Origin of the sequence: Bacillus haynesii (genome assembly GCF_014042035.1) — a bacterium.
Lineage (GTDB): Bacteria > Bacillota > Bacilli > Bacillales > Bacillaceae > Bacillus > Bacillus haynesii.
Window position 1 is genome coordinate 4,151,568 of record NZ_CP059494.1, and the last position, 56,765, is coordinate 4,208,332.

At 46.2% G+C, this 56,765-nt stretch carries 59 protein-coding genes and 1 other annotated feature (2 of these 60 cut by a window edge); of the genes, 45 read left to right on the forward strand and 14 right to left on the reverse strand.

Annotation, left to right across the window (positions count from 1 at the left end; translation table 11 throughout):
* The 10 genes from H2R00_RS20655 to H2R00_RS20695 form a co-directional block, all read left to right on the forward strand.
* A protein-coding gene (locus tag H2R00_RS20655; RefSeq protein WP_154997197.1) for an ABC transporter permease crosses the window boundary here: on the forward strand, window positions 1-215 show its 3' end. The gene continues 751 nt to the left of window position 1, outside the view; the window shows 215 of its 966 coding nt (coding positions 752-966); its start codon lies off the left edge, out of view; the stop codon is at window positions 213-215.
* Between the two features lie 28 nt (window positions 216-243).
* Complete coding sequence (locus H2R00_RS20660) at window positions 244-1,365, forward strand: glycoside hydrolase family 88/105 protein (RefSeq protein ID WP_154997199.1); 1,122 nt, start codon at window positions 244-246, stop codon at window positions 1,363-1,365.
* On the forward strand, window positions 1,362-1,856 hold the full coding sequence (locus H2R00_RS20665; RefSeq protein WP_182070199.1) for a lipoprotein YteS: 495 nt from the start codon (window positions 1,362-1,364) through the stop codon (window positions 1,854-1,856). Before H2R00_RS20660 ends, H2R00_RS20665 begins: the two co-directional genes overlap by 4 nt.
* 19 nt (window positions 1,857-1,875) lie before the next feature.
* Window positions 1,876-3,153, forward strand: a complete 1,278-nt coding sequence (locus H2R00_RS20670) for a Gfo/Idh/MocA family protein (protein WP_154997203.1) — start codon at window positions 1,876-1,878, stop codon at window positions 3,151-3,153.
* A gap of 15 nt (window positions 3,154-3,168) precedes the next feature.
* On the forward strand, window positions 3,169-3,816 hold the full coding sequence (locus H2R00_RS20675; RefSeq protein WP_182070200.1) for a YesL family protein: 648 nt from the start codon (window positions 3,169-3,171) through the stop codon (window positions 3,814-3,816).
* A 34-nt stretch (window positions 3,817-3,850) separates the two neighbouring features.
* Window positions 3,851-4,210 (forward strand): DnaJ family domain-containing protein, encoded by a 360-nt coding sequence (locus H2R00_RS20680; RefSeq protein WP_154997207.1) that lies wholly within the window; start codon window positions 3,851-3,853, stop codon window positions 4,208-4,210.
* A gap of 104 nt (window positions 4,211-4,314) precedes the next feature.
* Complete coding sequence (locus H2R00_RS20685; protein ID WP_182070201.1) at window positions 4,315-5,433, forward strand: response regulator aspartate phosphatase; 1,119 nt, start codon at window positions 4,315-4,317, stop codon at window positions 5,431-5,433.
* Window positions 5,430-5,564: a hypothetical protein gene (locus H2R00_RS21410; RefSeq protein WP_261763508.1), complete on the forward strand. Its 135-nt coding sequence runs from the start codon at window positions 5,430-5,432 to the stop codon at window positions 5,562-5,564. Before H2R00_RS20685 ends, H2R00_RS21410 begins: the two co-directional genes overlap by 4 nt.
* Before the next feature lie 82 nt (window positions 5,565-5,646).
* Window positions 5,647-5,961 carry a rhodanese-like domain-containing protein gene (locus tag H2R00_RS20690; protein WP_011198212.1) on the forward strand — a complete coding sequence of 105 codons (315 nt, stop codon included), beginning with the start codon at window positions 5,647-5,649 and terminating at the stop codon, window positions 5,959-5,961.
* Between the two features lie 175 nt (window positions 5,962-6,136).
* Entirely contained in the window at window positions 6,137-6,319 is a 183-nt protein-coding gene (locus tag H2R00_RS20695; RefSeq protein WP_003184510.1) for a sporulation protein Cse60, read from the forward strand.
* 35 nt (window positions 6,320-6,354) lie between these two features.
* Here H2R00_RS20695 and opuD read toward each other — a convergent pair whose 3' ends face one another.
* Complete coding sequence (gene opuD / locus H2R00_RS20700) at window positions 6,355-7,890, reverse strand: glycine betaine transporter OpuD (RefSeq protein ID WP_154997213.1); 1,536 nt, start codon at window positions 7,888-7,890, stop codon at window positions 6,355-6,357.
* 230 nt (window positions 7,891-8,120) lie between these two features.
* On the reverse strand, window positions 8,121-9,395 hold the full coding sequence (locus tag H2R00_RS20705; RefSeq protein ID WP_182070202.1) for a BaiN/RdsA family NAD(P)/FAD-dependent oxidoreductase: 1,275 nt from the start codon (window positions 9,393-9,395) through the stop codon (window positions 8,121-8,123).
* Window positions 9,396-9,629: 234 nt separating this feature from the next.
* Between H2R00_RS20705 and H2R00_RS20710 the strand changes: the two genes are divergently transcribed.
* Together H2R00_RS20710 and H2R00_RS20715 are read left to right on the forward strand one after the other, a co-directional pair.
* Window positions 9,630-11,258 carry a putative polysaccharide biosynthesis protein gene (locus H2R00_RS20710; RefSeq protein ID WP_182070203.1) on the forward strand — a complete coding sequence of 543 codons (1,629 nt, stop codon included), beginning with the start codon at window positions 9,630-9,632 and terminating at the stop codon, window positions 11,256-11,258.
* Between the two features lie 42 nt (window positions 11,259-11,300).
* A complete protein-coding gene (locus H2R00_RS20715; RefSeq protein WP_182070204.1) occupies window positions 11,301-12,023 on the forward strand; it encodes a pseudouridine synthase in 723 nt (240 codons plus the stop codon).
* A gap of 120 nt (window positions 12,024-12,143) precedes the next feature.
* Here H2R00_RS20715 and H2R00_RS20720 read toward each other — a convergent pair whose 3' ends face one another.
* Entirely contained in the window at window positions 12,144-12,365 is a 222-nt protein-coding gene (locus H2R00_RS20720) for a DeoR family transcriptional regulator (protein ID WP_003184500.1), read from the reverse strand.
* 267 nt (window positions 12,366-12,632) lie between these two features.
* Between H2R00_RS20720 and H2R00_RS20725 the strand changes: the two genes are divergently transcribed.
* Window positions 12,633-13,343: an ABC transporter ATP-binding protein gene (locus tag H2R00_RS20725; RefSeq protein ID WP_182070205.1), complete on the forward strand. Its 711-nt coding sequence runs from the start codon at window positions 12,633-12,635 to the stop codon at window positions 13,341-13,343.
* On the forward strand, window positions 13,340-14,500 hold the full coding sequence (locus tag H2R00_RS20730) for an ABC transporter permease (RefSeq protein ID WP_182070206.1): 1,161 nt from the start codon (window positions 13,340-13,342) through the stop codon (window positions 14,498-14,500). Before H2R00_RS20725 ends, H2R00_RS20730 begins: the two co-directional genes overlap by 4 nt.
* 20 nt (window positions 14,501-14,520) lie before the next feature.
* Here the strand turns inward: H2R00_RS20730 and H2R00_RS20735 are convergent, their stop codons facing one another.
* Window positions 14,521-15,828, reverse strand: coding sequence for an NCS2 family permease (locus H2R00_RS20735; RefSeq protein WP_154998934.1), 1,308 nt, complete (start codon window positions 15,826-15,828; stop codon window positions 14,521-14,523).
* Between the two features lie 107 nt (window positions 15,829-15,935).
* Between H2R00_RS20735 and pepV the strand changes: the two genes are divergently transcribed.
* The 3 genes from pepV (at window position 15,936) to H2R00_RS20750 (ending at window position 19,122) form a co-directional block, all read left to right on the forward strand.
* A complete protein-coding gene (pepV, locus tag H2R00_RS20740) occupies window positions 15,936-17,327 on the forward strand; it encodes a dipeptidase PepV (protein WP_182070207.1) in 1,392 nt (463 codons plus the stop codon).
* Window positions 17,328-17,343: 16 nt separating this feature from the next.
* Entirely contained in the window at window positions 17,344-17,817 is a 474-nt protein-coding gene (locus H2R00_RS20745; RefSeq protein ID WP_182070208.1) for a DUF2691 family protein, read from the forward strand.
* A 114-nt stretch (window positions 17,818-17,931) separates the two neighbouring features.
* Entirely contained in the window at window positions 17,932-19,122 is a 1,191-nt protein-coding gene (locus H2R00_RS20750) for an MFS transporter (protein WP_182070209.1), read from the forward strand.
* Between the two features lie 38 nt (window positions 19,123-19,160).
* Here H2R00_RS20750 and cysK read toward each other — a convergent pair whose 3' ends face one another.
* Window positions 19,161-20,093 carry a cysteine synthase A gene (cysK, locus tag H2R00_RS20755; protein WP_154998867.1) on the reverse strand — a complete coding sequence of 311 codons (933 nt, stop codon included), beginning with the start codon at window positions 20,091-20,093 and terminating at the stop codon, window positions 19,161-19,163.
* Window positions 20,094-20,232: 139 nt separating this feature from the next.
* On the opposite strand from cysK, the gene thpR reads away from it, so the two are divergent.
* The 5 genes from thpR (at window position 20,233) to H2R00_RS20780 (ending at window position 25,887) form a co-directional block, all read left to right on the forward strand.
* A complete protein-coding gene (gene thpR / locus H2R00_RS20760; RefSeq protein ID WP_154998869.1) occupies window positions 20,233-20,838 on the forward strand; it encodes an RNA 2',3'-cyclic phosphodiesterase in 606 nt (201 codons plus the stop codon).
* The gene (locus H2R00_RS20765; RefSeq protein WP_154998871.1) at window positions 20,822-21,763 is read left to right on the forward strand and encodes a hypothetical protein; all 942 of its coding nucleotides are present in this window, start codon (window positions 20,822-20,824) and stop codon (window positions 21,761-21,763) included. Before thpR ends, H2R00_RS20765 begins: the two co-directional genes overlap by 17 nt.
* Window positions 21,764-21,815: 52 nt before the next feature.
* Window positions 21,816-22,736: a YegS/Rv2252/BmrU family lipid kinase gene (locus H2R00_RS20770; RefSeq protein ID WP_154998873.1), complete on the forward strand. Its 921-nt coding sequence runs from the start codon at window positions 21,816-21,818 to the stop codon at window positions 22,734-22,736.
* 26 nt (window positions 22,737-22,762) lie between these two features.
* Window positions 22,763-24,895 carry a type I pullulanase gene (pulA, locus tag H2R00_RS20775; RefSeq protein ID WP_182070210.1) on the forward strand — a complete coding sequence of 711 codons (2,133 nt, stop codon included), beginning with the start codon at window positions 22,763-22,765 and terminating at the stop codon, window positions 24,893-24,895.
* 188 nt (window positions 24,896-25,083) lie between these two features.
* Window positions 25,084-25,887: a phosphotransferase family protein gene (locus tag H2R00_RS20780; protein ID WP_154998878.1), complete on the forward strand. Its 804-nt coding sequence runs from the start codon at window positions 25,084-25,086 to the stop codon at window positions 25,885-25,887.
* Here the strand turns inward: H2R00_RS20780 and H2R00_RS20785 are convergent.
* The gene (locus tag H2R00_RS20785) at window positions 25,882-26,160 is read right to left on the reverse strand and encodes a YtzH-like family protein (protein WP_154998880.1); all 279 of its coding nucleotides are present in this window, start codon (window positions 26,158-26,160) and stop codon (window positions 25,882-25,884) included. The two genes, H2R00_RS20780 and H2R00_RS20785, sit on opposite strands and share 6 nt — an antisense overlap.
* 179 nt (window positions 26,161-26,339) lie before the next feature.
* On the opposite strand from H2R00_RS20785, the gene trmB reads away from it, so the two are divergent.
* The 3 genes from trmB (at window position 26,340) to H2R00_RS20800 (ending at window position 29,693) form a co-directional block, all read left to right on the forward strand.
* Complete coding sequence (gene trmB, locus H2R00_RS20790) at window positions 26,340-26,981, forward strand: tRNA (guanosine(46)-N7)-methyltransferase TrmB (protein WP_154998882.1); 642 nt, start codon at window positions 26,340-26,342, stop codon at window positions 26,979-26,981.
* 96 nt (window positions 26,982-27,077) lie between these two features.
* Window positions 27,078-27,923, forward strand: coding sequence for a YtnP family quorum-quenching lactonase (locus H2R00_RS20795; RefSeq protein WP_154998884.1), 846 nt, complete (start codon window positions 27,078-27,080; stop codon window positions 27,921-27,923).
* A 72-nt stretch (window positions 27,924-27,995) separates the two neighbouring features.
* On the forward strand, window positions 27,996-29,693 hold the full coding sequence (locus tag H2R00_RS20800) for an NAD-dependent malic enzyme (RefSeq protein WP_182070211.1): 1,698 nt from the start codon (window positions 27,996-27,998) through the stop codon (window positions 29,691-29,693).
* A 34-nt stretch (window positions 29,694-29,727) separates the two neighbouring features.
* On the opposite strand, the gene H2R00_RS20805 is transcribed toward H2R00_RS20800, so the two are convergent.
* Window positions 29,728-30,042 (reverse strand): PepSY domain-containing protein, encoded by a 315-nt coding sequence (locus tag H2R00_RS20805; RefSeq protein ID WP_182070212.1) that lies wholly within the window; start codon window positions 30,040-30,042, stop codon window positions 29,728-29,730.
* 136 nt (window positions 30,043-30,178) lie between these two features.
* Between H2R00_RS20805 and H2R00_RS20810 the strand changes: the two genes are divergently transcribed.
* Window positions 30,179-31,252, forward strand: a complete 1,074-nt coding sequence (locus tag H2R00_RS20810; RefSeq protein ID WP_154998890.1) for a M42 family metallopeptidase — start codon at window positions 30,179-30,181, stop codon at window positions 31,250-31,252.
* Window positions 31,253-31,292: 40 nt separating this feature from the next.
* Here the strand turns inward: H2R00_RS20810 and H2R00_RS20815 are convergent, their stop codons facing one another.
* The gene (locus H2R00_RS20815) at window positions 31,293-31,739 is read right to left on the reverse strand and encodes a YtoQ family protein (protein WP_020452614.1); all 447 of its coding nucleotides are present in this window, start codon (window positions 31,737-31,739) and stop codon (window positions 31,293-31,295) included.
* Between the two features lie 290 nt (window positions 31,740-32,029).
* Between H2R00_RS20815 and H2R00_RS20820 the strand changes: the two genes are divergently transcribed.
* From H2R00_RS20820 to motS, 13 genes are all read left to right on the forward strand, one after another.
* Window positions 32,030-32,350: a thioredoxin family protein gene (locus H2R00_RS20820; protein ID WP_003184462.1), complete on the forward strand. Its 321-nt coding sequence runs from the start codon at window positions 32,030-32,032 to the stop codon at window positions 32,348-32,350.
* A 19-nt stretch (window positions 32,351-32,369) separates the two neighbouring features.
* Window positions 32,370-33,179, forward strand: a complete 810-nt coding sequence (locus H2R00_RS20825; protein ID WP_154998892.1) for a DUF1444 domain-containing protein — start codon at window positions 32,370-32,372, stop codon at window positions 33,177-33,179.
* Between the two features lie 18 nt (window positions 33,180-33,197).
* The gene (gene ytpR / locus H2R00_RS20830) at window positions 33,198-33,803 is read left to right on the forward strand and encodes a YtpR family tRNA-binding protein (protein ID WP_182070213.1); all 606 of its coding nucleotides are present in this window, start codon (window positions 33,198-33,200) and stop codon (window positions 33,801-33,803) included.
* A gap of 185 nt (window positions 33,804-33,988) precedes the next feature.
* Window positions 33,989-37,009: a DNA translocase FtsK gene (locus tag H2R00_RS20835; RefSeq protein WP_182070214.1), complete on the forward strand. Its 3,021-nt coding sequence runs from the start codon at window positions 33,989-33,991 to the stop codon at window positions 37,007-37,009.
* A 261-nt stretch (window positions 37,010-37,270) separates the two neighbouring features.
* Entirely contained in the window at window positions 37,271-38,569 is a 1,299-nt protein-coding gene (gene murC, locus H2R00_RS20840) for a UDP-N-acetylmuramate--L-alanine ligase (RefSeq protein WP_154998898.1), read from the forward strand.
* A 169-nt stretch (window positions 38,570-38,738) separates the two neighbouring features.
* Window positions 38,739-39,161 carry a DUF948 domain-containing protein gene (locus H2R00_RS20845; RefSeq protein WP_154998900.1) on the forward strand — a complete coding sequence of 141 codons (423 nt, stop codon included), beginning with the start codon at window positions 38,739-38,741 and terminating at the stop codon, window positions 39,159-39,161.
* Between the two features lie 3 nt (window positions 39,162-39,164).
* Window positions 39,165-39,581 carry a YtxH domain-containing protein gene (locus H2R00_RS20850; protein ID WP_154998902.1) on the forward strand — a complete coding sequence of 139 codons (417 nt, stop codon included), beginning with the start codon at window positions 39,165-39,167 and terminating at the stop codon, window positions 39,579-39,581.
* A 20-nt stretch (window positions 39,582-39,601) separates the two neighbouring features.
* A complete protein-coding gene (ytxJ, locus tag H2R00_RS20855) occupies window positions 39,602-39,928 on the forward strand; it encodes a bacillithiol system redox-active protein YtxJ (RefSeq protein ID WP_154998904.1) in 327 nt (108 codons plus the stop codon).
* Window positions 39,929-40,075: 147 nt separating this feature from the next.
* Window positions 40,076-40,735, forward strand: a complete 660-nt coding sequence (locus H2R00_RS20860) for a tropomyosin (RefSeq protein ID WP_244958262.1) — start codon at window positions 40,076-40,078, stop codon at window positions 40,733-40,735.
* Between the two features lie 214 nt (window positions 40,736-40,949).
* Window positions 40,950-42,026, forward strand: a complete 1,077-nt coding sequence (locus H2R00_RS20865; RefSeq protein ID WP_176275265.1) for a bifunctional 3-deoxy-7-phosphoheptulonate synthase/chorismate mutase — start codon at window positions 40,950-40,952, stop codon at window positions 42,024-42,026.
* 316 nt (window positions 42,027-42,342) lie between these two features.
* Window positions 42,343-43,344, forward strand: coding sequence for a catabolite control protein A (ccpA, locus tag H2R00_RS20870; RefSeq protein WP_154998909.1), 1,002 nt, complete (start codon window positions 42,343-42,345; stop codon window positions 43,342-43,344).
* A 94-nt stretch (window positions 43,345-43,438) separates the two neighbouring features.
* Window positions 43,439-44,257 (forward strand): flagellar motor protein MotP, encoded by an 819-nt coding sequence (motP, locus tag H2R00_RS20875; RefSeq protein WP_076791151.1) that lies wholly within the window; start codon window positions 43,439-43,441, stop codon window positions 44,255-44,257.
* Complete coding sequence (gene motS, locus H2R00_RS20880) at window positions 44,247-44,939, forward strand: flagellar motor protein MotS (protein WP_182070215.1); 693 nt, start codon at window positions 44,247-44,249, stop codon at window positions 44,937-44,939. The genes motP and motS overlap by 11 nt, the downstream gene beginning before the upstream one ends.
* Window positions 44,940-45,001: 62 nt before the next feature.
* Here the strand turns inward: motS and H2R00_RS20885 are convergent, their stop codons facing one another.
* Genes H2R00_RS20885 through H2R00_RS20895 form a run of 3 tightly spaced genes read right to left on the reverse strand, consistent with a single transcriptional unit; the run spans window position 45,002 to window position 47,457 of the window.
* Window positions 45,002-46,162 carry an acetoin utilization protein AcuC gene (locus H2R00_RS20885; protein WP_182070216.1) on the reverse strand — a complete coding sequence of 387 codons (1,161 nt, stop codon included), beginning with the start codon at window positions 46,160-46,162 and terminating at the stop codon, window positions 45,002-45,004.
* Window positions 46,159-46,803: an acetoin utilization AcuB family protein gene (locus H2R00_RS20890; protein WP_154998915.1), complete on the reverse strand. Its 645-nt coding sequence runs from the start codon at window positions 46,801-46,803 to the stop codon at window positions 46,159-46,161. The genes H2R00_RS20885 and H2R00_RS20890 overlap by 4 nt, the downstream gene beginning before the upstream one ends.
* Before the next feature lie 21 nt (window positions 46,804-46,824).
* Window positions 46,825-47,457: a GNAT family N-acetyltransferase gene (locus H2R00_RS20895; protein ID WP_154998916.1), complete on the reverse strand. Its 633-nt coding sequence runs from the start codon at window positions 47,455-47,457 to the stop codon at window positions 46,825-46,827.
* Window positions 47,458-47,612: 155 nt separating this feature from the next.
* On the opposite strand from H2R00_RS20895, the gene acsA reads away from it, so the two are divergent.
* From acsA to H2R00_RS20910, 3 genes are all read left to right on the forward strand, one after another.
* Window positions 47,613-49,331 carry an acetate--CoA ligase gene (gene acsA / locus H2R00_RS20900; protein ID WP_154998919.1) on the forward strand — a complete coding sequence of 573 codons (1,719 nt, stop codon included), beginning with the start codon at window positions 47,613-47,615 and terminating at the stop codon, window positions 49,329-49,331.
* A gap of 53 nt (window positions 49,332-49,384) precedes the next feature.
* Window positions 49,385-49,625, forward strand: a binding site (T-box leader).
* A gap of 48 nt (window positions 49,626-49,673) precedes the next feature.
* Window positions 49,674-50,939, forward strand: a complete 1,266-nt coding sequence (gene tyrS, locus H2R00_RS20905; protein WP_182071124.1) for a tyrosine--tRNA ligase — start codon at window positions 49,674-49,676, stop codon at window positions 50,937-50,939.
* Between the two features lie 131 nt (window positions 50,940-51,070).
* Window positions 51,071-51,217 (forward strand): hypothetical protein, encoded by a 147-nt coding sequence (locus H2R00_RS20910; protein ID WP_182070217.1) that lies wholly within the window; start codon window positions 51,071-51,073, stop codon window positions 51,215-51,217.
* 49 nt (window positions 51,218-51,266) lie between these two features.
* Here the strand turns inward: H2R00_RS20910 and H2R00_RS20915 are convergent, their stop codons facing one another.
* On the reverse strand, window positions 51,267-51,686 hold the full coding sequence (locus H2R00_RS20915) for an Lrp/AsnC family transcriptional regulator (RefSeq protein WP_076791162.1): 420 nt from the start codon (window positions 51,684-51,686) through the stop codon (window positions 51,267-51,269).
* Window positions 51,687-51,818: 132 nt separating this feature from the next.
* On the opposite strand from H2R00_RS20915, the gene H2R00_RS20920 reads away from it, so the two are divergent.
* Together H2R00_RS20920 and H2R00_RS20925 are read left to right on the forward strand one after the other, a co-directional pair.
* Complete coding sequence (locus H2R00_RS20920) at window positions 51,819-52,580, forward strand: MBL fold metallo-hydrolase (RefSeq protein ID WP_182070218.1); 762 nt, start codon at window positions 51,819-51,821, stop codon at window positions 52,578-52,580.
* Window positions 52,581-53,105: 525 nt separating this feature from the next.
* Window positions 53,106-53,543 (forward strand): DUF805 domain-containing protein, encoded by a 438-nt coding sequence (locus H2R00_RS20925; protein WP_154998923.1) that lies wholly within the window; start codon window positions 53,106-53,108, stop codon window positions 53,541-53,543.
* Window positions 53,544-53,803: 260 nt separating this feature from the next.
* Here H2R00_RS20925 and H2R00_RS20930 read toward each other — a convergent pair whose 3' ends face one another.
* Both H2R00_RS20930 and rpsD read right to left on the reverse strand, forming a co-directional pair.
* Window positions 53,804-54,034, reverse strand: coding sequence for a hypothetical protein (locus tag H2R00_RS20930; RefSeq protein WP_182070219.1), 231 nt, complete (start codon window positions 54,032-54,034; stop codon window positions 53,804-53,806).
* A gap of 350 nt (window positions 54,035-54,384) precedes the next feature.
* Entirely contained in the window at window positions 54,385-54,987 is a 603-nt protein-coding gene (rpsD, locus tag H2R00_RS20935; RefSeq protein ID WP_154998929.1) for a 30S ribosomal protein S4, read from the reverse strand.
* Between the two features lie 330 nt (window positions 54,988-55,317).
* On the opposite strand from rpsD, the gene H2R00_RS20940 reads away from it, so the two are divergent.
* On the forward strand, window positions 55,318-56,765 hold the 5' portion of the coding sequence (locus H2R00_RS20940) for a sensor domain-containing diguanylate cyclase (protein WP_182070220.1). It continues 253 nt past the right edge of the window; the window shows 1,448 of its 1,701 coding nt (coding positions 1-1,448); its start codon is at window positions 55,318-55,320; its stop codon lies beyond the right edge, outside the window.

Genomic DNA, 56,765 nt, shown 5'->3' on the forward strand with positions numbered 1-56,765 from the left:
TCGAGCTCGGCTTTGAGCATGTGTATCTGCTTTTGAATGCAACGAACCGCGAAGTGGCCGAAATCTTTGATACGTATGTATACACGGCCGGATTAAAGCAGGGACAGTTCAGCTACAGTACAGCCGTCGGTTTATTTAAAGCAGCTGTCGGTCTCATTCTTGTCGTATTTGCAAACAGGATGGCGAAGAAATTTGGAGAAGAAGGGATCTATTAATATTCTTTGATGAAAGGAATTGAATGACATGAATCAATCTCTCATCACAAAATCGCCTCTTTACATTGCCGAAGAAGCGGCCAAAACAATAATGAAAGCGTATACACCGAAGGGGCTGCCGCCGGCCGGACGCTGGCACTACCATCAGGGCGTATTTCTGTGCGGCCTGATTCGCCTCTGGGAAGAGACGGGGCAAGAAGCATACTTCAAATATGTAAAAGAATATGCCGATGAGCTCATCGATGACTGCGGAAATTTTTATTTCAGGAGGGATGAGCTGGACGCTATACAAGCCGGGCTTCTCCTTTATCCTTTGTATGATGAAACGGGCGATGAACGCTATCGTAAAGCCGCAAAAAAGCTGAAGGGCCTTTTCGAAACGCTGAATCAAACAGAAGAAGGCGGTTTTTGGCATAAAGATAAATACCCTTATCAAATGTGGCTTGACGGATTGTACATGGGAGGGCCTTTCGCACTCAAGTATGCAAGAGCGTTTAATGAGCCTGAACTGTACGACATGGTCATCCTCGAGGAAAGACTGATGCGAAAACATACGAAAGACGGCAGGACGGGATTGTATTATCATGCGTGGGATGAAAAGAGGCAAATGCCCTGGGCCGACCCCGTCTCAGGCTGTTCTCCCGAATTTTGGGGAAGGTCAATCGGCTGGTACGCGCTTGCACTGTGCGACATGATCGAACTGCTCCCGCAGGGGCATGACACAAGACAGGAGTGGACCCGGACGCTTCAAGAGATGGTCAAAAGCATTGCTGATTTTCAAGATGAAAGCACAGGGTTATGGCACCAGGTTGTCGATAAAGGCGGACTTCCGGACAATTGGCTTGAAAGTTCCTGCTCGTGTTTGTATATGTATTCGATGACCAAAGGTGCTCGCATGGGCTATATCGATTCTTCATATATTGATAGAGCGGCAAAGGCTTTCAAAGGACTCGTCGAAGAAAAAATCGAGCTGAGTGCAAAAGAAGGCTTGCTTTTAAAAGATATTTGCGTCGGAACATCGGCAGGGACATACGATTATTATGTCGGGCGGGAAAAAAGCACCAACGATCTGCACGGTGTCGGGGCATTGATCATGGCTCTTGTAGAACTCGAAAAGACCGGCCGTTTTTCCTGCGGGGAAGCGAAGTGAAAAACTTCGCCTTCTCCGTCCTTCTATTCGCAGCAGTGCTTCTCCTTTCCTCATGCGGAAAGGATGGTAGCCGGGAAACAGACGTATTGATCTTTTCGGATGCACCGGCTGAAATAAAGGAAAACATACAGCGCGCTGCCGGGAAAGAACAGCTCAACATCACCGTTTTCCCGGCTGCACCTGAAAAACTCCTTGTTGAAATTGCGGCGAAAGAAGGAGATCTGTTTATCGTTCCAGAAGACATGTTTAAACCTTTTTACGATCCTGAAGGACTTCAGCCATTAAATGTTGCTTCGGAAGAAAAAGAGCCGTACAGCGCTCCGGGAAAACACGGGGAAGTACAGCAGTATGCGGCTGTCATCGAAAAAGGAGAAAAACGTTTGAACGGCTATACGTTTCAGCTGAATACAGACATGGCAGCTTTCATACCGGTTTATGCGAAGAAAACCCCTGAAGCGACGGAACTCATCGAAGCGCTTCGATCAAAATGAATGAAAGGGGGAGGAGCCGATGAAAACATATGCGATATGCGGTCTGAGCGGCCGCGCTTTTAACATGTTTATCGAGCCTCTGGTGGAAAAATACGGGGATGAACACCGCATCGCTGCGCTCTTGGACATCGATCCGCTGAGGGAAGAAGTCTGCAAAGAAAGGTTTCCGGCGCTTCGTCCTGTCCCGTTTTTCGAAGGGAAAGCGTTTACCGAAATGCTTGACAAAATCAAGCCGGACGCCATTATTGTAGCAGGCCGTGATGATACGCATGTCCGCTATATATTGGGTGCTTTACGGGCAGATATTGACGTGGTCACTGAAAAGCCGATGGTGACAACAGCACGGGATGCGGCAGCCGTGTTAAAAGCCGAAGCCGAGAGCAAAGGAAAAGTGACCGTTACATTTAACTACCGCTACAATCCGTACCACCGCAAGATCAAAGAACTGATACTTGAAGGAAAACTCGGCAAGATTACATCGGTTGATTTGAACTGGTACATCGATACGTATCACGGCGCAAGCTATTTTAAACGCTGGAACAGGATGAGAGCATTCTCAGGCGGGCTTTCCGTCCATAAGTCAACCCATCATTTCGATCTTGTCAATTGGTGGCTCGATCAAACGCCCCGCGAGGTTTTTGCCTATGGCGGTCTGTACTACTACGGACCCGACGGCGAAATGAATCCTGAAAAAGGGGAAAAACGTTATTGCGGAACATGCCATGTCAAAAAGAAATGCCGCTATTTTATGAGATGGCAGGCAGGCGACCCGCAGGACGACCATGTCAAGACCAACGAAAACAAGCATCTGCTCTATACCGATTACAGGCCTGACGCTTGTATTTTCGATGAAGAAATCGATATCGAGGATACGTATGCAGCCGTTTTGAAATACGACAAAGGGGCGCTTCTGAATTACTCCGTTCATTTTTCAGCCCCGTATGAAGGCTACCGGCTTGCAATCAACGGGACAAAGGGAAGACTTGAAACGCAGGAATATCATGCGCCGGCAAGAGTTCCATTTGAAGTTCCAGAACAGACCATCGATTATTATCCGCTGTTTGAATCGAAAGAAACAATTCGCGTCGTCAGGCAGCCCGGCGGGCATGGCGGAGGAGACCCGCTGCTTTTGGAAGAGCTGTTTGGCGGAGGAGATCCTTTGAGGAATTACGACATTCTGGCCGGTGCCGAAGCAGGCGCCTATTCAATTGCAGCCGGCGAGGCATTGTGGCGCTCCATCAAAGAAAAAAAGCCGATAGAAATCAGTGAACTTCTGTATACCCGGCAATATACATAAGGAGGAGAGAAATTCGTGGAACAAAACGTCTCCATTGGAAGGGTGTTGAGCTTCTGTGAATGGGTGATGAAGTTTTTTTACGCCAATCTGCTGTGGTTTGTTTTTACCATGCTCGGTCTTGGCGTCTTCGGATTTATGCCGGCGACGACTGCATTGTTTTCCGTGATGAGAAAATGGATTATGGGCAAAACCGATATTCCGATATTCAAAACGTTCTGGCAGGCGTACCGCGGCGAGTTTCTTCGTTCCAACGCTATCGGCTTCATTCTGGCGGCGGTCGGCATCATCATTTATGTTGACCTTGCTTTTATTTATCCGGAGCATTTCCTATTGCACGTTCTCAGGTTCGTCATTATGGTTTTTGGATTTTTGTTTTTGATCATGCTGTTTTATATGTTCCCGCTGCTCGCCCATTTCGATTGGAAGAAGCGGATGTATTTCAAGTTTTCGCTCATTCTCGGCATATCGTATTTGCAATATACATTAACGATGATGGCGGTCACTGCAGTGCTTTATATCGCATTTGCCTTTTTGCCCGGGATCGTTCCTTTTTTCAGCGTCAGTCTGCTCAGTTATGCGGTCATGTGGCTGGCATATCAAGTGTTGAAAAAAGCGGAAGCCGTAGAACAGAGGGAAACCGCCATAACGACAAGACATACCTGATCCTTTGCTTTAGGTGTGGTGAAAGGAGGCCCTTATGGGTGAAGAATTTAAAAAACGATATCTACACTGGATTGATCAAGCCGTAAAGGAGAGCGAAAAGAAAGACGACTTCAAGTCCCTCCCCGGTTTTGGAAAACCGCTCAGCAAAGAGGCGCTCGAGGGGGATGCACTTTCGTCAACCCTTAAAAACGCCCGTTATCTGCCGGAGTGGCTAAAGCTGCAAAAGGAAATTAAACAAGAGATAGAAAAAGCGATCAAATCGAATCAGCGCGAAACGCTGATTGAGGCCATCAACCAAAAAATTAAAAAATACAACCTCACCTGTCCGAACCAATTCCAAAAAGGCCTTGTTTCAGCCAAAAACCTCGAAAGTCAGCTCAAATATTGGAGCTGATGCTATTCCCTGCACTTATTCATAAAAATAATTGCCAATAACAATTATCTTCTGTAAAATAAAGTTAATAAAGGTAATCTTTATGCTCTTAAAAAGAAGAAAGGATGAATGAAGAAGTGGAAGCGAAAGCGGCATACGAAAAAGCGGCCGGGCTCTTGAATCAGTGGTACACCATGATCAAGCGCCATGAAGCGCTCCAGGCTGTATCTTTGAGATACGAGATCCAAAACCTGCTTTCTAAAATGGACAAAAACAGGGATTTGGAACTCTATTTTCAGCTTTTGGACTACCGCTGCAAAATGATGATGGAGCAGTTTGCAGAATCAGCCGAGCTCTTCCGGAAGATTAAAAGGCAGAAGGAAACGGTTAAGAGCGCGGATGACATCATTCAATACTATTTTTTCTTTTTTTCAGGCATGTATGAGTTTTATGAGAAAAACTATCTTGAGGCGATCAACTGTTACAAAAAAGCAGAAACGAAGCTGCATAAACTGACGGATGAAATTGAAAAAGCGGAATTTTATTATAAAATTGCGACCGCCTACTACCAAATAGACGATCATTTCAGATCGTTGAACTACTCCGAAAAAGCGCTCTCACTTTTCAGTAAGCATAAAGAATACATAGACAAAACGATCGGGTGCGAAATGATTCTCGGGTCGGTTCAGTTTGAACTGTTCCGCATCAAACAAGCGGAGGAGCACTACGGCCGGGCGCTTGATCAGGCCGTTTCCCTCCAAAACCGGCGAATCATCGGGCTGATCTATCATAATATGGGACTGAACTATGCCAAATGCAGCATGCCGCTTTTGGCGGAGGAGCATTTTAGAAAAGCCCTTTCAATCGGTGTCCATGAGCAATCGATTTTTGGCATCAACACCCTTTTTGAGCTGTCTCACCTCATGTACAAAAACGGTTCTCCCGAAGAAGCGAGACGTCTCTGCAAAGAGGGATTTACCAGATCGGCGGAACAAGGAGAGGATGAATACGCAGCGAAGTTCAGGCTGATTTTTGCCCTGTATGACGCTGGCCATCCGCTCGATATTGAATTTTCGCTTGAATATATGAGGGATAAACGGCTATGGCCGCATGTTGCTGAACTGACAAAAGATATTGCCGACTACTACATGAAGTCAGGCGACCATGAAAAAAGTGCGCTTTACCTAGAAAAATCACAGCATGCGAAAAATCAAATATATAAAATGAAGGAGGAGCTTATATGAAAAAAACCATTTGTTTTTTCGCCGTCATGCTTGTTTGCCTGATGGGGGGAAGCTTCACAGCTGATTCTGCAGCACAGGACGGATCGTTTCAGCCATTGGGCAAATCGGTGTTTCCTGACAGCGGACGATAGAGAAAACCTGCCGAAATAGAAATGGCCTCCCGACTTTTGCTATAATAGTCTCACCTAAAGGCAATTGAAGGGAGCAGTAATGATGACGATAAAAGAGATTTCGCCTGATGAACTGAAAGACAGGCTTGCAAAAGGAGAAACGCTGAACATTATTGATGTCAGAGAAGATGAAGAGGTGGCTGAAGGAATGATCCCTGAAGCCGTCCACATTAAAATGGGGGATATCCCTGAAAAACTCGACGTCTTTCAAAAGGATCAGCCTTATATTTTTGTGTGCCGATCAGGCAAACGAAGCGAAAATGTCTGCCTCTATTTGCAGGATAAAGGCTTTGATGTCACCAACATGGTCGGCGGCATGCTAGAATGGACCGGAAACACGAAGCCGAAAACAAAATAAGCGGATTTGACTTCTTATCTGTACAGGTAAGAAGTTTTTTTATTTAAAATGGAGCACCAAATGTCAGGAAACGTTCGGAGCGTCCGCTGCCAATGTTGAAGGTTCTTTTGCTAAGGATTTTAAGCATAACTTCGGCTGTGTGCGAATACCTTTCATTATAGAAAGGAGAGAGCGTATGCTGAAGGTGGCCGTATTTGATGAAGAACACGAAAAAGATTTGCAGCATGAAATCAATGAATTCTTAAAAAAACTGTCGGAAGACCAGCTGGTCGATATAAAATATGACGTATCAGCCGCATGCGATCCTCAAGGCGAACAGCTTTACTGTTTTTCAGCGCTAATCTTATACAGGACATAAAAAAACAGCTCTTCAGAGAGAAGAGCTGTTTTCGTTTATGCTTTTTTCACCCTCGGGCTTCTTGGCTTCTGGAATTTCTCGGCTTGTTTAATCTCTTTTCGTTCTTGTGACAGAGATTTATATAACGATACAATCATGAGAATCACGACGACTGAGAACGGCAGTGCGGCCAGGATGGCGGTGTTTTGCAGCGCCGATAGTCCGCCTGAATACAGGAGCGCCGCAGCCATTGCTGACTGGATGATGCCCCATGATATCTTGACCGAATTCTCAGGATTTAGTGAACCGTAAGTCGTTTGCATTCCGAGAACAAATGTTGCCGAGTCTGCAGAAGTGATAAAGAATACGGCAATGAGCAACAAGGCAACGATAGATGTAATCATCGCCAGCGGGTAGTGGTCAAACATTCCAAACAGCATCGTGTCTGTAGACAGTTTTGCAACGTTGAAAATTCCTTTTTGCTGAAGATCCATCGCTGAAACCCCGAAAATTGAAAACCATAGAAACGCCAGCACAGTAGGCGCAAACAAGACGGCAATTAAAAATTCCCTGATTGTGCGCCCTCTTGATACACGGGCGATGAAAATACCGACAAACGGCGACCAGGAGATCCACCAAGCCCAGTAGAAAATCGTCCATGAATTGATCCATTCACGGCTGTCCGGATCATTAGGCGCAAGGCGGAAGCTCATTTGCACCACATTGGAGATATACGTTCCGATCGTGTCCGTAAACGAGTTCATAATTAATACCGTCGGTCCGACGAAAAGCATAAAGATCATCAGGACGCCGGCCAGCACCATGTTCGTATTGCTCAAATACTTGATGCCTTTTCCGATTCCGCTCCATGAGGAAATTAAGAACAGAACGGTGATGACTGCAATGATCGCCAGCTGCACCTGGAAGCTGTTCGGCACTCCGAATAGATAATGGAGTCCGCCGTTGATCTGCGTGGCGCCGATTCCGAGACTAGTCGCTACACCGACGACGGTTGCGAATACAGCGATGCAGTCAATCCCTTTTCCAAGCGGTCCGTTGACTCTGTCGCCGAAGACCGGAAACAGCGTCGCGCTGATCAAGCCAGGCGCGTCTTTTCTGAATTGAAAGTATGCGATGCAAAGGGCAACGATCGCATAGATCGCCCAAGCATGCAATCCCCAGTGGAAAAATGTATACCTCAGAGAATCTCTGAAGGCCTGGGCTGTTTCTGTTTCACCTGATGGAGAGCTAATGGCATAATGGCTGATCGGTTCAGCCGCGCCATAAAATACGAGACCAATGCCCATACCTGCGCTAAAAAGCATGGCAAACCAAGATAATCGAGAGAATTCAGGTTTTTCTTCAGGTTTCCCTAATCTGATCTTTCCAATCGGACTGAAGATCAAAAAGATGCTGAATGCGACAAACAGAGAAACCACCAATAAGTAATACCATCCGAGTGTGTTTGTAACATAACCTTGAATCGAAGTCGTTAACGCTTGAAGGTTATCCGGAGCAACGATTCCCCATAATACAGCTGCTGCTGTGATAACAATCACAATCCAAAAAACGCTTGAAATATTTTTCAAAATCATCCTCACCCTCTAATCATTTTTCGTCCTTACTCCCATCATTATGTTTAGTATGAGTTGCACATATAAAAATCATTCTCTCTCAGGAAGTTTGACCTAGCTTCCCCTATTACCCCACAATCAGGTGAAACAAAACTCTTTAACCGTAACATACTTTTCAAAAAAGGCACAAGTCTCAGCACTGGGCTGAAACTCTGCCATTCCACATTTGTCAAGGGTTTAGAGCAATTTTATTTTTTTCTCCGGCAAAGCGAAAATCCGCCTGCATTCAAGCCTGCAAGTCTGCCTGTGACAAGCGCGGATGTGATATTATACCCACCCGTATACCCGTGAATATCGAGGATTTCCCCGCAGAAATAAAGCCCTTCCTTTTTTTTGGACGCCATTTTTTTAGGATCGATTTCTTTTACGGAAACCCCTCCGCCGGTCACAAAGGCTTTGTCAAGCGAAAGGGTGCCGTTCACGTTGACGGAAAACTCTTTACAGTCTTTGACGAAAGCTCTGAAACGGTCTTTGGAAAGGGATGAGAAGGTTTCAGAAGGATCAATCTTGTTGCGCTCGAGAAGAAACAGCAGATACCTTTCCTGCATCCAAGGCTTCAGCACGTTTTTAAGTGATTTTTTCGGAGCGTCCTTTAATTCTTTATGCATGTTTTGAAAAAGCTGTTCTTCATGAATGTCAGGGAACAAGTCGATTTTCAGCTTGACTTTTTCCTGCTTTTTCAACTCTTTGACGACAAATTGGCTGCATCTGAGGACAGCGGGCCCTGAAAGTCCAAAATGGGTAAAAATCATATCCATTTGGTGGGTGATGACCGGCTTTCCTTTTTTGTTCAATACGCTGAGGGCGACGTTTCTCAGTGATAGGCCCTGCAATGTTTTCTGCTTGATAAAAGGCTCGTCAGACGTAACCGGAACCTCTGTCGGAAACAGTTCCGTAATCGTATGGCCGGCTTTTTCCGCCCATTCATAGCCGTCTCCGGTCGATCCCGTATGGGGGACGCTTTTCCCGCCGACAGCGATAACGACAGAGCCTGCTGCAATCTCTTCGCCGCTGCCCGTCACGATCCCGCTCGCTTTTTCTTCATTGTATAGGACAGTTTTCACTTTTTCGTTTGTACGTACGCTCACATGAAGCTGTTCAAGCCTTGTTAAAAGTGCATCTACTACGCTCTGAGCCTTGTCGGAGACGGGAAACATTCTTCCGTGATCTTCCTCTTTCAGCTTGACGCCCAGGCGCTCAAAAAACTTGATGATGTCCTCATTGTTAAATTCAGAAAAAGCGCTGTACAAAAAGCGTCCGTTTCCGGGAATATGCCGGATGATCTCATCAACCGGCAAGCGGTTCGTCACATTGCACCGTCCGCCTCCCGAAATGGCCAGCTTGCGGCCGAGTTTGTTACCTTTGTCGATCAAGAGAACGTCCGCCCCCTGTTCACCGGCCGCGATGGCGGCCATCAGCCCGGAGGGGCCTCCGCCGATGACGATGACATCAAAATACTTCATACTATTATCCTCAACTTTCCTGTCTTGTAGAGCCTGCATTCTGTGCAGGCGGGGCAGATTGGATCAGACAACATCCGCGCTCCATCTTCTTATTATAACGAAAGAACGGCATGATGAAAAAACGATAAAACATGGGCATGTTAAAATTTAGCCATGTTATTATTACCTGAGTGATGCGCCTGTATGTTAAAATAGAAAAGTTGAATCTATTGAAGAAAAATGGTGATTGGGAACATGTCAAGCAAACTGTTAAGAGGCACATTTGTATTAACGCTTGGTACCTATATTTCAAGGATCCTCGGAATGATTTATTTGATTCCGTTCGGAGCCATGGTCGGTGCCACCGGCGGTGCCCTGTTCCAGTACGGTTATAATCAATATACGATTTTTTTAAGCATTGCGACCATGGGGTTTCCGGCGGCCGTGTCCAAGTTTGTTTCGAAATATAACTCGATGGGTGATTATGAAACAACGAGAAGGATGCTGCGCGCCGGAATGTCGATGATGCTCGTCACAGGCATCATTGCTTTCTCCATTTTATATTTGTCCGCCCCGTTTTTTGCGGAGATGGCCCTTGGCGGTACAGAAAACAACGGGCTGACGATTGAACATGTCGTGTATGTCATTCGCATGGTCAGTCTCGCTTTACTGGTTGTGCCGATCTTGGCGCTGATCAGAGGCTTTTTCCAAGGTCACCAGATGATGGGGCCGACAGCCGTTTCACAGGTCGTTGAACAAATTGCCAGAATCGTTTTTCTATTAACGGCCACTTACTTGGTGATCAAAGTAGTAAACGGCGGGCTTGTCGTCGCTGTCGGCTATGCGACTTTTGCGGCTTTGATCGGCGCGTTCGCTGGGCTGTTCACTCTTTATTTTTCCTGGCAGAAAAGAAAAGGGGCGCTCCTGGCGCTGAAGCCGAACCTTGTTCCTTCCGCCAATATTACGTACCGGCAGATGTTTAAAGAGCTGTTCAGCTATGCCGCTCCTTACGTCTTTGTCGGGCTGGCGATACCGCTTTACCAGTACATTGATACGAATACGTTTAATAAAGCGATGATTGCAGCCGGCTATCAAAACATCAGCCAGGATTTGATGGCGATCGTGACGCTGTACGTGCCAAAGCTTGTGATGATTCCGGTATCTCTCGCGACGGCATTCGGCCTGACTTTGATCCCGGCGGTGACTGAAAACTTTACCAACAAAGATTTCCCTGCTTTAAACAAACAGATTGATCAGGCGATGCAGATCATTCTCTTCATCGTTCTTCCTGCATCAGTCGGTATGGCTCTTTTGTCGGGTCCGGTTTACACGTTCTTTTACGGCTCGGAAAGCCTGCTCCCTGAAATGGGACGAGTTATTTTGTTCTGGTACGCACCTGTGGCGCTGTTATTCTCGCTCTTCACCGTCAACGCTGCAATTTTGCAGGGAGTGAACAAGCAGAAATTTGCGGTTGTCAGTTTGATGATCGGGATTGTGATCAAAATCGCGCTTAACGTTCCGCTAATCAAGCTGTTTCAAGGTAGCGGGTCGATTTTGGCAACGGCGCTCGGCTATTCAGCGTCACTCCTATATGGATTTATCATGATTAAACGCCATGCAGGCTATTCGTATCGCAAACTGTTTAAACGGTTTTTGCTGATGCTGATCCTGACGGCGGTTATGGGCATCATTTTGCTGCTTGTTCAGGCGCTTCTTAGTCTGTTTATTTCATATGAAGGCGGGCAGATCAGGTCTGCTGTCGTCATTTTCATCACAACCGCGGTCGGCGGATCAGTTTATCTGTACTTGGCTTACCGTGTGAAGCTGCTCGAAAAAATCTTCGGTCAGCGGTTGAATCGCTTTTTCAAAAGAAAGTCCTCCTAAAAAGGGCTTTTCTTTTTATGCAGAAAAAAAGGGAGTGTCTTCATGAGATTGGATAAACTGTTGTCAAACAGCGGCTACGGGTCAAGAAAAGAAGTCAAAAAAATGCTGAAAAACGGCGCGGTGCGCGTCAATGATCAACTAGTCAAAGACGCCAAAGAGCACGTTGACCCGGAATCAGACGACATCACGGTATACGGTGAGCCCGTCATTTATCGGGAATTTATTTACTTGATGATGAACAAGCCGCAAGGAGTGCTGTCTGCAACAGAAGACAGCCGGCAGGAAACGGTTGTCGATCTGCTCGATCCTGAGCTGCTGAGGTTTGAGCCGTTTCCGGTCGGAAGGCTTGACAAAGATACTGAGGGACTGCTGCTTCTGACGAATGACGGACAATTGGCACACCAGCTTTTATCCCCGAAAAAACACGTGCCTAAAACGTATGAAGTCCATGTCAATAAGCCGATTGATCAGGCGGCTCTGGACCAGCTTGAAAAAGGGGTCGATATCGGTGAAGGCTATGTCACAAAACCGGCTGAAGCGTCGCTTTTGGAAAGCGAAAACAGCGTGGAACGTCTGCTTTTGACAATAACGGAAGGGAAATTTCATCAGGTGAAAAGAATGCTGAAGGCGGTCGGCCATGACGTCATCTATTTAAAGCGGCTGAAAATGGGGGATGTCGATCTCGATGAAGAGCTTTTGCCGGGGGAATACAGGGAGCTCTCTGAACACGAGCTAGCCGCATTGCAAAACAAAAAGACACTCTGATTCGTCGAGTGCCTGAAGTGGGTTTATGGAGCATCGAACTTCATTGAGTTTGATGCTTTTTATGTTTGATGGCTGTCTTATATGATAATCAGCGCTAAAGTTCAATTTTTCAGAATATTACTATGAGGAGATTTTCACTTTTTTTCTTGTAGTCTCCCATTTGCCTCTGCTAGGGCTGTGTACTAGATCGTTGTATGCCAACACATTCAGATCACGCTGGATTGTTCTCGGTGTAGTGCCAAATTCATCAACCAGTTCCTGGGTTGTAACGAGTCCTTTTTCTTGAATGAACATGTAGACTGATTTGATCCTGGTTAGCATTCGGTTTGTTGAAGGTTTCAAACAACCACTCCCTATCGTATGATCGAATGGACTTGACTACCACAACTTACGACTCCAAAATGCAGCATGGACGGTTAGCGATCATTTCTTGAAAATGATCAATAAATATTATACACGATTTCTTTGCCAAATATCCAGAAAAAAGCCGGAGCCAAATTAATGAAAAAATGAAAATCGTAAGCAGAACATGCAGTGCGATCGCGTTTTTTTGATAAAAAAATTTAAACTTTTTCTTTCTTCATACGTAATAAAAGAGAGGTGGTGTAGATGATGAAGTTAAAGGTGCATATCGAAAAATCCGGTTATGAAGAAGAGGAATCGGCGATCGAAAATATATCATTTGCTGTAGGGGAAGGCGAGCTCGTCGGCTTAATCGGCCCGAATGGAGCGGGGAAAAGCACGACAATTAAAACGATACTCGGTTTAACAAGGCATATGGCCGGACAGATTGAATGGCCTAAAACGTCAAACTATGCATACATACCTGAACAGCCCAGTTTTTACGACGAATTGACTTTATGGGAGCATATCACGGCTTTAGGGACGTTTTTACAGGAGGACGATTCCTCGTTTTTGCCGAGGGCAAATCGGCTCATCAAACGATTCTCGCTGGAGCATGCGCTTCACGATTATCCGGGGAGCTTTTCGAAAGGGATGCAGCAAAAGCTGATGCTGATCCATGCTTTTCTCATGCAGCCTGACCTATATATTATCGATGAACCGTTTATCGGGCTCGATCCGATCGCAAGCCGCCTCTTTTTGGATATGCTGAAAGAAGAGAAGAAGCGGGGAGCGGGCATTTTGCTTTGTACGCATGTGCTGGATACCGCCGAGAAGATCTGTGACCGTTTTTTGCTGATTTCAAATGGCCGTCTGATGCTGGAAGGTACACTCGAAGAGCTGCAGGAGAAAACCGGTCTTTCGAATGGCTCGCTGCTTGACTGCTTTTACTATGCTGTAAAGGGTGCGCCAGCATGAGCGGCCGGTCGCTGTTTATCAGCAGGCTGAAGGCCGACTGTCTTTATCAGCTGCGGATCTTAAAACTGGTCATCGATTGGACGGTTGCGCTGTATATTGTGCTGCCTGGGGCTGGAATCGGCGTTTATCAATATATCAAATGGCTGAATGGAGGTTCGTTTCATAACGGGTGGCATGCCGGATTGATTGTGCTGGCTCCGGCCGTTTTTACGCTGTTTGGGTCTGTGAGGACTTTTTTAATGGAAGCCGATCAGCTTTATTTGTTGCAAAAAAAGACGCTCGTGTTGAACATGAAAAGGTGCGGCTATTTATATTGTCTGTTTGTCCAGATTTGTAAATGGCTGTTTGCGGCGGCCGTGTTTACTCCTCTGTTCGTCAGACAGTTTGGGGCCGAACTGACTGCTTGTCTCGCCGTATTCTTTTATTATTTCTGCCTCAATTTCTTGATCACCGTCTTAAAGCGGCGGAACCTCGGGCGGCAGTACAAGCTGAAACACAGGGTGCTGAACGCCGGGCTGATCTTTTTCGTGTGGCTGTCGGCTTGTGCAGTTGTTTTATTCTTTTCCTGGCCGCTTGTGCTCCTGAGCGGTCTGGTGCTGACTGCGGCCGCGGTAAAGACCGCCAGCGGCACCATCGGAAACATGTTTCTATTTTATGAAGAGGTTGAGTTTGATAACAGAAGAAAGCTGAGACTCGCAAAATTTTTCCTGTCGCTGAACCTTGACGGAAGCGTGCCGAAGCCGGGGAAACGAAAGGCGAAAAGGCCGCGGCTGTTCTTTAAAAAATCTCAGAACATCTTTAAAGTGCGTACAATGCAAAATGGTCTTAAGGAAATCTTTTTTAAAGTGATGCTGCGCCATCCGGACTATAAAAGACAGCTTATGCAAATGATCGGCATTTTTACGGCGCTGATGATGGTTGGACCGATCTGGATGAAAGCGGGTGCTCTCCTGGTTTTTGCATTCGCTTATCGAAGTCTGTTATCCGTCCATTTTGATAAGGTGATGGAACGCGTTTTTTTGCTGGGGGCAGACAAAGAAAGCGACGCTTTTTATGAAGCCAGGCGGAGTTCCATCGACTGGCTTTACTATCCGGGGTTGATCTGGTGCTGCCTCGTCATCGCACTCAGCCTTATACTGAAAACCCCGTCTTTTTAAAAAAGACGGGGTTCAGTCGTTTAATGCCCTTCCAAAAAGAAGAGGTGTATGAAAAAGAGAACGGCAAACACGAAGACAAGCGGATGAATCTCGCGCCATTTGCCTTTCGCGGCTTTCACAATCGGATAAGAGATAAACCCGAGGGAAATGCCTGTCGCAATAGACGATGTCAGTGGCATTGTCAAAATGACGAGAAAGGCAGGAAATGCTTCGTCAAGTTCTTTCCAGCGGATGTTGGTCACAGAGCCGATCATCATGCTTCCTACAATGATCAATGCCGGTGACGTAATCGCTGCGATCCCGGAGACCGCGCTGACAAGCGGGCTGAAAAACAGCGCTGCGCCGAAAAGCACAGCGACGGTTAAAGACGTAAGCCCTGTTCTTCCGCCTGCGGCCACCCCGGCGGATGATTCGATATAGGCGGTCGTCGGGCTTGTCCCGAACATTGCACCGATCGTCGTCGCTGTCGAATCGGCAAGGAGGGCTTTTCTTGCATTCGGCAGTTTGTTGTTTTTCATGAGTCCGGCTTGCTCGGCGACACCGATCATCGTTCCTGTCGTATCAAAAATCGTCACGAGCAGAAACGAGAACACAACCGAATAAAGGCCGTAGTGGATGACATCGCCAAAAGCGGCGAAAGGGTTTGTGACAATCAGCTTTTCGGGCAGATGAGGCATTGACAGAATCCCTTTGGTAAACTCAAGCTGGCCGGTGAAAAAGGCGATCAGTCCGGTTAAGATCATACCGAAAAATAGAGCGCCGTTCACATTCATGACCATCAAAACAACAGAGAAAGCCAAGCCGATTAGTGCCAGTATCACTCCGGGCGAGTGCAGATTGCCGAGCCCGACCAAATTGGCTTCATTGGCGGTAATGATTCCGGCTCCTCTCAGACCGACAAAAGCGATAAACAATCCGATTCCGGCGGTAATCCCGTATTTTAGATTGGCCGGAATCGCTTCGATCAGTTGTTTTCTAAGAGGTGTTAGCGATAAGATAATAAAGAGGATACCGGCCGCGAAGACAGCGCTGAACGCCGTCTGGTAAGAAATTTCGCCGTTGGACGAGCCGACGACTGACACTGCAAAATACGCGTTCAGTCCCATCCCGGGTGCAATCGCGATCGGAAAGTTGGCGGCAAGCGCCATCCAAAGCGTTCCGACGACTGCGGCGATGATTGTGGCAGTGAACACTTGATCAAACGGGACGCCTGTGCCGGAGAGGATACTCGGGTTGACCACGACGATATAAACCATTGTAAAGAAGGTTGTAATACCGGCGAGGATTTCTTTTTTGACTGTGGTTTGGTTTTCTTTTATGTTAAACATCATTTCCTCCAATAACGAACATTATAGCAAAACAATATCTATATTATTCGTTATCGGGTGTTTTTGCAAGGGTTTTTGGCTAAACTGAAAAAAGAAGGGGCGAAATTATGAACTGGGAACAGGAAGTTTTAAAAAGACGGAATGAGATCGTAGAGGATATTCAAGGTTTTTTAAAAATCAACAGCGTCCTTGATGAAGAGACGGCGGGTCCGGGCCGGCCGTTTGGAAAAGGAATTCAAGAATGCCTGACAGCGCTTCTAAATAAAGGGGAAGAAAGCGGGTTTACGGTCAAAAATCTTGACGGTTATGCAGGCCATATCGAATGGGGGAAAGGCGAGGAGATCATCGGCGTGCTTTGCCACATTGATGTCGTTCCGCCCGGAGATGGATGGACGAGCGATCCGTTTGCTGCAGAAATCAGAGATGGCCGCATCTATGCAAGGGGAGCGCTTGATGATAAAGGGCCGACAATGGCCGCGTTTCATGCATTAAAAATTGTCAAAGACTCGGGCCTCCCATTATCAAAGCGAATCAGAATGATTATCGGCACCGATGAAGAAAGCGACTGGCGCTGTGTCGAGCATTACTTTAAACACGAAGAGATGCCTTCAGCCGGTTTTGCGCCTGATGCTGATTTTCCGATTATCTATGCGGAAAAAGGCCTGATTGACGCAGCTTTAAAAATTGAAACTGATCAAGCGGAAACAGGTGCGGACTTAGTATTGGAGATTTTCCGGTCCGGCAGGCGTCTGAACATGGTGCCTGATGATGCCGAAGCCGTTCTGGCCGGAGCTGCCCAGTCAGGATTTGAAGAGTCATTTGCCCGGTTTGTAAAAGAAAAGCGCGCAGAAGGGCGTATTCTTCAAGAAGGCGGCAGACTGACATTAACCGTGTACGGCAAATCAGCTCATGCCATGGAGCCTAATAACGGTGTCAATGCCGGTCTCATTTTGGCCGAGTTTTTACATACACAATCCCTTGACAGAGCCGGTCTCCATTTTGTTCAAACGGTTAGCGGGGCTTTTGCCGGAGATACGAGAGGGAAAAAGATCGGCATCGACTGCCGTGATGACATCAGCGGAGAGCTGACGTTGAATGTCGGCCGGCTGCAGTATGAACAGGAAAAAGGCGGGGAGGCCCATATTAATATTCGTTATCCTGTGACTGAAGAGAGCGGCCGGGTGAAATCCGGGCTGTCACAAATACAGGGCGCCCGCCTTATCAGCTTTAAAGACAGCAAGCCCCATCATGTAGCAAAAGACCATGAGCTGATCAAAACGCTGCAGCGGGTCTATGAGGAGCAGACAGGGGAAACGGCACAATTAATTTCCATCGGCGGGGCGACATATGCACGATCACTGGAAGCCGGCGTGGCATTTGGACCGCTGTTTCCAGGACGTCCTGACGTTGCCCATCAGAAAGACGAGTATATGGAAATCGATGATCTGCTGAAGGCTGTATCGATTTATGCACAGGCTATTTATGAATTGGCGAAGTAGCAAAGAGAGTGATGACATGAGTCATAAGCGAGGCGTATTATTTGAAATCCCGAACGGGTACGGGCGCTTTCTTCTCGATATGCTGAAGCCGGTTGATCTGGCCTGTTTCAATTGGCTGCTTGCAGATGGCGAATGCTATCTCGTGCAAAACGGTGAATTGTCAGATGAAAATCTTTTTCCCCAAGAACCGCAGGTGCTGACAGGAAAAGCATTAAAAAAAAGGCTCGAAGACAAAAGATACTATCTTATCTTCGCTGATCTGAAGGCTTTTCCTCAGGATGGTCATCCTGAGGATGTCAGCACATATGAATCATATATGAAAAGCAGCTGCGAGCTGATTGTGCTTACAGCCGATTCGAGTTTTGTCACGATATACTGCAAAGATCAAAAAAAGCTGGAGCTTCTGTATCAAAACGCAAAGAACTGCGGTTTTAAGCGTATTGAATATATAACGGATCACAACGATGCCAGGACAGGGATGCATGTTTAGCACAACAAAGACGGCCGCTCTATAGAGCGGCTTTTTTGCTGAAAAACATTGCTGTTTTCAGGGATAACAAATATAGTAAAGGTGCGTACAGGCGTCCGAGAGGAGAGGGGCTTTTTGAAGCAGGAAAAGGAATTGCTGCATGTGAGGAAACGGTTTTATTCATTTTATTTTTTGTTCTTTTTCGGTTACGGGGCGTTTTATCCGCTTCTTTCCGTGTATTTAAAAGATGCCGTTCATTTGTCAGGTGGACAAATCGGCCTGATCTTGTCGATCAGCCCCGTTGTCATGATTTTCATCCAGCCTGTCTGGGGAATCATGAGCGATTTAACGAGAAAGCCTACCGTGCTTTTGACGATGGCTTTACTGTTGACGGCTTTATTTGCCTTTTTGTTCTCACTATTCAAATCATATGAATGGCTGCTTCTTGCGATGATTTTTCTTGCTGCATTTCAAAGCGCCATCGTCCCGCTGTCCGACAGCATAGCGGTCAGTTTTTCGGAAAAATCAAAAATCCCCTACGGATCGATTCGGCTGTGGGGAGCCCTTGGCTTTGCCGCCGCCGTTTTTGTAATGGGAAGGCTTGCTGAAATTTTTCATCTTTCCGTTATTTTTTATACGTTTACTTTGTTCCTGATCGCCTCAGCTATATTTGCTCACAGGCTTCCGAAAGAAAATAAAGCGATGAAGGTCGATTTGAAGAGCGGGATCAGAGAGTTATTCAAAATCAGAAAGTATTTGATCTTTTTGCTTGCCGCCTTTTTGATGATGGGACCTACACTTGCTCATAACATTTATTTTGGCATTTATATCAATGAAATCGGAGGCACACTTGCGGGAGTGGGGATCGCGTTTTTGGTCGCTGCCGGCAGTGAAGCGCCTTTTATGAAAGCCGCGAACCGCTTGATTCAGCGGTTTGGAATTGAAAGGGTGCTGCTGTTTGCGGTTCTCATTTCCTCGCTTCGCTGGCTTTTTTACTACATCATGCCGTCGCTGCCGTTCGTTTATGCGACATGTATTGTACAAGGCTTTTCCATTGGATTGTTTATCCCAGCCGCGCTGCAATACGTAAGAAAGCTGGCTCCCGGCCATTTAGGCGCTACAGCGATCAGTCTGTACACAGCCGTCGGAAACGGTTTTGGCAACTGGTTTTGTACATTTGCCGGTGGGCTGATTTATGAACGCTATTCAGCCCTGTCCGTCTATTTGTTCTTCGGTGTTTTATCTTCTCTTTCTTTCCTGTTGTTCGTGATGATCAACACCTTTTCAAAAAAGACGGCAGCCGTGCAATCATCGGTTTCTTCATAAAAAAGCCTGATTTCAGATCAGAAATCAGGCTTTCTTTCTTAATCAAATTGAAATAAATCGCTTGATAAATAGCGTTCCCCTGTATCGGCTGTCATGCAGACGACCACTTTGTCGGGAGGGAGCTTCTTGGCCGTTTCAACAGCAGCAAAGCAAGCGGCTCCAGAAGAAGGGCCGACAAGGATTCCTTCTTCCCGCGCCAAACTGCGTGTCATCTCGTAGGCTTCTTCGTCCTTGATCTTTAAGATTTCGTCATAGACGTTTTCATTTAAAATGTTTGGAATAAATCCCGGACTTGTCCCGACAAGCTTGTGCTTTCCGGGTTTGCCGCCGGATAAAACTGGCGACCCTGCAGGTTCTGCCACATGAACGGTTATCCCCGGAAACAACGCTTTCAGCTTTTCGCCTGTTCCGGTAATCGTTCCCCCTGTCCCTGCTGTTGCAACGAATGCGGCAAGCGGTTTGCCGATTTCTTCTATTGCCCGGGCAATTTCCAGAGCGGTTGATCTCCGGTGAGCCTCCGGATTGGCTTCATTATCAAACTGCATCGGAATAAAGCTGCCTGGGATTTGCCGAGCGAGCTCCTGCGCTTTTTTGATGCTGCCCGGCATTCTTTCATCTCCCGGCGTCAGGACGACTTCAGCCCCGTATGCTTTCAGAAGATTAATCCGCTCTTTTGTCATCGTATCAGGCATGACAAGGATGGCTTTGTAGCCCCTTGCCGCCGCGTTCATCGCAAGGCCGATGCCGGTGTTCCCGCTCGTCGGTTCGATGATGGTTGAACCCGGTTTCAGCAGGCCTTTTTCTTCGGCATCCAGGATCATTTGGTAGGCCGCGCGGTCTTTCACGCTTCCGCTCGGATTAAAAGATTCAAGCTTGATATATACTTGGGCCGCGTTTTCGGGCTGAACGCGGTTCAACTTGACAAGGGGCGTTTCCCCGATTAATTCTGCAATATTTTGAACGGCTCTCACGACTGTGCACCCTTTCTAGAAAACATGGTTCTGTCAATATCCTATCATAAGGCCTTGGAAAGTGGAAAATAGAGAGGTTATAAGTCCTTATATTTTTTGTTAAAATATAGAGAAGACGAATGAGGAGGAAGCCATACATATGTCAGTCAAACCGCATTACTTTATTGGAATTCCAATTCCGGCGGAGCTTAGTGAGCCGCTTTATCACACGGTCAGCAGCCGTCCGGAACTTTCTTTTCATAGATGGGTGCATCCTTTGGACTACCACATCACCCTCGTGTTCCTCGGCTCTGCTGAAGAGGAGCAGCTGGCTATGCTCGCTGACAGCCTCAAGCTGATCTCCGATGAGACGGCTCCGTTTCAGATTGCCTTGAAACGTTTCGGAACGTTCGGCAAGCCGTCAGAGCCGAGAATTCTTCATGTAGAACCGGAATACTCAGCCGCTCTCTTTCAGGTAAGGGAACGGGTGAAGCATGCTGCAGATGAGGCGGGCTTTGATATTGAAAAACGGCCTTTTCATCCACATGTGACGGTCGCCAGAAAGTGGAATGGATCAGCCTCTTTGAACGGCCGCCTGAAGCCGCTTGAAGCCGAGGTGTCATTTACAGCCCGGCATTTCACCATCTTTCAAACCCATTTAGACAGGCTTCCCAAATACGAGCATCAAGCCGTTTTCCATTTCGGCGAACGGCCGGCTGCAGAAAAGCAAGATTCGGAGATGAACGCAGATGGCACAGATTATTAAAATACAGGACTGTATTTCAAGATATGAACAGGATCCTTATCATTATATCAACCAGTTTATCCGCTTGAAAAAGCAGCGCTGGCAGTCAATTAAAGAGATGGCTGAAAAAAAGAAAGAAAGCATTCACCACGATAAAGGAGCCGCCGGTGATGAAACGGTCGGAAAAAGAAAGAATACATTTACATTAAAGAGAAAAAAAGAAACATCCGATATTAATAAAGGAAAAGAAGCCGATGAATGGTTTAACGGACTGGACGGAGAAACGGATGAAAGCTTGATCGCAAGAATTCCTGCGGCAGGGGAAGAACTCGCGTCGTTTTTTAAAGAATACGTGTACGAGTTTCAGCTGAAATGGGCAAGCTCGACAATCTCTGACATATCCAGGCTTTCCCGGGAAATAAAAAGCGATAAAATCCTGCACATTTTAGCACAGCAGCTGCCGGATTCATATTTCATCATGTATCGGCCGGTGCTGCAGGTGAATCAGGCTGCGGTAGAGCTCAGCGTCTTGATTCTCACGCCCCTTGAGATCTACTGTATGTCATTTCTTGAAGGTGAGAAGGACAGCGCATTTATCGGTTCCAAAGATCGTTTTTGGAAAGAAAAAACGGTAAGGGGCAGGGAACGGTCACTGTTAAATCCGGCTGTCGAGCTTCTCAGGACAGGCACAGTTCTTTCCGGTTTGTTAAAGGGATCGGGGATTGAACTGCCTGTGCGCAAAGTCATCGTCAGCCGGACATCGTACATCGATTATCCGGAACCCCCGTACGGAATCGGCATTTGCGACAAGAGACACTGGAAAGAGTGGCTGGAGAAACAGCAAAAGAACTTCGCCCCGATTAAAAGCCAGCAGCTGAAAACGGCGAAAATTCTGTTGTCGCACGGTGTCTCCGACTCGATGCGGAGACAGGAATGGCTGAGCTGACCGCCAGAACGTTATCCCGGCTTTTTCATACTATAAAATGGAGAATGGAATCATGAGCGATTGGTATATCATCATAAATCCAAAGGCGGGAAACTCGACGGCCTTCAGAGTATGGAAATCATTGCAGAAAGACCTCCAAAAGGCAGATGTATCGTACCGCTCGTTTATGACTCAGCATCCTGGGCATGCTGAAGTGTTGGCAAGGCAAATATCAACAATGCAGGATGACAGGCTGAAGCGCCTGCTGGTGATCGGCGGGGACGGAACCGTCCATGAAGTGCTCAATGGCTTGGTCAGCTTGCGGGACATTCAGCTGAGCGTCATCCCGTCAGGCTTAAGCAATGATTTTAAACGCGGCTTTACCGTGAAAAAATCGAATGTCATCAAAGAAATGAAGCGAAAAGGGCAATCGCTGACCCGGACCTATGCCCTCGGTAGCTTTCATACGAAAGACAGTGAAAACGAACTTTATTTTGCTAATCATCTCAGCCTCGGGTTTGATGCCTGCACCGCCAAAAAGATGTCAGCTTTGCCGAAATGGACGGCTGCTCTCAGGCTGAATCATTTGATTCATCCGCTGATTTTCTTTGTGACGGCGTTTACGTTTAAACCATTTGTTCTTTCGTATGAAAACGGGGATGACAAGCGTACGTTTAAAAAAATCTGGTTTGCGTCGGTTTCAAATCACCCTTACTATGGCGGAGGAATGAAGATCGCACCGAACGCAAATCCCCGGGATGAGCTTTTAGACGTGATCATTATCGAAGACCTGCCCATCTTGAAAAAAGCCGGCCTCTTGTTTGCGATGATATTCGGCAAACATGTCGGCAAAAACGGTGTTACGGCGTTTAAGACGAAAGACATCTATTTTCATACGAATGAGCGGGTGCTCTTTCAGGCGGATGGAGAGGTGATCGGCTGGGCGCCCGTTTTCATTAAAACAGGGACCGAATCCCTTCGATTAAGAGCTTAAATCTTTCGGATGAAGGAGAGACTGAGATGCCGGGTATCAGCCGCCCTTTTGAAGCTTATCTCGATGGAATGAGAACGATCACTGTTTTAGTTCCGAAGAGTCGTGCGTCAAGCTGCAGCCCCCCTTTTTTTCTTGAAGATGATCAAGGAGAGAAGATAGGGCTTTCAGTAAAAGCGACGGAGGAGCTTGAGGAGCAATTTAAGTATGTTCTCGAAAGCAGCCGCACCGTTCCGTTCGGAAGAGTTCACAAAGTATGCTGTGAAGAAAGCGCCTGGACAGACCTGCAAATCGGCTCTGTTACGAGAAGCGCGGCGTTTGACAAGGCTTTTTTTTATGACGGCCGTCTCGGGGCTTTTTATTCAAAAGGGCGTACTTTATTTAAGGTATGGGCGCCGACCGCGAGTACGGCAGCGATCAAGCTGGAGAGCCCTGATTCATTTCAAACAAATACTTTTCAAATGATGCGCGGAAAAAAGGGTGTTTTTGAGGTAACGGTCGAAGGCGATCTGAACGGCTGGTCCTATTTATATGAGCTTTATGTAAATGGGACGCCGTTATTGACAGTCGATCCTTATGCAAAAGCTGTTACGGCAAACGGGGAAAAAGGCGTTGTATTAGATTCTGATGAAGTCAAGGTGGAAAAACACCGTGCGCCAAGCCTTCACAGTCCGTGCGATGCAGTTATATATGAGGTTCACATCCGCGATTTCTCGATTCATGAGGACAGCGGTATGCGCCATAAAGGCAAATATCTTGCTTTTACAGAGGACGGAACTGAAACGTCCGGCGGCTTCTCAACGGGAATTGCCTATTTGAAAGAGCTCGGCGTCACCCACATCGAGGTTCTGCCCTTTCACGATTTTGCCGGAGTTGATGAGCTTGCTCCTGATCAATCTTATAATTGGGGCTATAACCCTATTCACTTTAATGCCCCGGAAGGAAGCTATTCACTCGATCCGCAGAACCCCAAATGCAGAATCACCGAGCTGAAATCGATGATTCAGTCGCTGCACAAACACGGTTTCTCCGTGATCATGGATGCCGTATATAATCATGTGTACAAGAGGGAAACGTCCCCTTTTGAAAAAACGGTTCCCGGTTATTTTTTCAGACATAATGAATACGGTTTTCCATCCGATGGAACAGGCGTCGGAAATGATATTGCTTCTGAGCGGTTGATGGTGCGAAAATATATCCTCGATTCTGTCCGCTATTGGTTGGAAGAATATGATGTCGACGGAATTCGTTTTGATTTAATGGGCATTCTTGATATTGAAACCGTCCGCCAAATCAGTAAGCTTGCCGAGAATGTGAAGCCGGGCGTGCTTCTGTTCGGAGAAGGCTGGGATTTAAATACCCCGCTTGAAAGCGGGCAAAAAGCAACATTGCAAAATGCCGGAAAAGTTCCAGCGGTCGGCTTTTTTAATGATCGGTTCAGAAACGCAGTCAAAGGGAGTACATTTGGGCTTAGTGACCGCGGGTATGCTTTAGGGGACACAGGGAAAAAAGCGGCGCTTCAGCACGGTATTGCCGGTTCACCCGGATTTTTGCCGCCAGCACAGTCAATTAATTATGTGGAGTGCCATGACAATCATACGTTTTGGGATAAAATGGCCTTCTGTTCGGAAGAAGATGTGTACACAAAACGGCTCAGGCAAAGGCTCGCGTTGTCGATCGTCCTGCTTTCGCAAGGCGTTCCATTTCTTCACGCCGGGCAGGAATTTTGCCGAACAAAGAATGGGGACAGCAACAGCTACAGCTCGGGAGATGGCATCAACAGGCTCGATTGGGAAAAGCGGGCGGAGCTTTGCGAGGATGTCGAATATGTGCGCCAGCTGATCCGGCTGCGGAGAAGCCATCCCGCTTTTCGTCTGCAAAAAGAGGAAGAAGTCAAGGAACATCTTTCTTTTATGAGCGGTACTGGAGAGGTGACGGCTTACAAGCTGAAGAACATCGCGGCATTTGATCCCTGGAACGAAATCATAGTGGTGCATTGTCCGTTTGCAAAAAAGGAGACGCTTGAACTGCCCGATCAGAAACGGTACTTGCTGCACTGCGATCCTTTTACGTTCTTCAATGGGAAGGTTCAAGTGGAAAAAAGGCTTCGGCTGAACGGCATCGGGACCTATGTTTTATACGAACCAAAAGGGATTTTTTAGTTTTGCTTGACGAAGTTTGGCGTCTAGCGCTAAAATTTAAAAGACGGCTATTGTTTAGCACAAATGACTCTCAATAGCCGTCTTTTTATTTGAATATAAAGAGACGACAATACAAGCGGTTTGCTGCCCGTTCCAGGGAGCAGATGCTTTTTAAAATCTTTTAATGAAATGATGGGTTGAAAATCGATATGAACTGGTTGGGACAATTACTAGGTAGCGAATGGGAGATTTCCCCCGCAGGAGGAGCTACAGGAGACGCATATTATGCAGAATATAATGGACAGCAGCTTTTTTTAAAGCGCAACAGCTCTCCTTTTTTGGCTGTCCTGTCCGCGGAAGGAATTGTTCCTAAGCTCGTTTGGACAAAACGAATGGAAAACGGGGATGTGATTACGGCACAGCACTGGCTCAAGGGAAGAGAGCTGAAGCCGAAGGATATGAACAGCCAGGCGGTGGCTGAGATGCTTCGGAAAATTCACAGCTCCAAAGAGCTTTTAGACATGCTGAAGAGACTCGGCAAACAGCCTTTTCAGCCAAGCTCTGTAATCACTCAATTGAAGCAGTTTATCCAGGCCCGGCAATATCCGATACCGCAGCTGGACCAAGCCCTTTTATATCTGGAGCGCCATCTGGAAGATGTACAGTCCGGAGAAAAGGTCGTCTGTCACTGCGATGTCAATCATAACAATTGGCTTCTCACAGATCAGAACCAGCTTTATTTAATCGATTGGGATGGAGCGATGATTGCAGACCCCGCGATCGATCTGGGGCCGCTTCTTTATCATTACGTTGAAGAGCGGGAATGGGGAAGCTGGCTCGAACGCTACGGCTCTTCGTTAACGGACAATCTCAGGCTGAGAATGGCCTGGTACGTATTGGCGGAAAAGACAATGACAACACTCTGGCAAAAAGCGAAAGGCAATCAGGAAGGCTTTCACCAGGGGCTGGAACAGCTGCACGCATTGATGGAGCGTCTTGCCGGATCTTCATGAAAATGAGTCGATATCTTCCACCCATTGTGTAAGATGATCCTGGTGCTCCTGAATGTGGTTGTTGATCGAAGCGGACGCTCTTCCCCGCTGGCTGTACAAATAAATGTCTTCGAGAACGCCTTTCAGGCCGGCGTCAAGATTCGTATTTGCCATTAAAGACTTGATAATCCGCTCCAGCTGTTCGCATTCAGCGACGGTTCCGGTGCAGTCTGCTTGATGGTCTGAGAGAATGTCTTTTAATAGATGAATCTGATTTTGCTGATTTAAGCCCATAATATTGGCACTTCCCTTCATACTCGGAGTATATGGATTAAAATGTTCAGAAAGCTGTAATTTATACGCGAAAGACCCGGAGGCCGATCTTCGGTCTTTTTTGCTTTGGAAGAGCCTTGCGGGATTCCCGCATTTCATGGTATGTTGTAAGACGATATAACAGATAGAGGTGTAAGTACATGCGAATGCGTCACAAGCCTTGGGCGGATGACTACCTGGCTGAAAACTCTCATATTGTGATCAGCGAGCCGTCTCAATACAAAGGGAAATGGCATTCCGTTTTTGGAAATGACAACCCGATCCACATTGAAGTAGGAACCGGAAAAGGGCAATTTATTTCAGGAATGGCCCTGCAAAACCCGGGTGTAAACTATATCGGAATCGAATTATTTAAAAGCGTCATCGTAACCGCTGTTGATAAAGTAAAGCAGACAGAGGCGCCGAATGTAAAGCTCTTGAACATCAATGCCAATATGCTTTCAGACGTTTTTGCAGACGGGGAGGTCGACCGGGTCTATTTGAATTTTTCCGACCCGTGGCCGAAAAAGCGCCATGAAAAGCGCCGTCTGACCAATCAAGCGTTTTTGAAAAAGTATGAGCAGGTGCTCGGAGGCAAGGGAGAGATTCATTTTAAAACCGATAACCGCGGGTTATTTGAGTACTCCCTCACCAGTTTTTCCGAATACGGACTCGTTTTGACGTTTGTCAGCCTTGACCTGCATCAAAGCGAATTTGAAGGAAATGTGATGACCGAATACGAAGAAAAGTTCGCTGCTAAAGGTCAGCCGATCTACAGAGTCGAAGCTGAATGGCGAACATAAAAAGACAGACTGCTTCCTGCGGTCTGTTTTTTTTGCTTTCAAATGAAGCTGATTCGGGTTGCATTTTTTGCTACGATAGGAGGAGGAGGGATGATCATGGAAACTTTAACAATCGGACGAATCAAGCTGACATGGCTGAACGGAGGCGTCACGCATATGGACGGGGGCGCAATGTTCGGTGTTGTTCCCAAGCCGCTTTGGTCAAAAAAGTATGACGCCAATGAGAAAAATCAAATCGAACTTAGAACAGACCCTATACTTGTTCAGAAAGACGGCACGAATCTGCTGATCGATTCCGGTATCGGGCGCGGCAAACTGACGGATAAACAAAAACGAAATTACGGGGTCACCGAAGAATCGTCAATTGATGACTCGTTAAAAGCATTCGGGCTCTCAACGGAAGATATCAACGCCGTTCTGATGACACATCTCCATTTTGACCATGCATGCGGATTAACGCGCTATGAGGGAGAAAGCCTTGTTTCCGTGTTTCCGAATGCAGCGATTTACACTTCTGCGATCGAGTGGGAAGAGATGAGAAATCCGAATATCCGCTCCCAAAATACATATTGGAAAGAAAACTGGGAAGCGGTTCAGCATCAAGTGAGGACCTTCGACGAGAAGCTTGAAGTTTTGCCCGGAATCACGATGCATCATACAGGCGGCCACAGCGACGGCCATTCGGTGATCGTTCTCGAAGATGCCGGTGAAACGGCCCTTCATATGGCTGACATTATGCCTACACACGCCCATCAGAATCCTCTCTGGGTGCTGGCGTACGACGATTATCCGATGACATCGATTGCCGCGAAGCAAGCATGGCAGGCGAAGGCCGCCGAAAAAAACGCCTGGTACATTTTTTACCATGACGCCCTTTACAGAGCTTTAAAATGGGATGAAAACGGCGATATTGCAGAATCAGTAAAAAGAGAAAGGCGCTAGCTATTTTGGTGAATGGTTTGCTTTGTTGTTATCCATCCTAAGGGTAACTAACTTTTGAAAGGAAGACGACGGGTGATCCACAATAAACTGAATGAACAAGTGATCGAGACGCAATTAAGAGGATTTGAAGTCCTTGCGACTCCCCTGCTGAATAAAGGGGTTGCCTTTCCTTCGGAGGAAAGGGAAGCTCTCGGTTTGACAGGATTGCTTCCTCCCAAGGTGCTGACGCTTGAAGAACAGGCAAAACGGGCGTATAAACAGTTCCAATCACAGCCTGATGACTTGAGCAAAAACGTCTATTTAACGGCGCTTCACGATCGCAATGAAGTGCTGTTCTACAGGCTACTGAACGATCATATGACAGAAATGCTGCCGATAGTTTATACCCCGACTGTCGGAACGGCAATACAGCAATACAGCCATGAATACAGAAAACCGCGGGGGCTGTTTTTGTCGGTTAATGACCCTGAAGGTATGAAAACGGCATTTGAAAATCTGGCCGCTAAAAGAAGCCGGATCGATTTGATAGTGGCAACTGATGCTGAAGGAATTCTCGGAATCGGGGATTGGGGAGTCGGCGGCATCGCCATTTCGATCGGAAAGCTTGCCGTTTATACTGCGGCTGCGGGAATCGATCCTAACAGGGTACTCCCCGTAGTCATTGATGCGGGGACAAATCAAGAAAGGCTTCTCAATGATCCGCTTTATGTCGGGAATCAGCATTCCAGGATCAGGGGCGAGCGTTATGAATCGTTTATTGATCAATACGTTCAAATCGCAACCGAGACGTTTCCAGGCGTTTTGCTGCACTGGGAAGATTTCGGAACGCAGAACGCACGTCAGATTTTGAAAAAATACAAAGACAAAATTTGCACCTTTAACGATGACATTCAAGGCACGGGAGCAGTAACCCTCGCAGCGGTGCTTGCGGCCGTCAAAATATCCAAAATGCCGCTGAAGGATCATAAAGTGGTCATATTCGGAGCGGGGACGGCCGGGATCGGCAACGCTGAGCAAATTCGCGCCGCCCTCGTTCAAGAGGGGGCATCGGAAGAGGAATCATACCGCCGTTTTTGGTGTGTTGACCGGAACGGTTTGCTGACCGACGATATGAACGACTTGCAGGACATTCAAAAGCCGTATGCAAGGCCTGCTGACGAGGTAAAAGACTTCAGCCGGAACGGCCCGGGGGACACAATCGATCTGCTCGAAGTGGTTAAAAAAGTGCAGCCTACCATTTTGATTGGAACCTCGACTGTATCGGGCGCATTTACAGAGGAAATCGTAAAAGAAATGGCAAAGCATGTGAAACGGCCGGCTATATTTCCGATGTCCAATCCGACGCCGTTATCTGAGGCAAAGCCTGAAGATTTGATCAAATGGACGGAAGGGCGGGCGCTCGTCGCCACAGGAAGTCCGTTTGCGCCTGTGGAATACAACGGCACCCGTTATGCGATCGGCCAGGCGAATAATGCCTTTGTATTCCCAGGCCTTGGGCTCGGAACGCTCGTATCAAAAGCAAGGCTGATTACGGACAACATGTTTTACGCCAGCGCGGCTGCGATCGCTGGCATGGTTGATACCGGCCGGCCCGGCGCCGCGCTTCTTCCGGAAGTTGAGGATTTGCGCACAGTTTCCGCAACCGTGGCAACGGCTGTCATCAAAGCAGCCATAGAAGACGGAGTTGCAGAAAATGAGCCGGACGATGTGATTCAGGCGGTGCAGGATGCGATGTGGCATCCGGTCTACCGGCCGATTCGCGCCATATAAAAAGATGCGGCCATCAGGCCGCATCTTTTTGATGCTATGCTGCAGTATCAATCACATCTACGATCATGCCTGTTTTTGCATCAACCATGACTTCGTACTGTTCAAGCTCTCCGAAAGCGGAACGGGTAATGCCTATTTTGTACACCATGACGGTTTCGCCGTTTACGGTATAGGCTTCCGGAACGGAATATATCCATGAACCGTCGATCGGACCTCTCTGTTTAAAAGCGGACTTGACGATGCGCAGCGCTTTTTCAGAAGAAATGTAAGGCTGCATAACGTATTGTTTGACAACAACGGCCGCGGCAATGCCGATGCCGGCCCCAAGAAGAAAATGGCGCAGTTTCATCTTTTCAGCACCTCCAAAGCTTGTTTTTTTCATTATACAGAACATGTCCGTCCGTGTTAAGGATGGGCTCTCTTCTGGAAACACATCGCACACTTATGTAAAATGTAGAGAGATACATAAGAAAAGAGGGAAACAGATGAATCAGGAAACGAGAACGCTTTTTCAAACGCTGACGGAGCTCCCCGGCGCTCCGGGAAACGAACATCTTGTCCGTCGTTTCATGAAAAAAGAGCTTGAAAAATATGCTGATGAGATCATCCAGGACAGACTTGGAAGCGTGTTCGGCGTTAAACATGGACCGGAAGGCAGTCCAAAAATCATGGTGGCCGGCCATATGGATGAAGTGGGATTTATGGTTACATCAATCACAGACAACGGCCTGCTTCGATTTCAAACGCTGGGCGGCTGGTGGAGCCAGGTTTTATTGGCCCAGCGGGTGGAAATCCATACGGACAACGGGCCGATCCCCGGCGTCATCGCGAGCACGCCTCCTCATCTTTTGACAGATGAGCAGAGGAGACGTCCGATGGATATCAAAAACATGATGATTGATATCGGTGCGGATGACAGGGAAGATGCTGAACGTATCGGTGTCAAACCAGGCCAGCAAATCGTGCCGATCTGTCCGTTTACTCCGATGGCAAATGAAAAGAAGATCCTTGCGAAAGCATGGGATAACCGCTACGGCTGCGGACTCAGCATTGAATTGCTGAAAGAACTGCAGGGAACAGAACTTCCGAACACTCTTTACTCAGGCGCGACCGTCCAGGAAGAGCTCGGGACAAGAGGCGCGCAAACTGCGGCCAATATGATACAACCTGACTTGTTTTTCGCGCTTGATGCAAGTCCGGCAAACGATGCGAGCGGCGACAAAAATCAATTTGGCCAGCTTGGCAAAGGGGTGCTGTTGAGGATTTTCGACCGGACCATGGTGACGCACAGCGAAATGAGAAATTTTGTGCTGGATACGGCAGAGACAAATGACATCCCGTATCAATATTTTGTTTCCCCGGGAGGAACCGATGCCGGCCGTGTTCACATCTCAAATGAAGGCGTTCCTTCGGCCGTGATCGGTATTTGTTCAAGATACATCCATACATCTGCTTCCATTATCCACGTTGATGACTACCTTGCTGCAAAAGAATTGCTGATTAAGCTTGTCAAAGCTTGCGACAGTTCTGCCGTACAGTCGATATTGAGAAATGATTGAACAAAGAAACCCTGTGCTGCTTTACGCACAGGGTTTCTTTTTACCGGCTTTCAAATACGTATGACAACGATTTAATCGCCTGATTTACGGTTTCTACAGTAATGTTCGCTTTGTTTGACAGTTCTTTTAACGGATGATGGAGTGACTCAGGTCGGATGATGATCAGCGGCTTGCCTTTGGCGATCGCGTATGAAGCATCCATTGCCGTGTTCCATTGCTTGTATTTTTCCCCGAAAAGAGCGATGACCACATCTGCCTTGTTCATTAAAACGGAAGTTCTAAAATTGTTCAAATCTGAGGCTGCATCATCTTTCGCGATCGAATCAGCCTGCTTGCCCATAATTTCTTCACCGATGTTGTCGGAGCGGTCGTGATTTTCCATCGGTCCGACAAATGTGATCGGCAGCTTGAGCGATTTTGCTTTTTCCTTCACTTCTTCGCGCCAGTTGCTATGTATTTCTCCGGCAAGATAAACGATAAATTCCATACATGCTCCTCCTGACTGTCATAAGATCACGGCGCAAGGCGCCTTAACGGATATTTTTACCCTATTACTTACCATGTTAAACGAGAATGGCTTGATAAAGCAAAAAAATTATGCTTATGATATGAAAGGGGATCGGATCGTTAAGATTTTCCCTTTTTAAAACGGGTAAGATACATAAAGAATCGTCCATCTTTTAAAAAAGCCGGTGGACAGCAAAAGGCTGGCTATGGAGCCGGTTGTCTGGTATGATCCGAATGGATGATAAGAACATATATTGGAGGCGTTGAGTGATGAAAACGATCGAGACGAATGAAGAATTGCAAAAAGTTGTGAAAGACGATTTATCCTTGTTGATGTTTTCGGCTGACTGGTGCCCGGACTGCCGTTTTGTAGAACCGTTTTTGCCAGAGCTTGAAGCGAATTATCCGGAATTTACATTCTATTATGTTGACCGCGACAAATTTATTGATACGTGCGCGGAGTGGGACATTTTCGGAATTCCAAGCTTCCTCGTATTTAAAGAAGGAAACGAAATCAGCCGCTTTGTCAGCAAAGACCGGAAAACGAAAGAGGAAATCGAGCAATTTTTGACAGATTCACTGAATAAGTAGCCGAAAGGAGAGTTCCCCTATGAAAATGACGTCAAGGAAACTTTCCGATATATTAAAAAAACGTTTGCAAAATGACAACTGGTCCTTTCATTTCGACAGGGAAAAAGACAGCTTGAGAATCGAGGATAAAAACACTGGAAAAGGCATTACACTCGAGCTCCCTGGGATCATCGCCAAATGGGAGCAGAAAAAAGATGATGCGATTGACGAAGTCGTCTATTATACTGAGGAAGCGCTCAATGCCATGAAAGGCCAGTCGCAGGAAATGGAAGGACGCGAAAGTCTGATTTATCCCGTCATCCGCTCAACTTCCTTTCCCGAGAAGTCCAGCGCAGGCGTTCCCTTGGTTTTTGACGGCCACACGGCTGAAACACGAATTTACTATGCGCTCGACCTTGGCAACACATACCGGCTGATCGATGAAAAAATGCTTGAAAAAGAGGGCTGGACAAAGGAAAGGATTCGGGAAACAGCTTCCTTTAACCTTCGCTCGCTCCAGACCGTTGTCAAAGAAGACACAGTTGCCGGCAATCACTTCTACTTTTTCAGAGCAAATGACGGCTATGACGCCAGCAGGGTGTTGAACGAATCGATTCTCGCAGAGTATGAGAAAAGCGCGGGAGGGACCCTCGCCGTGTCAATCCCTCACCAGGATGTGCTGATTATTGCCGACATCCGCAACAATGCCGGATACGATATTCTCGGGCAGATGTCGATGAGCTTTTTTGCAAACGGAACAGTGCCGATCACTGCACTTTCTTTCCTGTATGAGGATGGAAAGCTTGAACCGATCTTTATTCTGGCTAAAAACCGCCCTAAAAAGAAATGATAGAAAGGAATTTTTCTCATGAACGCATTTTATAATCCAGAAGGCGTAGGCGATACGCTGCTCATCTCATTGAACGATATTCCGCGCGAAGAGATCGCTTTTGAGCGGTACGGAGACGTCGTGAAAATTTTTCACAAAGACACAAAGGAAACAGCAGGCTATAACATTTTTAATGCCTCCTCATATTTGAGCATTGAGGAAAGCGGAGCTATTGCGCTTTCCGAATCCTTTGTCCAGGATGTGAATGAAATTCTGGTCCGCAACGGTTTGAAAGACGAGCTGACCGTCGACCTTTCTCCGAAGTTTGTGGTTGGATATGTCGAGGAAAAAGAAAAGCATCCGAATGCCGATAAATTGAGTGTCTGCAAAGTGAATGTAGGGAGCGATACGCTGCAAATCGTCTGCGGAGCTCCTAATGTTGAAGCCGGCCAAAAAGTCGTCGTAGCCAAAGTCGGAGCTGTGATGCCAAGCGGTATGATCATTAAAGATGCCGAACTTCGCGGAGTGGCGTCAAGCGGCATGATTTGTTCTGCCAAGGAGCTGAACCTCCCAGACGCGCCGAAGGAAAAAGGCATTCTTGTCCTTGATGACAGCCGTAAAGCAGGAGAAGCCTTTGCATTTTAACGGCATAAAATGAACAAAACTTTCGAATAGATGTAAAAAAGAAGCCGCTGGGTAGACAAACTTGGCGGCTTTTTTATTCGGGAGGGCGGACGCTTGAGAAGGACTTGTCCTTTTCTGGGTGGGGAAGCAGTGGTATACTTAAAACCGTCCCCGAAAAATTTAAGGGAGTTAGAGAGTGATGATTCATGAGCTGGTTTAATAAAATGTTCAGCCTGTTTTTAGGCGATGATGAAGATAATGAAAAACAAAAAAAGCACATAGAGGAATTTGAGGCGGATTCATCTTTAGAGGAAGACGAAGAGATGCCGCAAATATCCGACGCAAAAGTCGTATATGAATATCCAAAAGGGAAATTCCGCTTCCCGGTTATTCCTGATCAAAGCACGCGGCCGCGGGAAAAGGATGGCAGCCGAGAACAAAGGACCCGCCGTCCGGAAAGCCGGCATTCAGCTTCTCAGCCGAAACCCGGCAATTCATATCATAATGAAGAGAAAGCGGCGAGAAAACCTTTTAGGCCGTCCGTTATCCCATCACCGGTTTACGGCTTTCATGAACAGAAAAGGGCCAAGCCGGAAAATCATACATATCGTGCAAAAAAACAAACTGAAGCGCGTGTCACGTTGTTTAACGAAGAAATTGAAAAAGAGCAGAAGTTTGTTGGAAATAAGCAGCCGATACGAGAAGAAGCTTCCTTGCAAACTGAAAAGAACGGCCGTCCGCTGACCAAAAGCGAGAGCCGCAATCCGGCATGGCGTGCCGAATTCGAAGATGTCCCGCCGGTATCCACGGATATGGCGGAAGAAACGGATATCCGCCCAGAGCAACAGACAGAAGGTGCCGTGCTCGCCGAAGAAAAAGCGCTGGGGTATGAAGCTGAACAAACAGAAGCCCCTGTCTCAACGCATATTCCGGAAGAAACGGATATCCGCCCAGAGCAAAAGACAGAAGGTGGCGGGCTCGCTGAAGAAAAAGCGCTGGGGTATGAAGCTGAACAAACAGAAGCCCCTGTCTCAACGCATATTCCGGAAGAAACGGATATCCGCCCAGAGCAAAAGACAGAAGGTGCGGGGCTCGCTGAAGAAAAAGCGCTGCGGTATGAATCCGAACGAACAGAAAAACCTGTCTCAACGCACATTCCAGAAGAAACGGAATTCCGTCCAGAGCAAAAGACAGAAGGTGGCGGGCTCGTCGAAGAGATAGCGCTAGGGTATGAAGCTGAAAAAGAGAAAGCCTCCACATCTTGGAGCAAAACGACGGAAGAAGAAGCAATCCCCGCTCAACAAACGCCGGAACAAATTGAAAAGCTTTTGGATAAGATTGAGGAAACCGGAGAAGAGATGGAACCGGCAGAGGATGCAGAAGCCGTCACTGAAGAACAATGGAAGGCTAACGGCATGGACGAAACGCGTCCTGCCCCTTCAGTTACGGAAGAGCCGCACACTCATGGCCGCGACTCTGAAATATCCGTCCAGAGCGATGGGCCTTCCGATATCAAAAACCGGATAGATTCCAACGCGCCGGCTGACGTTCTTGAAGAAACAAACGGAAGCAGCCAGGCTGGCTGGAAACAAGAGCAGGCAGAAACGGAAAAGCCAACGCCAAGCGCGGGTGCACCCGAAAGCAGCGAACAGAACCGGGAGAGTAAAAGGACAGACGAGGGTCGGCCTGAAGCTCCGCGGAAGCGGGAAGCAGGAGCCGCTCCGGGATCGAAGAAAGGCTCTGTTCCGTTTAATGTCATGATGCTTGCGTCAGATAAACAAAAAGAAAAAGCGCCTCAAGGGTATCAGTTCCCGAATATGTCTTTGCTTGATGTGCCGCCGGCGCAAAAGCAGGATGATCAGGCCTGGATACACGAGCAGCGCGAGCTGTTGGACGTTACGCTTGAGAACTTCAATGTCAAAGCAAATGTCGTTCATGTCACCCAGGGGCCTTCTGTGACAAGGTTTGAAGTGCATCCTGAACCCGGAGTGAAAGTCAACAAAATTACAAATCTGTCAGATGATATTAAACTCAGCCTGTCAGCGAAAGATATTCGGATCGAGGCACCGATTCCGGGAAAAAATACGATCGGAATTGAAGTGCCGAATCTGCACAGCAAAATGGTTTATTTACGCGAAATGATCAGAAGTTCGGAATTCAGAACGAATCCGTCTCCTCTGACCGCAGCCCTCGGACTCGACATTTCCGGAAAGCCCGTCGTGGCTGATCTGAAAAAAATGCCCCACGGTTTGATTGCCGGGGCTACGGGATCAGGGAAAAGTGTATGCATCAACACGATCTTAGTCAGCCTGCTGTTTAAAGCGGCGCCGAGGGATGTAAAGCTTCTGCTTATCGATCCTAAGATGGTGGAGCTTGCTCCGTATAATAAAATTCCTCATCTCGTCAGCCCTGTTATCACAGATGCAAAGGCGGCAACTGCCGCATTAAAATGGGTTGTCGAAGAAATGGAGCGGCGCTATGAATTATTTGCCCATTCCGGTGTTCGGGAAATTGAGCGATTTAATGAAAAAGTCCGGGAACAGAACATGGGTGAAAAACTTCCTTATCTTGTTGTCGTGATTGATGAACTTGCCGACTTAATGATGGTCGCTCCGAATGAAGTGGAAGAGAGCATCTGCCGAATCGCACAAAAAGCAAGAGCGTGCGGCATCCACCTTCTGATTGCGACGCAGCGGCCTTCAGTTGATGTCATTACCGGCTTGATTAAAGCCAATATACCAACAAGAATAGCGTTTTCTGTTTCAAGCGCTGTCGATTCAAGAACGATTATCGATATGGCGGGAGCTGAAAAGCTTCTCGGAAAAGGGGATATGCTGTTCTTGGAGAACGGTTCAGGCAAACCGCTCCGCCTGCAGGGCAACTTTGTTTCCGACCGGGAGATTGATCGTGTCGTTTCACATGTCAGACGGCAGCAGGAGCCGAACTATTTATTTGAACAGGAACAATTGATCAGACAAAATCCGGCCGGATTTGATCAGGATGAACTGTTTCTTGAAGCGTGCGAATTTGCCGTGGAACAAAACAGCGCCAGCACTTCAAGCCTGCAGCGGCGCTTCCGCATCGGCTATAACAGAGCTGCCAGATTAATCGATATGATGGAAAGAGAAGGCATGATTTCTGAGGCGAAAGGGAGCAAGCCGAGAGAAGTCCTGATTACAAAGGCTGATCTGGAACAGTTAATAGAAAGTAGTTCACTTTTCAGCTAAACATGGTATGATAGCTGATGGGCGTGTTTTTTAGAGCGCCGCATATTAAAGCGCCGTCAGCGGCGTTTTAATCCGTTTTTAAGAGCACTTCCGCGAAAGGGTTCAAAAATCCTTTACGCAGGAGGTTTATTCACTCTTGAAAATGTCTGATACTGAATATAATTATGACTTTGAAGAAAACGATGCGGCCGGGTTTAGGTTGCAAATTGAAATAAGCGTCATATACTGGGAAGCAGATAGACGTTTGTTGGAGGTACAATTATGACTGTTTATCATTTTGTCGGAATAAAAGGGACAGGTATGAGTCCGCTTGCCCAAATTCTCCATGATAATGGATATAATGTCCAAGGATCGGATATCGAAAAGTACATTTTTACACAAACCGCTTTAGAGGAGAGAAATATCCCGATTTATCCGTTTGATCCGGAAAATATCAAGCCGGGAATGACTGTTATTGCCGGAAACGCTTTTCCCGACACTCATCCCGAAATTGAAAAAGCGCAAGCTGAAGGCCTGCCAGTCGTGCGGTATCATAAATTTCTCGGCGACTATCTGAAGAAGTTTACGAGCATTGCCGTTACAGGGGCACACGGCAAAACGTCAACGACGGGCCTTTTGTCTCATGTCATCCAAAAAGCAAAACCGACTTCTTATCTGATTGGAGACGGGACTGGAAAAGGCTGCGAAAACAGCGAGTACTTTGTGCTTGAAGCCTGTGAATACAGAAGGCATTTTCTGAGCTATCAGCCCGATTATGCGATCATGACAAATATTGATTTTGATCATCCCGATTATTTCGCAAATATCGATGATGTATTTGATGCATTTCAAACGATGGCATTACAGGTGAATAAGGGAATTATCGCATGCGGAGATGACGAGTATTTGATGAAAATCCATGCGAACGTTCCAGTCGTATACTACGGCTTTGCCGAGGAAAACGATTTTCAGGCGAGAAATGTCATCAAAAATACTGAGGGCACAACGTTCGATGTTTTTGTCAGGAACACATTCTACGACACCTTCTATATACCGGCATACGGCAGCCATAACGTTCTGAACGCTTTGGCCGTCATCGCCCTCTGCCATTATGAACAGGTCGATGTCGACATCATTAAAGAAGGATTGCAAACCTTTGGCGGCGTTAAACGCAGATTTAACGAAAAACATGCAGGCAGCCAAGTGCTGATTGACGATTATGCCCACCATCCGACTGAAATTACGGTGACGATTGAAGCAGCCAGACAGAAGTATCCGGAACGGGACATTGTTGCAGTATTTCAACCGCATACATTTACGCGCACGCAGTCATTCCTGAATGAGTTTGCCGAAAGCCTCAAGAAAGCCGATTATGTATATCTTTGCGATATATTCGGATCTGCCCGGGAAAACGCAGGAAAGCTGACGATCGGCGATTTGCAGGAGAAAATCCCGCAGGCGAAGCTGATTGATGAAAATGACACATCCATTTTAAAGGAGCATGAAAATGCGGTGTTAATTTTCATGGGCGCAGGTGACATTCAAAAGTATTTAAAAGCATATGAAAATGTATTAGCATAATTAGAAAAAAGGCAGTGTGAGTCAATCCGCTGCTTTTTTGTACATATGAGGCCGGGAGTTTTCAGTTAAAGGAATTCACCCGTGCGTGTAGAAAAAGTAAATATAGAGGTTTACGATTTAAACAATTGGGTATACATCAATTGTAAGACCTTAGCTCGAGGAGGATAAGATGATTATTATTCTATATTTAAGCGCCGCACTCATCGCTGTCAGTTTTCTTATTTTGGTTATCTATTTATCAAAAACATTAAAATCGCTTCAAGTCACACTTAATCATGTTGCATCAACGCTGGAAGGTGTTGAAGGACAGATGAAAGGCATCACCGCTGAAACAACGGAGCTCCTGAATAAGACGAACCGGCTCGCTGATGATATTCAGGAGAAATCTTTGAAGCTGAATACGGTCGTGGATGCCGTTCAGGAAGTCGGTACATCGGTCAGGCAGTTTAACAATTCCATTCAGCAGGTTTCACAGTCCGTCACATCAGCCGCAGAGCAAAACCGTGAAAAAATTTCCCAAGTTGTCAGCTGGAGCAATGCAGCTTTGGAAATTTGGAATAGATGGAAACAAAAGAAGATGAAGGAGGAATAATATATGAGTAAAGATGGAATGAATACTAAGGATTTTTTAATCGGCACATTTGTAGGCGGAATCATCGGGGCAGCTGCGGCTTTATTTTTAGCGCCGAAGTCAGGGAAAGAGCTTCGCGATGACCTTGGAAATCAGGCCGTCGTTTTAAAAGATAAGACCGGAAAGCTCACAAGCGAAGCGAGGGAGAGAGGTTCTGAGTACGTCAGCATCGCCAAAGAGAAGACATCTTCGATTTCACAACTTGTTGCCGACCAGTCTTCACAGATTATGGATAAAGTCAAAGACTTGCGAAGCAAGGGTGCCGAAAAAGCTGATGAATTAAAGGAAGAAGCATCGTCTGCAATCGAAGAACAGGCTGAAGAAGCCAAAAATGAAATAGAAGATGAAGCAAGGGAAACAGCAGATACCGCCCAGAAATAACTGAGGAAAGGGAGATCACCGTGTCGAAACAGCTCATTCAAACAGAGGATGAATTTAAAAGGCTTGCAGAAAACAACGATACATTTATCTTTTTGAAACACAGCGTGACATGCCCGATCAGCAGGCGCGCGTTTGAAGAATTCGAATCATTCGCCAATCAGCATGAAGACATTCCGGCTTATTATTTAAAAGTGCAGGAAAGCCGACCGCTGTCAAACTATATCGCTGAGCAGTACGAGATTAAGCACGAAAGTCCTCAAGCCTTCATTTTTACAAACGGGAACGTGAAATGGCATGCCTCCCATTCGCAAATTACCGCTCAAGCACTTGCGGAAAACAGCAGATAATCCATAGTAAAACGGCCAAGACGTATAGCGTTTTGGCCGTTTTCTATGTTGTTATGATGCTTTTGCCTCATGGAAATGCCTTTTTAGGAAAATGTATCGTTTGCCCCAACGTTGTGCGATATAATTAAGCAAGCGGGAGGTGATGTGATGAATGCCGAATTAAAGGACATGCTTCAGTCGGTTCTCAAAGAAGAACTGCTTCCGATCACTCAGCGGCTCGATGGGATTGACAAGCGCTTAGGCAAGATCGACGGTCGCTTCGATGAGGTGGACGAACGCTTCAAAGAAATCGATGAGCGCTTCAATGCAGTGAACGAACGTTTTAATGAAATGGACGAGCGCTTTAAAGAAATAGACGGTCGCTTCGATGAGGTGGACCAACGCTTCAAAGAAATAGACGGTCGCTTCGATGCAGTGAACCAACGCTTCAAAGAAATAGACGGTCGCTTCGATGAGGTGGAGGAACGTTTCAAAGAAATCGATGAGCGCTTCAATGCAGTGGACGAACGCTTCAAAGAAATAGACGGTCGCTTCGATGCAGTGGAGGAACGTTTCAAAGAAATGGACGGTCGCTTCGATGCAGTGGAGGAACGTTTCAAAGAAATGGACAAGAGGCTTGACAGGCTCGAGACAGATGTAAATGATCTGAAAAAAGGGCAAGAACAGCTCCCGAAAACGATCATCGAAAATATTGGACAATTTACGGAGAACATCATCGAATATGCAGATGATAAGGCAGCGGCTTTGAATGACAGGGTTTTTAACGTTGAAACCGCAATACAGAGACTATACAAGTTATCAAGTTAAAGAATCAATGCATGATTCTTTTTTTTTTATAAATTCCCGATAAACACCCACACAGCAAGGGATAAACTGCATACGATACTTTATCACTTAAAAGCGTTTGGGTAATAAAGAATTTTTTCGTGACATTTTAAGAAACATTGTTTATAATAAACCCTAATCAATTGAATCATTCTTATTTTCATAGAGGGTGAAGTTAAAAGAAAGGATGGATAACATGAGCAACACTGAACTTGATTTGCTGAGGCAGCAGGCGAATGAATTAAACTTGCAAATATTAAAGCTGATTAATGAGCGAGGAAGAATCGTTCAGGAGATTGGAAAAGCGAAGGAAGCACAAGGCATCAACCGCTACGATCCAGTCAGAGAAAGAACGATGCTGAACGAAATTATTGAAAATAATGACGGACCGTTTGAAAACTCGACGATCCAGCATATCTTCAAAGAGATTTTCAAAGCTGGACTTGAGCTGCAGGAAGACGATCACAGCAAAGCGCTGCTCGTTTCCCGCAAGAAAAAGCCTGAAAATACGATCGTTGATCTGAAAGGCGAAAAAATCGGCGACGGAGAACAAAGATTTATCGTCGGTCCGTGTGCGGTTGAAAGCTATGAACAAGTAGCGGAAGTCGCAGCAGCAGCTAAAAAGCAAGGCTTAAAACTCCTTCGCGGCGGAGCTTTTAAACCACGTACAAGCCCTTACGACTTCCAAGGTCTCGGCGTTGAAGGCCTGCAAATCTTAAAGCGTGTTGCTGATGAGTATGATCTGGCCGTCATCAGTGAGATCGTGAACCCGCAGCATATTGAAGAAGCCATTGATTACATCGATGTCATCCAAATCGGCGCCCGCAACATGCAAAACTTCGAGCTCTTAAAAGCGGCCGGTTCAGTGAAGAAGCCGGTTCTGCTGAAGCGCGGACTTGCCGCAACGCTGAAGGAATTCATCAATGCAGCGGAGTACATCATGTCGCAGGGCAATGATCAAATCATCCTTTGTGAACGCGGAATCAGAACGTATGAAACAGCGACTAGAAATACGCTTGATATCTCAGCTGTGCCGATCCTGAAGCAGGAAACTCACCTTCCTGTATTCGTGGATGTCACTCATTCGACCGGACGCCGCGACCTGCTGCTTCCGACAGCAAAAGCAGCGCTTGCGATCGGAGCTGACGGTGTCATGGCCGAAGTCCATCCTGATCCTTCTGTCGCACTTTCCGACTCTGCTCAGCAAATGGATATCCCGACTTTTGAAAAATGGTTAAATGAACTGAAGCCGCTCGTTCAAGTAAAAGCATAAGCTTCGTTTATGGACCGCTTGCGAGCGGTCCTTTTTTTGCGTTGTCATCAAAAATTGTCGAAAAAATGTCTTATTTTAAATTAAAAAGCTGTTTATTCTTATTTAAATTAATTATAAAAATAAAGGGAACGTTTTCATATTAGGTAAAACCGTGTATAATTTCAGAGAGCCCCTTTTGTTTTGGCAGGTTATGAAAAATAATGTAAACTGGTGTTCTGTTTATTTTACATAAAGTTTTACATTTTGACATTTCTCTACATGAAAATGTTTATGCTATAGGAAAAGAAAAGTGTACCCAGTTGAAGGAGTGGTAAAAATGAGTAATGTGACAATATATGATGTAGCACGCGAAGCAAATGTAAGTATGGCAACCGTTTCCCGGGTCGTCAACGGGAATCCGAATGTCAAGCCGACGACGAGAAAGAAGGTGCTTGAAGCCATCGAGCGCCTTGGCTATCGTCCAAACGCAGTGGCAAGGGGTCTGGCAAGCAAAAAGACGACGACTGTCGGCGTGATCATTCCCGATATTTCCAGTATCTTTTATTCAGAGCTGGCGAGGGGAATCGAAGATATCGCAACGATGTACAAGTACAATATTATTTTGAGCAACTCCGACCAGAATATGGACAAAGAGCTTCATCTTTTGAATACGATGCTAGGAAAGCAAGTTGACGGTATCGTCTTTATGAGCGGAAATGTCACTGAAGAGCATGTGGAGGAATTTAAGCGGTCACCGGTTCCGATCGTGCTTGCGGCATCTGTTGAAGAAAAAGGGGAAACGCCGTCGGTTGCGATCGATTATGAACAGGCGATTTATGATGCGGCAACCATGCTGATTGAAAAAGGCCATAAGCGTCTTGCCTTTGTATCAGGACCTATGACTGAGCCGGTGAATCAAGCGAAAAAACTGCAAGGCTTTAAAAGAGCGCTTGAGGATAAGGGGCTGCAATTTAAGGAAGAGTATGTCGCAGAAGGCGATTATACGTACGATTCAGGAATGGAAGCGCTGGAGGCGTTAATGAAGCTGGATGAAAAACCGACAGCTGTCCTGTCAGCTACAGACGAAATGGCGCTCGGCGTTATTCACGCAGCACAGGATAAAGGACTGGCTATTCCGGATGACCTTGAAGTGATCGGTTTTGACAATACAAGGCTTTCATTAATGGTGCGGCCGCAGCTGTCAACTGTCGTCCAGCCGACGTATGATATCGGTGCCGTAGCGATGAGGCTTCTGACAAAGCTGATGAACAAAGAGGAAGTCGAAGAGCATATTGTCCAACTGCCGCATCGCATTGAACTCAGACAATCAACAAAATGATCATCATTAAATAACGAGAAAGAAAGCAAGTGTTCACAGCTTTTTTCGTGAATTGCTTGCTTTCTTTTCCTTGAGCTGGAGAGATTATGAAAAAATGAAACGATTTGATTATCTGACACCGGTCGGTTTTATTTTGGGTATTTTCATTTTAGTGATCGGCGTTGTCTCTGGAGCGGGGCTTTCCGGTTTTTATTCGTTTATCGATTTGACGTCTTTCTTTATTGTGACGGGCGGATTGTGTGCAGCTGTTTTCATCAGCTTTTCCCCGAAAGATTTAAAAAGAGCGCCGGCTGTGCTGAAGCAGGTCTTTATTTCGGAAGAAGATGATGTGCGCGACTTGGTCAAAACCTTTGTCAGCCTGTCTGAACAGGCGCGCAAACAAGGAATTTTATCATTGGACGCCAATATCAATGAAATGAAAGACCCGTTTTTGAAAAAAGGCCTGCTTCTTGCCATCGACGGATGGGATGAGGAGACGATCCGCAATGTGATGATCTCGGAAATTGCCGCAATGGAAGAAAGGCACAGAAAGGGAAGAAGGATCTTTGAAAAAGCAGGGGAATTTGCGCCTGCATGGGGAATGATCGGGACCCTTGTCGGACTCGTCATGATGCTCAAAAACCTGAACAAGCCGGAAACGCTCGGTCCGAATATGGCGATCGCCCTTTTGACGACGCTTTACGGATCACTTTTAGCCAACATGCTGTTTATACCGATTGCCGCAAAGCTTGAAGAAAAGACGGAGAATGAAATCTTTAAGAAGCAGGTTATGATCGAAGGCATCATCGGCATCCAGTCGGGAAGAAATCCGCGAAACCTGGAAAGTCAGCTTGTCGTTTTCAGTTCGAAAGAAGAATGGGCAAAAAAGCGGGCGGATCACATCAAACAAAAGGACAGGGCTCATGAAGCTTAGACGTGAACGAAGGAAACGCGAGCAGGGCCGCAAATCGTCAAACTGGATCATCACGTTTTCAGATTTGATCACGCTCATCCTCGTGTTCTTTATTTTATTGTTTTCAATGTCGCAAATCGATTTAAACAAATTTAAAGCAGCAGTCGGTTCATTTCAAGACAGGTCCGACGGCAAATCCGCCGCAGAGCTGAAGAAAGAAGACGCGGGCGATCAGACGGCTGAAAAAACGGCTAAAAGCCAAGATGATTTATTAAAGAAAATCAATGACTATATTGAAAAAAATGAACTGTCAAGTTTGATTGCGGCCAAGCGTGACGAACGGGGCGTCATCCTCGTCCTTCAGGAAGTGGTTTTGTTTGATTCGGGGAAAGCGGATCTGAAAGACCAAGCTCACCCGCTTTTGCATAAAATCGCCGTTCTTCTCAAATCGGTGTCCAACCCGATCCGTGTGGAGGGGCATACGGACAGCCGCCCGATTTCGACTTACCGTTTTCCATCCAATTGGGAGCTTTCTGCGGCAAGGGCGAGCACTGTGATCGGCTACTTTACATCGAAAGAGAAGCTCGACTCTTCGCGCTTTCTTGCCATCGGTTATGCCGATACAAAACCGGTCAAGGACAACCGTACAGAGAGCCATATGAAGGAAAACAGGCGCGTCGAAATTGTCATCGCAAAAAAATAAATGAGAAGAAAGCAAGGTCTTGCATAAAAGCAAGGCCTTTTCTGTGTGCCGGAATTTTCGCGTTAAGTGGTACGCTGGGCAGAGCGAATCGGATAAAGGGCTTTGGCAACGGTTTGTGCGTTTTTTTCCGTTATTTCGGCTTTTCTTGGAATTGGAGGATACAAATCTTCCGGATCGGACCAGTTGGCAGGAAGCCGGACAGATGCCTGTTTCCCCCATTTTTTCAGCCATTTTTCAGGCACCTTATCCTCTGGTTTCATCCCTTTCATTTCAAGCCAAATTCTTGACCACGCTCTCGGTACGACGCGCCAAATGTCATAGCCGCCTCCGCCGACAGCGATCCATCTTCCGTTGCAATAGGTGTGTGCAAGTTCGTGAGCGAGCTTTGGAATCTCTTCGTAAATCTTCATTGTCGTGCACAAGTGTGTCAGCGGATCGTAGTAATGCGCGTCAGCTCCGTTTTGCGACAAAATAACGTCCGGTTTGAAAAACGCGGCTATTTCAGAAACAGCCGTCCGGTAGGAATCAAGAAAAGACTCATCTTCTGTGAAGGCATCTAGCGGGATATTAAAAGCATAGCCATAGCCTTCGCCATGACCTCTTTCCTGAACCTGACCTGTTCCAGGGAAAAGGTAGCGGCCTGTTTCGTGAATCGAGACGGTGCATACGGAAGGATCATCATAGAACGTAAACTGCACCCCGTCGCCGTGGTGGGCGTCTGTATCAATATATAAAACTTTCGCATGATATTTTTTCTGCAAGTAACGTATCACTACTGAACTGTCGTTATAGACACAAAAGCCTGAAGCTCTTCCTCTGAACCCGTGGTGAAGCCCGCCTCCGAGATTGAGCGCGTGTCTTGCCTTGCCCGTCATGACATAGTCTGCAGCTGTCAGCGTTCCGCCTACCAAAAGGGAGGCGGCTTCGTGCATCCCGGCAAAGACAGGGGTATCTTCCGTTCCAAGCCCGTAATTTTCGCTTTCGGCCGCCGGGAGCTTTCCCGCCCCTGCAAGCTGGACGGCCCTGATATAATCGCCTGTGTGAACAAGACCGAGCTCGGTTTCTGTCGCTACGCGCGGGGCAATCGTTTCTCCCGGTTCAAATGCGCCGACCGTGTTCAAAAGATCGTATGTCACATAGACGCGCAGCTGATTAAACGGGTGGTCTTGATGAAATTGATAGGTTTGGTAAGAGGGAGAAAAAATAAATACGCTGTCCTTCATGGCAAATCCCTTTGAACAGCCGGCCAAAGAACCTGATACCCTTTGGATTTCATGTCTTTGATGATAGAGGCGGGATTCATCGTTTGCACGCGAAACACGAGTATTTTCGAATCATCTTCATCACCGGGATATACGAGCACGCTCAATATGGCGATTTGGCGCCTGCTGAAAATGGCGCTGATATCAGCGAGGCTTCGGGCGATATGATCGGTTTTAATTTCGATTTGAGAGCCAGGAAAATGGGCTCCTGTCAGCTGGACGAACGTATGCAGCAAATCGGATTTTGTCACGATGCCGACAAGCTTTCCGTTTTTTACGATCGGGAGGCAGCCGATTTCGTGTTCAAAAAAGACGGCTGATATTTCTTCGGCAAAATCAAGCGGGTGACCGGTGATCACTTCTTTTGACATAATCAGTTCCACCGGCTTTTTTAAATCTTCGTGAGATCTGTTTTGGGCAAAAATACTCGGACTTGCTGTTTTGACGTCCCTGTCCGTGACAATGCCTATGACCGTTCCCCGTTCATTGATGACGGGAAGGTGTTTAATGCGGAATGTTCGCATGCGTTTGATCGCTTCTTCAATCGTATCCGTTCTGGAAAGTGTCACAACATCCCGTTTCATGATTTTTTCAACAATCATATTCAGGTCCCCTTTGCTCCCTTAATACATAAAACGATTGTGGAATCTGAGTCTGTCAAAACGCTCGATCGATTCCTGATTGACCTCTTTTCCGATGCGGGCCATTAAACAGTTGGCGGGATGGGAGCTGATTTCCGGATCGTCTGTCGCAAACCAGACAAGTCCTCCGGCATTCATCATCTTCTCCATCATTTTTCTGTATTCCCAAACATCTTTGTTAGTCCCCTTTAGATCCCAATGCCAGTAATATTCAGTCGTGATGATAATATATTTTTCCATCTGCGGATCCATCATGCTGACCGCAAGCAGCGTCTTCCCGACAGAGTGACCCCTGAACGCAGGAATGACTTCGATGGCTCCAAGCTCAATTAAATTTTCCATGTTTCCTTCAGACCATCTTTCAAGCGGGTCTGGATAGACATATGTCACATAGCCGACAATGGTTTGCCGGAAACGGGCGATGATGATTCGTCCTTCGGGAAGCCCTGCGATTTCGATTAATGCTTCATGTTGTTTTTGAGATGGGCGAAAGGCTGTAAGCTCGTCATGAAATTCATATTGTGCGAGTTTTTCAGGACTGATAGGACCCTCTATCAGCACGGAGCCTTTCTCGGTCTGCAATTCTTTGGCATGATAAGTTTTGTGATGCTCCACGTATCCACCGCCTTACATCTTAGTTGAAGTCTTTTATACTTAACATACCAAAATATTAAGCGTTTTCATAGGATAGAGTAGTATTTTTTAAAAATTGAGAAAATAAAAAATCTATACTATAATATATTTTGATGATCGAACAAAGGGGGATGGACATGGAATTGAAAGCGCTGCCAGCAGAAAAGGGAAATTACAACTTGAATAACTATGATGAAGCATACCGGACATTTGACTGGAAGGATGCTGAAAAACATTTTTCATGGCACAAAACGGGAAAAATCAATGCAGCTTATGAAGCGATCGACCGCCACGCTGAATCAAATCTGAAAAACAAAGTGGCATTTTACTACAAAGATCCGGTCCGCGAAGAAAAGTACACCTTCAGAGAGATGAAAAATGAAACCAATAAAGCCGGGAATGTCTTAAAGCAGCATGCCAATGTGAGAAAGGGAGACCGTGTGTTTGTTTTTATGCCGAGATCACCCGAGCTTTATTTTATTCTTCTCGGCGCTGTCAAATTGGGAGCCATTGTCGGGCCGTTATTTGAAGCGTTTATGGAAGGTGCCGTCAAAGACAGGCTTGCAAACAGCGGAGCGAAGGTTATCGTGACGACGCCGGAATTGCTTGAACGGGTGCCGGCCGATGAACTTCCGGATCTTGAATCTATCATTGTCGTTGGAGAAGGTGTAAAGGAGGAAGGACCTGTAATCGATTATTACGCGAAAGCGGCGGAAGCAGGCACTGATCTTGAGATTGAATGGATGGATCAGGAAGACGGGATGCTGCTTCACTATACATCGGGTTCAACCGGCGCGCCAAAAGGGGTTCTCCACGTCCATAAAGCGATGATTCAGCATTATCAAACAGCCAAATGGGTTCTTGATCTGCATGACGATGACATCTATTGGTGCACCGCTGATCCCGGCTGGGTCACCGGAACGGTTTACGGGATCTTCGGTCCGTGGCTGAATGGAGCAACGAATGTCGTCGTAGGCGGCAGATTCAGTCCTGAGGCATGGTACGAAACGATTGAAAAAATGGAAGTGACGGTATGGTACAGCGCGCCAACGGCTTTCCGGATGCTGATGGGTGCAGGCGACGATCTTGTGAACAAATACAATCTAAGCTCATTACGGCATATTTTAAGCGTAGGGGAGCCGTTAAATCCCGAAGTCATCAGATGGGGGCATAAAGTCTTCGGCAACCGGATTCATGATACATGGTGGATGACTGAAACAGGAGCGCAGCTCATCTGCAATTACCCGTGCATAGAAATTAAACCGGGATCAATGGGCAAGCCGATTCCCGGTGTAGAGGCTGCGATCGTCGACAACCAGGGAAATGAACTGCCTCCTTACAGAATGGGGAATCTCGCCATTAAAAAAGGCTGGCCGTCGATGATGCATTCGATCTGGAACAATCCTGAAAAATACAGCTCCTATTTTATGCCGGGTGATTGGTATGTGTCAGGCGATTCCGCCTACATGGATGAAGACGGATACTTCTGGTTCCAGGGACGGATCGACGATGTCATCATGACATCAGGCGAGCGCGTCGGCCCGTTTGAAGTCGAGAGCAAGCTTGTTGAGCATCAAGCTGTCGCTGAAGCCGGCGTCATCGGCAAACCGGATCCTGTCCGCGGTGAAATTATTAAAGCGTTCATCGCCTTGAGAGACGGTTATGAACCGTCAGATTCGTTAAAAGAAGAAATCAGGCAGTTCGTGAAACAAGGCTTGGCCGCACATGCCGCGCCAAGGGAGATCGAATTTAAGGATAAACTGCCGAAAACAAGAAGCGGAAAGATCATGAGACGCGTCTTGAAAGCATGGGAGCTGAACCTACCGGCAGGCGATCTCTCATCGATGGAAGACTGATGTCTCATTGACAATGCAAAAATATTATGTTAAAAAAGATTTAGTCGAATATTCAAAAGGTGAAGACTGAGATCAGTAGAACGCATCCTTCCCTGTCTTAGAGAGCTGATGGCCGGTGAAAATCAGCACATATGGATGGTTTGAATTACACTCATGAACCGCTTTTGCGAAAAAAGCCTTTCGGGCTTTGTGTAGCAGAAGAACGGAAGCTTTTCCGTTATCAACGAGAGTGAAAAGAGCGCGGCCATGCGTTCTTTTAAGCAGGGTGGTACCGCGATTTTTATCGTCCCTTCGTTTTTGCGAAGGGGCGTTTTATTTTTGGAAAAAAGGAGCTAATTGATGATGACACACTTACTTGATGATTTGTCCTTCAGGGGACTGATTCAGCAGCAAACCGATGAAGCAGGCTTGAGAGAACTGCTGGATTCAGAGAAAATCAGCTTATATTCCGGATTTGATCCGACAGCTGACAGTCTGCATATCGGACACCTGCTGCCGATTTTAATGCTTCACCGCTTCCAGCTGGCCGGACATCGTCCGATTGCACTCGTAGGCGGAGCAACGGGCCTGATCGGCGATCCGAGCGGAAAGAAAGCGGAGCGCACGCTGAACAATGAAGAAATCGTCCGCGAATGGTCACAGAAAATCAAAAATCAGCTTTCGCGTTTCCTTGATTTTGAAGCTGATGAGAATCCGGCGATCATGGCGAACAACTATGACTGGATCGGCAAAATGAACGTCATTGATTTTCTGCGCGATGTCGGCAAAAACTTCGGAATCAATTACATGCTTGCCAAAGATACGGTAAGCTCCCGAATCGAGACGGGCATTTCTTATACTGAATTCAGCTACATGATCCTGCAGTCTCTCGATTTCTTGAATTTGTACAGAAACAAGGAATGCAAGCTGCAAATCGGCGGAAGCGACCAGTGGGGCAATATCACATCAGGCCTCGAGCTCATCCGCAAATCCGAAGAGAATGCAAAAGCTTTCGGATTGACGATTCCGCTTGTGACAAAAGCAGACGGCACGAAGTTCGGAAAAACGGAAGGCGGCGCGATCTGGCTTGATAAAGAGAAGACGTCAGCGTATGAGTTTTATCAATTCTGGATCAATACCGACGACAGAGATGTCGTGAAATACTTAAAATACTTCACTTTCTTGTCCAAAGAAGAAATTGAAGATCTCGCTGAAAAAACAGAGACAGCGCCTGAAAAACGCGAAGCGCAAAAGCGCCTCGCCGAAGAAGTGACCGTTCTTGTACACGGCCGTGAAGCGTTTGAGCAGGCCGTCAACATCTCAAAAGCACTCTTCAGCGGAGATATCAAACAATTGACAGCTGAAGAAGTAAAAGTCGGCTTTAAAGGGGTTCCTTCACTCGAGCTCGAGAAAGCGGATGAACTTCCTCTTGTTGAGATACTCGTCCAATCAAAGCTGTCTCCGTCTAAACGCCAGGCGCGCGAAGATATCACGAATGGCGCGGTATACGTTAACGGAGAGCGCCGCACCGATGTTGCGGACGTCCTCACCGGCGACGACCGCATCGAAGGACAGTTTACCGTCATTCGCCGCGGTAAAAAGAAATACTTCCTGCTGACTTATAAGTAATCAAAAAACTCTTGCCAAACGGCAAGGGTTTTTTTGTGTCAACATGTTTCATGTATGTTCATTCAGGAAATGTCAAAAATATAGATGTAATAGGTAAAGCGTTTCCATCGTTGAAGAGGGAGGAATGTAGCATGAACCTGTTCATTGCAGCCAAAGAAAAATTTATGGAAGATTACCACAAGCAGCTGGAAACGGAACGAAAACAAGAGGCGCAGCAGTCAGCTGACGGATACAATCAATTGAATCAGACGGAAAATGCAGCAAAGCGGCTGAAGTAGAGGGTCTTTAGGGCCCTCTTTTTTATAAAAAAAGCGGACGGCTGATTCTTCACACGCCCGTTTTATTAATAACGATCGACAGTTTATAATTTGCATGATGGTTTAAGTCTGTTAAAAATTGATCCAACAGTTGATTTGACGGAAACTTGCATTCGAGAAGATAACAGCCGTCCCCGCTGATTTTATAGTTTTGAATGATGTATTTCTGCTGTGCTTTGATAAACGAAAGATAAGGCTTATGGTAAGTGCTTTTTGTATAGATATTGATAAAAGCGTGAATAAAACACCCGAGTTTGACTTGATTCACTTTTATGGTATAACCTTCAATCACTCCTTGATCCTCTAATTTTGCAACCCTTGATGAAGCCGCCTGGCCTGTCAAATGAACTTTCTCTCCTAATTCCTTCATGGTCATCCGGCTGTTTTTTGATAATTCCTCTATGATTTGCCTGTCTGTATGATCGAGCATTTCATCAAATCCTCTCAAAAGAACGTTTTTCAAAAATCAAGTCAAACGCTAAAAAGACTTGACTATATCTATTTAAATGATGATCGGTCATAGTATAAACTAATCGTAAATAAAAGGAAAGGCATGATAACCATGAATATTCAACAAATTCGAAATGCAACATTAGCCGTCAAATATGCTGGCAAAACATTTTTAATAGATCCGATGCTGGCTGAGAAAGGCACTTATCCTCCTTTTCCGAACTCAGCAAGACAAGATCAAAACAACCCTTTGGTCACCCTGCCTGTATCAACCGACGAGCTCGTCAAGAATACAGACGCAGTCATCGTCACTCATCTGCATTTAGATCACTTTGACGATGCTGCCAAAGATCTGTTGCCGAAAGAAATCAAACTGTTTGTCCAAAATGAAGCAGATGCTGAGGAAGTGAGAAAAGCCGGTTTTCAAGATATAGAGGTTTTAACAAAAGATACGGTGTTTGAGGGGATTCAATTAATCAAGACAAAAGGCGAGCATGGACGAGGAGAGATATTAAAGCTTGCCGGAGAAGTGTGCGGCGTTGTCTTCAAGCACTCAAAGGAGAAAACGCTGTATGTAGCAGGTGATACGGTTTGGTATGAAGGTGTCCGGGAAGAAATCGCTGCGCATCAGCCGGACATTATAATCGTTAACGGAGGAGACAATCAATTCTTTGAAGGAGGGTCTCTCGTCATGGGGAAAGAGGATATTGCTGAAGTCTATCACGTCGCTCCTGACGCCACAATCATTTCCAGTCATATGGAAGCTGTCAACCATTGGACTTTATCACGTGACGAATTGAAGAGCTTCATTCATGAAAAAGGAATGTCCTCACGTGTTCTTGTGCCGAATGACGGCGAATCTTACACATTTTAATATATGAACGGTCAAAGCCGTAAAAAACAGACAGTGAACTTCTGTCTGTTTTTTGACGTCTTCTTCGAGAATAAAGATCAATGCCTCCGGCGGGATTCGAACCCGCACTCCTTCCGTAAGCATAGGCTAGGGGAGAACACGCTTCCCTACGGACTTTCACCGACAGGAATTCCACCTGTCTCAGCTATTTGCTTTTCGGTGCTTCTGAAACCCTTGCCTTGCGACCCGTTCCTACAATGTTTTACGGCGCTCTTCCCTTCTAGAGCTACAGAGGCGAAATGAATGATTCATATTATACAGAAGCAATGGTTAAATGGGAACTGAATTTTGTAAAGGAACCATCATTTTTCCTATAGATATGACTGTAAGCTCAAAGTCCAATTAGAAAAAATGTTCTTTCTGAACAGGCTTCAAAAAATTTAATAATTGGGGATCACCTTTCAAGTAAATGGTCGAAAATGATATTTTATGGTATAATTCATATGTTTTTCGCAAATTTATAGATTTGACAGTGGAGGAAATTGTATGAAATGGTATTGGAGAGGCTTGAGGAATTATGCGAATTTTGAAGGGAGAGCAAGACGAAAAGAATATTGGTTGTTTCATGTATTTAACGGCATCATATGTTTTATTTTATTCATCTTATCATTAATGATAGTAAGTTTATTTATTTCAGGAATCATGACAGCTGAAGGATATGACAGATATCAAGTAGGCTATATCATTGGATATGGCGGGGGATTCCTCGGGTACATTCTGATCTTTATTTATCAGTTGGCTGTTTTGGTGCCCTCTTTGGCTGTCAATGTCCGCAGGCTGCATGATACCGGAAGAAGCGGCTGGTGGATTTTAATTGGCTTTTTGCCGATTATCGGTGCTGTCATTCTGCTGATTTTTTACTGTCAGGCTGGCGAAGCAAAAGAAAATCAATATGGACCAAATCCAAAAGTAAATGTATCGTAAATTGCACCCCAATTGTTAGAAAATCATCTGGCGATTGGGGTTTTTTATATACTGAAGAAGACCGAAGGGGGGGCAAATCTTTGGAGTCTGTTACATCTGCCAGCATTTCCGAAGAGTGTTTGGCGTATCAACCTCAGTAACGATACCGGAGAACAGTCAAATGGGCGAGGCTAAAACAAAAGCAGGCGCTGAAGGTGTGGTATCGCGAGGCGGATCTCGGCCCTCCTAGAAGCCTCTCCTTTAAGACTTCCGGGAGCTTTTTATAAATAAATCGCACACCACCCCGCTAAAACCTCCATAACAAAGTAGTCATTGCTGTCCATTTTCTTGCCGTGTTTAACAAAGACATTCAACGCCCAATTCAGTTTAGTGCCATCAGCCGTCTTTGTAACCCATTTTTTGCTGATATTGTAGTACATGACCTTGAAAAGGGCGAATAGGGCTGAACAGAACAAGTAGAACAAGACAAACTTGCCCAAAAACAAAAGCATTTATTGGTCACTCCCCCGTTTTCATACTCTAACCAACGATTTGATTTTACCGAAAATGTGTATAAGAGAAAAGGAGACGTCTATCATATCTTGCTCGTGAGAAGATACTTTGCAAGAAAAATCATCTCTAAAAAAACCAACTCTTATGAGCTGGGTCCGTTTTATTCCGGCGGACGAATTTCGAATCAGGATGAATATGATCACAGATATCAGAATCATCAAGATCTAAATCATCCCGGCTTATCAGCAGCCAGAATCAACGGGGAAGAAAGAAAACAAAAAACCCTAGAATCGTTGGTATATCAACAATCCTAGGGTTTTTGCCAATGCTCTTTAAAGAGCATTTTCTATTAACGAGAGTAGAACTCAACGATCAACGCTTCGTTAATCTCAGCAGGAAGCTCAGAACGCTCTGGAAGGCGAGTTAATGAACCTTCAAGCTTTTCAGCGTCAAAAGTCAGGTATTCAGGAACAAAGTTGTTCACTTCAACCGCTTCTTTAACGACAGAAAGGTTTTGAGATTTTTCACGAAGTGAAATCGTTTGGCCAGGTTTAACTTGGTAAGACGGGATGTCAACGCGGCTTCCGTCAACAAGAACGTGACCGTGGTTTACCAATTGGCGTGCTTGGCGGCGAGTACGCGCTAGGCCAAGACGGTAAACAATGTTGTCAAGGCGTGCTTCAAGAAGAATCATGAAGTTTTCACCGTGTTTACCAGCCATTTTCGCAGCTTTGTCAAAAAGGTTGCGGAATTGGCGTTCGTTCACACCGTACATATGGCGAAGCTTTTGCTTTTCTTGCAATTGCAAACCATATTCTGATAGTTTTTTACGCTGTCCCGGACCGTGAGGACCTGGTGCGTAAGGACGTTTTTCTAATTCTTTACCCGTACCGCTTAAAGAGATGCCTAAACGACGGGATATTTTCCAACTTGGACCTGTATAGCGAGCCATAATGTGACTCCTCCTTCGGTTTTATTTTTGTGAAAATAAAACCCATCTGTTCAATTCAGCCATGTCCATTTTGTTTTCATGTATCCTCGCTCCAGCAGCAAAGAGTTACACGATACACCTTAATAGATAAGGAACAAAATGAAACACAGAAGCAGAACAAAAAGGCTGCATTATTTCACACAAAGAAGATTATATAATGTCCGCCGGGCAAAGTCAACCATTCATAGACCGTCCCAAAAAGAACAGACTGTTTATAAGTATATAGTCCTGTTTTTGTGATATAATCATGAAAATAAAATACATAAAACGGATTTTATTAAGGTGATGACCATGAATAAACAAACTGAAGACCTATATCAGTCTTTTCATCAGAAGCTGTTACAATTTTTTTTGAAAAAGCCGGCCGTCTCGTACGACGACTCTGTTGCCTGGCTAAAAGCGGCAGCAGAGTCATTTTTTTCGTTCATGTCTCTAACATTGCATCCTTCTTCAAAACTGCAGGGATCGAGAGGCAAAAGCGGTCCGATCAGCCGAGTTAATGATTATTATACCATTATAACAATAGAAGAAAACAGCAAATATATAGAACTTTCGTGTCAAAAGAATCATAAAGTACCAGAACGTCTCCCTGAATCCATCCGCCTGTTTTTAATGCATTGTCTGGAGCTTGATGAATTATTTCGTGATGAACTCAAGAAAACAAAGATTTATGAAAAGACGGAGCTGCTGCATGAGCTGATGGATCAGGGGCAGGTGCTCAAGACAATGCTCGAAAGTTTAAGGGATGTTTTTCCTTTTTTGACATATTGTCTTTTCTTGTCATACGATGAGGATCAATACATTAACCTTCCAGCGATAGAGTTGGATGTGCAAAGCGAATCGACCGATTCTTTTGCCCTGGATGCATACTTATCAGAACAGGTGAAGAGCAAAAATGAAGCGGAAGTATACATTCCGATTAAAGGTCGGCAGGGAACGTATGGCGTTTTGAAAGCTTTTGGACCAGGAGCTGCCGATATGGCAGCAGATATATGCATTATTTCGAATGCGGCAGGGAAAGCATTTGAAAATTCACGACTTTACGAACAGTCGCAGAATATGATTTCAAATTTAGAGCTGATTAATGAAACATCACATCAGCTGAACCGGACGAAACGCCTCCCGGATATGATGAAGAGCTTGTCAGAAAGGCTGATCAGTTCATTCGGAGCCGAAGAGGTAGGCTTTTTTTATAAAAATCACTTGGGCGAGGAAACCCTTCTGCCGGGAAGCACCGGTTTTTTTCAGACGGATGCGGCTCTTCCATACATCCGCTATGTCAAAGAGAAGATTTCAGAGGAAAACGGGGTGTTTGTCGGAAACGGTTCTTCGTTTTTTGGGAATGAAGGGTATGCTTCATTAATGGGCGTTCCGATGCTGGAGAATAATGAAAACAAAGGATTTGTCATCGTGTTGAAAAAAAACGCCTGCTCCTTTTCATTTGAGATGTTTAAGCTGTTTCAGACGCTGATCAGGCATTCCACGCTCGCCGTATCGAATTTGATGCTGCGCGACCGGCTGAAGTATCTTGTTCAGACAGACCGTTTGACAGAGCTCTACTCGAGAAGCTATTTGGATGAGAAAATCGGGTACAGTATGAAATCGGACGAGAAAGGTGTGCTCGTATTGATCGATATCGATGATTTTAAACAGATTAACGATACGCACGGCCATCAGAAAGGCGATGATATTCTCATACAAGTGGCCCGGGTGATCCAACGAAACATCCGCGACCAGGA

Bases quoted from the DNA above. Each gene is read 5' to 3' on its own strand.
- H2R00_RS20780 (WP_154998878.1), top strand. From the start codon at position 25,084: ATGAACTGGTTGGGACAATTACTAGGTAGCGAATGGGAGATTTCCCCC.
- trmB (WP_154998882.1), top strand. From the start codon at position 26,340: ATGCGAATGCGTCACAAGCCTTGGGCGGATGACTACCTGGCTGAAAAC.
- H2R00_RS20925 (WP_154998923.1), top strand. From the start codon at position 53,106: ATGAAATGGTATTGGAGAGGCTTGAGGAATTATGCGAATTTTGAAGGG.
- H2R00_RS20890 (WP_154998915.1), bottom strand. From the start codon at position 46,803: ATGATTGTTGAAAAAATCATGAAACGGGATGTTGTGACACTTTCCAGA.
- H2R00_RS20850 (WP_154998902.1), top strand. From the start codon at position 39,165: ATGAGTAAAGATGGAATGAATACTAAGGATTTTTTAATCGGCACATTT.
- H2R00_RS20885 (WP_182070216.1), bottom strand. From the start codon at position 46,162: ATGAAGGACAGCGTATTTATTTTTTCTCCCTCTTACCAAACCTATCAA.
- H2R00_RS20745 (WP_182070208.1), top strand. From the start codon at position 17,344: ATGAGTCATAAGCGAGGCGTATTATTTGAAATCCCGAACGGGTACGGG.
- H2R00_RS20765 (WP_154998871.1), top strand. From the start codon at position 20,822: ATGGCACAGATTATTAAAATACAGGACTGTATTTCAAGATATGAACAG.
- H2R00_RS20735 (WP_154998934.1), bottom strand. From the start codon at position 15,828: ATGTTTAACATAAAAGAAAACCAAACCACAGTCAAAAAAGAAATCCTC.
- H2R00_RS20660 (WP_154997199.1), top strand. From the start codon at position 244: ATGAATCAATCTCTCATCACAAAATCGCCTCTTTACATTGCCGAAGAA.
- motS (WP_182070215.1), top strand. From the start codon at position 44,247: ATGAAGCTTAGACGTGAACGAAGGAAACGCGAGCAGGGCCGCAAATCG.
- H2R00_RS20695 (WP_003184510.1), top strand. From the start codon at position 6,137: ATGCTGAAGGTGGCCGTATTTGATGAAGAACACGAAAAAGATTTGCAG.
- H2R00_RS20815 (WP_020452614.1), bottom strand. From the start codon at position 31,739: ATGGAATTTATCGTTTATCTTGCCGGAGAAATACATAGCAACTGGCGC.
- H2R00_RS20680 (WP_154997207.1), top strand. From the start codon at position 3,851: ATGGGTGAAGAATTTAAAAAACGATATCTACACTGGATTGATCAAGCC.
- H2R00_RS20710 (WP_182070203.1), top strand. From the start codon at position 9,630: ATGTCAAGCAAACTGTTAAGAGGCACATTTGTATTAACGCTTGGTACC.
- H2R00_RS21410 (WP_261763508.1), top strand. From the start codon at position 5,430: ATGAAAAAAACCATTTGTTTTTTCGCCGTCATGCTTGTTTGCCTGATG.
- tyrS (WP_182071124.1), top strand. From the start codon at position 49,674: ATGACACACTTACTTGATGATTTGTCCTTCAGGGGACTGATTCAGCAG.
- motP (WP_076791151.1), top strand. From the start codon at position 43,439: ATGAAACGATTTGATTATCTGACACCGGTCGGTTTTATTTTGGGTATT.
- murC (WP_154998898.1), top strand. From the start codon at position 37,271: ATGACTGTTTATCATTTTGTCGGAATAAAAGGGACAGGTATGAGTCCG.
- H2R00_RS20860 (WP_244958262.1), top strand. From the start codon at position 40,076: ATGAATGCCGAATTAAAGGACATGCTTCAGTCGGTTCTCAAAGAAGAA.
- H2R00_RS20690 (WP_011198212.1), top strand. From the start codon at position 5,647: ATGACGATAAAAGAGATTTCGCCTGATGAACTGAAAGACAGGCTTGCA.
- H2R00_RS20910 (WP_182070217.1), top strand. From the start codon at position 51,071: ATGAACCTGTTCATTGCAGCCAAAGAAAAATTTATGGAAGATTACCAC.
- H2R00_RS20845 (WP_154998900.1), top strand. From the start codon at position 38,739: ATGATTATTATTCTATATTTAAGCGCCGCACTCATCGCTGTCAGTTTT.
- pulA (WP_182070210.1), top strand. From the start codon at position 22,763: ATGCCGGGTATCAGCCGCCCTTTTGAAGCTTATCTCGATGGAATGAGA.
- H2R00_RS20835 (WP_182070214.1), top strand. From the start codon at position 33,989: ATGAGCTGGTTTAATAAAATGTTCAGCCTGTTTTTAGGCGATGATGAA.
- H2R00_RS20725 (WP_182070205.1), top strand. From the start codon at position 12,633: ATGATGAAGTTAAAGGTGCATATCGAAAAATCCGGTTATGAAGAAGAG.
- H2R00_RS20920 (WP_182070218.1), top strand. From the start codon at position 51,819: ATGAATATTCAACAAATTCGAAATGCAACATTAGCCGTCAAATATGCT.
- thpR (WP_154998869.1), top strand. From the start codon at position 20,233: ATGTCAGTCAAACCGCATTACTTTATTGGAATTCCAATTCCGGCGGAG.
- ytpR (WP_182070213.1), top strand. From the start codon at position 33,198: ATGAACGCATTTTATAATCCAGAAGGCGTAGGCGATACGCTGCTCATC.
- H2R00_RS20915 (WP_076791162.1), bottom strand. From the start codon at position 51,686: ATGCTCGATCATACAGACAGGCAAATCATAGAGGAATTATCAAAAAAC.
- H2R00_RS20930 (WP_182070219.1), bottom strand. From the start codon at position 54,034: ATGCTTTTGTTTTTGGGCAAGTTTGTCTTGTTCTACTTGTTCTGTTCA.
- H2R00_RS20865 (WP_176275265.1), top strand. From the start codon at position 40,950: ATGAGCAACACTGAACTTGATTTGCTGAGGCAGCAGGCGAATGAATTA.
- acsA (WP_154998919.1), top strand. From the start codon at position 47,613: ATGGAATTGAAAGCGCTGCCAGCAGAAAAGGGAAATTACAACTTGAAT.
- H2R00_RS20795 (WP_154998884.1), top strand. From the start codon at position 27,078: ATGGAAACTTTAACAATCGGACGAATCAAGCTGACATGGCTGAACGGA.
- H2R00_RS20770 (WP_154998873.1), top strand. From the start codon at position 21,816: ATGAGCGATTGGTATATCATCATAAATCCAAAGGCGGGAAACTCGACG.
- H2R00_RS20685 (WP_182070201.1), top strand. From the start codon at position 4,315: ATGAATGAAGAAGTGGAAGCGAAAGCGGCATACGAAAAAGCGGCCGGG.
- H2R00_RS20715 (WP_182070204.1), top strand. From the start codon at position 11,301: ATGAGATTGGATAAACTGTTGTCAAACAGCGGCTACGGGTCAAGAAAA.
- H2R00_RS20820 (WP_003184462.1), top strand. From the start codon at position 32,030: ATGAAAACGATCGAGACGAATGAAGAATTGCAAAAAGTTGTGAAAGAC.
- pepV (WP_182070207.1), top strand. From the start codon at position 15,936: ATGAACTGGGAACAGGAAGTTTTAAAAAGACGGAATGAGATCGTAGAG.
- H2R00_RS20810 (WP_154998890.1), top strand. From the start codon at position 30,179: ATGAATCAGGAAACGAGAACGCTTTTTCAAACGCTGACGGAGCTCCCC.
- ccpA (WP_154998909.1), top strand. From the start codon at position 42,343: ATGAGTAATGTGACAATATATGATGTAGCACGCGAAGCAAATGTAAGT.
- H2R00_RS20785 (WP_154998880.1), bottom strand. From the start codon at position 26,160: ATGGGCTTAAATCAGCAAAATCAGATTCATCTATTAAAAGACATTCTC.
- H2R00_RS20730 (WP_182070206.1), top strand. From the start codon at position 13,340: ATGAGCGGCCGGTCGCTGTTTATCAGCAGGCTGAAGGCCGACTGTCTT.
- H2R00_RS20705 (WP_182070202.1), bottom strand. From the start codon at position 9,395: ATGAAGTATTTTGATGTCATCGTCATCGGCGGAGGCCCCTCCGGGCTG.
- rpsD (WP_154998929.1), bottom strand. From the start codon at position 54,987: ATGGCTCGCTATACAGGTCCAAGTTGGAAAATATCCCGTCGTTTAGGC.
- H2R00_RS20670 (WP_154997203.1), top strand. From the start codon at position 1,876: ATGAAAACATATGCGATATGCGGTCTGAGCGGCCGCGCTTTTAACATG.
- H2R00_RS20825 (WP_154998892.1), top strand. From the start codon at position 32,370: ATGAAAATGACGTCAAGGAAACTTTCCGATATATTAAAAAAACGTTTG.
- H2R00_RS20805 (WP_182070212.1), bottom strand. From the start codon at position 30,042: ATGAAACTGCGCCATTTTCTTCTTGGGGCCGGCATCGGCATTGCCGCG.